We start from the raw sequence: 53,274 nt of genomic DNA on the forward strand, positions 1-53,274 counted from the left end.
GCCGCCCTCCCCGCGCCTCCGCCCGACTACGTTGAATCCGACGGCGACCAGCGAGTTCTTCTGGACTGCTAAGACACTCTTTCCCTCCCCGACGCTCTTCCGATCTCGCGACGGGCGTACGGTCGCGCCGTCCGCCCCGGCCGGGGCGGACGAGCGGGTACCGGTGCTGGATGTGGAGTACATGGGCTGGTGAGGGTCCTTCCTTGACCGGCGGCAAAGCGGGGAGCGGCGGATCCGGGAGCTGCACGGGGCCCGGGTCCGCGGGGTCGGGCCACCGGGTGGGACGCGGGCGCCGGGCACGGTCCGCGGTGCGCCGGAACCGCCCGCACCCTGGGGAGTGCGTCCGTCCCGTGCCCACCGCGCCCTGCCCGGCGCCCCCGCGCCACCCGGTCGCGCCACCCCCCGGAACGCTGCTCCCGGACGGCCTCCTGACGTACCGTCGGATCGGGGTCCGGGCCGGTCGGGGGCCGTTCCGGTGCGAAACCGGGGTGGCGCATACCTACCTGACACCCGGACGGCACTGGCACACCACGTAGCGCACCCTGGCGAACCCTGGCGAATGGTCGCCTGGCAAGTGACAGAGCCATTAGTGTCGGTGGCCAGCCGAGGATCCTGGGGGCTTCAGTTGAGCAAGGGGCCGAACACCAGACTGGCCGACCACTTCGCCCTGACCGGATGGTCCAAGGGCGAGCTGGCCCGGCTGGTCAACCGGCGGGGTGCCGCGCTGGGCGAGCAGCAGCTGTCCACCGACACCTCCCGGGTCCGGCGCTGGATCGAGCAGGGAGAGATCCCGCGCGACCCGGTGCCGAGGGTGCTGGCCGCCGTGTTCACGGAGCGGCTCGGCCGTGTCGTCACCACCGAGGACCTCGGTCTCGAACGACACCGGCCCACCAGGTCCGGCAGCAGCGCAGTACCGCCGAAGGAGCCCTGGGCACCGGATCGGACGGCCGCGGTCCTCACCGAGTTCACGGGAATGGACCTCATGCTGAACAGACGCGGACTGGTCGGCGCCTCGGCCGCCCTCGCGGCGGGCGCGGTCATCGCCGACAACCTGCACGACTGGCTCACCGGCGGGGAGGTCGCCGAGGCGGCCGCCCGCCCCGGGCCCCGCCACGTGCCCACCCGGGGCGGGCCCCGCCCCGTCCTCGACGTCTACGAACCCGGACCGGTCGGCAACGAGGAGGTCGCCGCCCTGGAGCGCGCCGTGGAGGTGTTCCGGGCCTGGGACGCCTCGCGCGGCGGCGGGCTCCAGCGCAAGGCGGTGGTCGGCCAGCTCAACGAGGTCGGCGGCCTGCTCACCCACGGCCACCCGCCCGCGCTGGAGCGCCGGCTGTGGACGGTCGCCGCCAACCTCGCCGTGCTGGCCGGCTGGATGTCCCACGACGTCGGCCTCGAACCCACCGCCCAGCGCTACTTCGTGATCGCCGCGCAGGCCGCCCGGGAGGCCGACGACCGGCCCCGGGCCGGCGAGGCGATCTCCCGGGCCGCCCGCCAGATGCTCCACCTCGGCCGGGCCGACGACGCGCTCGAACTCATGCAGCTCGCCAACGCCAGCGCCGGCCCCGCCGACGGCACCCTGCCGCAGACCCGGGCCATGCTGCACACCGTCGAAGCCTGGGCGCAGGCCGCGCTCGGCCGCTCCGAGGCCACCCGCCGGGTGCTCGGCGAGGCCGAGCGGCTGTTCGTCCAGGACGCCCCCGAACCCGCGCCCAGCTGGATGCAGCTGTTCAACGAGGCCGAGCTGCACGGCATGCAGGCCCTGGTGTACCGCACCCTGGCCGAGCACGACCCCGGCGCCGTCCCGCTCGCCCTCCAGCACGCCCGGGAGGCGATCCGGCTGCGCCAGGCGACCGGGCGGGAGCGCTCCGCGCTGCTCGACCGGATCAACCTGGCCTCCATCCACTGGATCTCCGGCGAGCCCGACGAGGCCCAGGTGCAGGCCAAGCTGGCGCTGGCCTCGATCAACGACACCTCCTCCAAGCGCACCTGGGACCGGCTGCGCGAGATGTACCGGCTCTCCACCCGGTACCAGGGGCTGCCCGCGGTGGCCGAGCTCCGGGAGCAGATCCACGCCGTCCTCCCCGTCCCCAGGAACCCCCGGACGGTCTGACCCCCCTGCCGGCCCGCGGGGCTTTCCGGGCTGCGGGCCGATCCGATTCGTGCCCGAACGCACGTCCCATTGTGGAAGGGGTCGATCCCGTACGGACGGACCCGGCCCGGCACCGTCGGACGGGGCAAAACCGTTGCCCTGTGTGCAGATCGGCCACCCAGGCGGTAACCTTCGGTGATTCCGGCGCCCGGGCGCCTGAGCTGTGCCAACCGACCCCGGCGACGGAAATCCCGTTGCCACGACGACCGCCGCAACGGATGCTGACCTCATGTTCGAGCCAGTGATAGCGCCCAGCGCCAGCCTCCTCGGCCTCCTCCAGAGAGGCCGCGGAGACGGGCAGCTGCATGCGTTGGCCGCAGACCGCGACGAGGCGATCGCCGCCGTCGAGAGCTGCGTCACCAACGACCCCCGCGCCGACTGGCAGGTCGAGAACCGCTCCTTGTACTACGCACGCCTCTACATGGAGCTCGAAGCCCCCCTCACCGGCATCGAGCTCCACCTCCACTCGCCCGAGGACGACCTCGACGACGACGAGGCCCGCACCGGCCTCGCCCTCGCCGTACTGGGCCACCTCGCCGGCTACGGCCGCCGCGACGCCCTCGACCTGCTGCGCGCCTACACCGCCACCGGGGCCAACTGGGCCTGGGCCCTCGACGAGCTCGCCCTGCGCGACACCGACGAGGCGCTGCTCGCCCTCGCCCCCGCCGTCCTCGACCGCTTCCCGGCCGGCCCGGAGGGCGACGCCGAACTGCGCGAAGCCGTCCGCGCCGCGTACGAGCCCCGGGTCTGGCGGCTGTGGGCCGCCCACCACCCGCGGGTCGCCGCCGCCAGCGAGCAGTCCCCGTTCGACCTCTGGCAGCGCCAACTGGCCCGCCCCGGCGTCACCCCCGGCTGGTCCACCGCCGACGTGCTCGCCTGGGCCGACCAGGGCGAGGGCACCGCGCCCGACGCCCTGGCCCGCCGCGCCGCCGCGGCCGCCCGCTGCCTCACCGCCGTGGTCCGCCCCGAGGACGCGCCGCTGCTGCACGACGCCGCCGCGCACGGACCGGCCGGCGCCCGCTGCGCCGCGCTCCGGCACCTGGTCGAGCAACGCGACCCGGCCGCCGCCGCGCTGATCGAGGCCGCCGCCGCCGACCTGGACCACCGGGTGGTGCGCGCCGCCCTGGAACTGCTCGGCCGGATGCGAGGTCCCGAGGCGCTCGCGCACGCCCGCCGCTGGGCCGACCCGGCGACCGGCGGCGCGGACAGCGCCCTCGCCCAGGCCGCCGTCCGCCTCCTCGCGGACGCCGGCGAGAGCTGCGACGCCCCGCTGGTCGTCGCCGGACTGCACCAGTGGATCTCGCTGAACGGCGTCACCGGCGCCGCCCTCGGCAGCCTGGTCGACGGCGTCGGCCGCCTGCGCGCCACCGCCGCCGTCCCCGCCCTGCGGCACGTCTACGGCGAGGCCGCCTCCTCCGAGCTGCGCGGCCGCGCCGCCCAGGCGCTCGCCGCCACCGACCCCCACTTCGGGGCCGGCCCCGCGGTCGAGTGCCTGTGGGACTGCGAGGAGTCCACCCGCGAGCTGGCCGCCACCCACGTCACCACCACCGGCGACGTCCGGGTCCTCGAACGGCTGCGCAGGCTCGCCGCCGACCCGGCCGAGGAGGCCGAGGTGCACGCCGCCGTGCGCGGCCGCCTGACCGCGCGCGACCGGTAGGGTTCCTGCCGTGCAGCGCTCACGAGTCCTCCGCCGGTCCGCCGGGCCCGCCCTCGCGCTGGGCCTGCTGCTCGGCGCGGCCGGAACCGCGGCGGCGCACGTCGAGGTGGAGTCCGCGACCGCCCGGGCGCTCGCGGTCGACGCCCGGCTGGCCTTCTCCGCGGAGGGCGAGTCCTCCACCGCGGGCATCAGCGACGTCAAGGTCGTGCTGCCCGCCGGGATCGCCCCCGCCGACGTCACCCTGGTCGAGGCCCCGGCCGGCTGGTCGCTCACCCCGACCGCGGACGGCTACGCGGTGGCCGGCCCGGCCCTCGCCCCCGGCGCCGCCGCCGACTGGACGGTCGGGGTCCGCCAGCTGCCCGACGCCACCTCGCTGGTCTTCAAGACGCTGGTCGACTACGCCGACGGCCACACCGACCGCTGGATCGAACTCCCGCAGGGCGACACCGAGCCGCAGCACCCCGCACCCACCCTCGCCCTGAGCGCGGCCGCCCCCGGCGCGACCCCGCTGGCCGCGGCCGGTGCGAGCACGTCGGCGTCGGCGTCCGCCTCGGCTCCGGTGTCCGACTCGGCGTCCGTTGCGGTCTCGGCCCCGGCGTCCGCCGCCGCCACCCTCTCGGCCGTCGCCGACCCGCCGGAGGACGGCGAGGACGGCACCAGCACCACCGCCGTCGTGCTCGGCACCATCGCGGGCGTCGCCGTCCTGGCCGCGCTGATCGTCCTGGTGCTGCGCCGCCGGAAGTCGCCCTCCGCCTGAGCGCCGGGCCCGCCCGCCACGACCACCCCGCTGCCGTCCCGGATCACCGGGCGGTGGCGGCGGCCGTTCCCGGGCCGCCGTGCGGGAGCCGGCGGACGGCGGGGGAGAGCAGCGGGAGCAGGGTGAGCGAGCCCTGGGCGAGGGCGGCGGCGGTGGCCAGGGCGGGGGCGCCGAGGCGGGCGGCGAGCGGGGCGCAGGCGAGCTGGCCGAGCGGGATCGCCAGGTAGGAGAGCACGTCGGCGTTGGCGGAGACCCGGGACAGCACGCCGTTCGGCAGGTGCTCCTGGAGCGAGGTGTCCCAGGCGGTGGCGGACAGCGCCAGGCCGAGGCCGGAGCCGAACGCGGCGGCCAGCAGCCAGGGCGCGGGCGCGTGCCGACCGAGGGCGAGCAGCGGGAACGGCAGCAGCAGCCCGGCGAGTTGGCCGGTGGCGAGCAGCCGGCGCGGGGCCAGCCGGTAGGCGGCGGTGCTCGCCAGCAGCAGCCCGGCGCCGCGGGCGGAGAGCAGGACGCCCCACAGGGCGGGCCCGGCCAGCCGCGGGCCGAGGATCTGCCAGGGGCCGACCAGCAGCAGGTTGGTGGCGCAGCAGGACCAGGTGGTCCACCAGATCCAGCGGGTCCGGCGCAGGACCGTCCAGCCCTCGCGCAGTTCGCGGCCCAGCCCGGTCGGCGCGGTGGCGGCGGTGGCAGTGGCGGTGGCAGTGGCGGCGGTGGCGGCTGCGGTGGTCCGGTCGGCCGGGAGGCGGGCCAGCAGGCAGGCGGCGGGCAGGTAGCCGAGCGCGTCCAGGGCGACCGCCCAGCCGGGCCCGGCCCCGGCGACCAGCAGGCCGGCCAGCGGCGGGCCGAGCAGCTTGCTGCCGTTCGCGGCCATGCCCAACAGGGCGTTCGCGGGCCGCAGTCGCCCGGGCGGGACGAGTTCGGGCAGCACCCCGAGCAGCGCGGGCGAGCCGAACGCGGTGAGCGCGCCGTTCAGGAACTCCAGGGCGGCGAACGGCCCGAGCGCGTAGTGGCCGGTGAGCAGCAGGACGGCGGCCGCGCCCTGGCTGAGGCCCGCGCCGAGGTGGGTGGCCAGCAGCACGGTGCGCCGGGGCAGCCGGTCGGCGACCGCGCCGCCGAGCAGCAGCAGGGCGAGCAGCGGCAGCGTCCGGGCGGCGAGCACGACGCCGAGGTCGGCGGCCCGGCCGTCCGCCGCGTCCAGGACGGCGAAGGCCAGCGCGACCGGGGCCATCGCGCCGCCGAGCAGCGAGACCGTGCGGCCGAGCAGGAAGCGGCGGAAGGCGCGGTGGTGAAGGAGTGGTGGAAGCACCCGCGGAGTGTGCGGGCGGGCGGGGCGCGGCCCCTATCGTTTCGGGAGTCGCCGAAAGGTGCCGGAGGGGAGGGCGTGGCCGTGGTCGTGCTGCGGTTGGACTCGCTCGCGCTGTCGCGTTCCCGGTTCGCGCTGTCGCCGTTCGCCGAGACGCTGGCCGCGGTCGTCCAGCTGGCCCGGCCGCACGCCGACCCGTGGGCCGCGCCCTGGTGGGAGCGGCACCGGCCGGCGTTCCTGGCCCGGCTGGCGGGGGACGGGTACGCGCGCGGGCTGGTGGAGCTGGTCGCGGCGACCAAGTACCTGCCGGACCACCTGACGCTGCCGCCGGGCGGGGGGATGGACACCACCCTGGAGTCCGAACTCGCCGAGGTGGCGCGGGTTCCGGACGAGGTCGCGGTGGCGGGGCTGCGCGCCGCGCAGGAGCGGGCCTGGGCGGGCCAGCGCCTGGACTGGCTCACCGGCCGCGACCACGGCGCCCGGGCGGCGGAACTGTTCCGCGCGGTCTGGGACGCCCACCTGGCCGCCGACTGGCCGGCCCGGCGGGCCGCCCTGCGGCGCGACGTCACCCACCGGGCCGGGCTGCTGGCGGCGCACGGCTGGCCGCGCGCCCTGCACCTGATGAACCGGACCAGCGCGTGGGTCGGGGCGGACGCGATCCGGTTCAGCGACCGGCCCGGGCGGGACCGGGTGGTGGGGCCGGACGGGATGCTGTTCGTCCCGGTCACGGCGCAGCGCAGCTCGTGGCTGTGCGAGGCGCCGGGCCGCCCGTTCGCGATGGTGTACCCGGCGCGCGGGACGGGGGAGGGCGGGGCGGACGGCGGCCACCGGGCCGGGGACGGCCGGGCGCTGGCCCGGCTGCTCGGCGGCGGGCGGGCGCAGATCCTGCGGAACCTGGACACGCCCGCCACCACCAGCGAACTCGCCCTGCAGCTGGCCCAGTCGGTGGGCACGGTCGGCGGCCACCTGGCGATCCTGCGCGACACCGGCCTGGTCGACCGGACCAGGCTGGGGCGGCGGGTGCTCTACCACCGCACGCCGCTGGGCGACCGGCTGGTGGCGGGCCCGGGAGCGGGCTGAGCGCGCGGTCAGGCGACGCAGAACTCGTTGCCCTCGGGGTCGCGCATCACCCACCAGTGGCCGGCCGGCCCCTGCTCCTGCTCCTCGACGCGGGTCGCCCCGAGCTGCTCCAGGCGCTCCACCACGGCGGTGAGTTCACCGTCGGAGTGGACGTCGATGTGCAGCCGGTTCTTGCCCCGCTTGGGCTCGGGGACGTCCTGGAACAGGATCCGGCGGCCCCGGCCGACGCCGCTGGCCGGGTCGTACGGGTCCTCGGGGTGGCGGACGGCCGAGTAGCCGCGGAACAGCTTGCGGCCGTCCCGTTCGAGCACGGCCGCGGCGGGGAGGCGGCCGGCGGCGAGCAGCGTGTCGATCAGGGCGGTCGGGTCCTCGACCTCGTAGCCGAGGGCGGCGGCCCAGAACTCGGCGAGGGCGGGGGAGTCGGCGCTGTCCACGACCAGTTTCCAGGTGAGCGTCATGGCACGGGATCCAATCGCACGTCAGATCGAGCGGCAACCACCGCCGGGGCCCGGTGTGTCGTCCGGGAACGGTGACGGGCGAGGGGGAGGAGAGGAAGCGAGAGCGGGGACGGCGACGGAAGCGGGAACGGCGACGGGGACGGGCGGCCGGGGGTGCGGCGGCCCGTCCCCGTGCGGACGGCGGGCGGGGCGGGTCAGTGCGCGGCGCCCGCGTTCGGGTCGAGGGTGCCCATGGTGACCAGGGCGATGATGGTGATGCCGAGCAGGATCCGGTAGATCACGAACGGCGTGAAGCTGTTGTGCGAGATGTACTTCAGGAACCAGGCGATCGCCGCGTAGCCGACCGCGAAGGCGATCAGGGTGGCCAGGATCGTCGGCCCCCAGGCGGGCGCCGGGCCGTCGCCGATCTTGAGCAGCTCCAGGCCGCCGGAGGCCAGCACCGCCGGGATGGCGAGCAGGAAGGAGTAGCGGGCCGCCGCCTCCCGGCTGTAGCCGAGGAACAGGCCCGCGCTGATCGTGCCGCCGGAGCGGGAGACGCCCGGGATCAGGGCCAGCGACTGGGCGGCGCCGTAGATCAGCGCGTGCCGGAAGTTCAGCGACTCGATGCCGCGGGCGTTGCGGACGGCGCGCGAGCGGTCGGCGACCGCCAGGATCACGCCGAACAGGATCAGCGTGGTGCCGATCAGCCGCAGGTCGCGCAGGGTGGTCTCGATGGTGTCCTGGAACAGCTTGCCGATGATGCCGATCGGCAGCGTGCCGATGATCACGTACCAGCCGAGCTTCGCGTTCTGGTCGCGCCGCCACTCGGCGCGCAGCAGCGACAGCGTCCACGCCTTGATGATCGCGCCGATGTCGCGCCGGAAGTAGATCAGCACCGCGGTCTCGGTGCCCAGCTGGGTCACCGCGGTGAACGCCGCGCCCGGGTCCTCCCAGCCGGCCAGGGCCGAGAACACCCGCAGGTGGGCGCTGGAGGAGACCGGCAGGAACTCGGTCAGGCCCTGCACCAGGCCGAGCACGGCGGCGTGGAACCAGTTGATCACCGGACACCCGCCGCGGATATCTCTCGGAGGCTCAGCATGGCGGTTTCCTGTTCGCTCGTGGGGTGGTCCGGCGGCCGGGGCTGTCCGGTGCGGGCAGATGATAAGGGGTCCGGATGTACTGAAGATCGCAAAGCGGCGTACCGGGACGAACCGGACCATCCGCACCGGCGCGCGTCAGGGCGCGGCGGCCGCCCACTCGGCGCGGGTCAGCGCGTGGACCACGTCACCCAGCTCGCTGCCCGGGATCGGGTCCGGCCAGTCGGCGAAGAACGTCCGTACGTGGCGCAGGCCGACCCGCTCCAGGACGCGGCGGGAGGCCGTGTTCACCGCCATCGTGGTGGCCACCACCCGCCCGGCCCCCAGCTCCCCGAACGCGGCGCCGACCAGCGCGGACGCCGCCTCGGTGGCGTACCCCCGGCCGCGGGCGGCGGGCAGCAGCCGGTAGCCCAGCTCCAGGCCGTCCGCCGGGTCCAGGCCGACCGAGCCGGGCGGGCGCAGTGCCGCCCAGCCCAGGAAGCGCCCGTCCGCGTCGAGGGCCCAGCAGCCCAGCCCGTCCGGCAGTTCGGCGTACTCGCGCAGCAGGCCCGGCAGCAGCTCGTCCGCGACCCGGGCGGGCGGGACGGGGCGGCCGTCGTCGATGTACCGCATCACCTCCGGGTCGCCGCACAGGGCGGTGACGGCGGGCAGGTCGGCGGGGGTGAGGCGGCGCAGGGCGAGCCGCTCGGTGCGCAGGCGGAGGGTGGTCACCCGGCGAGCAGAGCACCGCGGGCGGGGGAGCGGCAAGCGGGTTTCCTTCCGGCTCCCGGTCTCGGGCGGGCGGGGGTGCGACCCGGGGAGGCGGGCGGGGGCGGCCCGGGGGCGGGCGGGAATGCGGGCGGCGATCACTCTGTTGGTCTGTTTCGTTCACTCTGTTGTACGGTCGAAGCATTCCGCCCCACCATCCGGGAAGTGCCATGCTCGCTCTGCTGCTCGCCCTCGGCAGCTCCCTCGCCTACGGCTGTGCCGACTTCCTCGGCGGCCTCGGCGCCCGCCGGGCGCACGTGCTGCGCACCGTGCTGGTCGCCGCGCCCGCCAGCCTGGCCGTCGAACTGCTGCTCTGGCCGCTGCTCGGCGCCCGGTTCGAGGCCGGGGCGGTCGGCTGGGGCGCGGCCTCTGGGGTGGCCTCGGCCGCGGCGTTCGCGCTGCTGTACCGGACGCTGGCGATCGGCCCGATGAACGTGCTCTCGCCGGTGACGGCGCTGGTCTCGGCGATGCTGCCGGTCCTGGTCGGCCTGCTGCAGGGCGAGCGGCTGGGCGCCGCCGGGCTGGTCGGCCTGCCGCTGGCGCTGTTCGCGGTGGTGCTGGTCAGCGCCGGTACGGGCGGCGGCCGGGGGCGGGTGAGCCGCCGGGCGCTGCTGCTGGCGCTGGGCGCGGGCAGCGCGATCGCCGTCCAGCTGGTCTGCCTGCACCAGGCCCCGTCCGGCAGCGGCGTCGCCCCGCTGATCGTCGGTCGCGCCGTCACCTCCGCGCTCACCCTGGGCGCCGCCGTGCTGTGGCGCCGCCGGCTCGGCCCCGAGCGCCCCGGGTACGCCCTGGCGGTCGCCGCCGGCGTACTGGACTCGCTGGCCGGGGTGCTGTTCCTGCTCGCCGCCCGCAGCGGCGACCTGGCCGTGGTCGCGGTGATCACCGCGCTCTACCCGGCCGGCACCGTGCTGCTGGCCCGCGCCGTCCTCGCCGAACGCATCCACCGCGGCCAACTGGCCGGCCTCGGCGCGGCCGCCCTCGCGGTCGGCCTGCTGGCCCTGACCTGATCCCTCCCGGAGACCCCTGATGACCCTTCCGCACCTGCACCCCGACGTCGCCGCAGCCTTCCCCGCCGCCCGGATCGCCGTCCTCACCGCCCGCGGCGTCCGCGCCGACCGGCCCTGGCCCGCCACCGAGGCCGCGCTCGCCCGGCTGGAGGCCCGCACCGCCGACGGCGACTGGCGCCCCGCCGACGAGCACGACCCGCGGATCGCCGCCTGGCACACCGCCTACCGCGCCTTCGGCACCAACCCGCGCCGCCTGCGCCCCAGCGTGGACGCGCTCGGCCGCCGCCTCGCCAAGCAGGGCGCACTGCCCCGGATCAACCCCGCCGTCGACTCCTACAACGCCGTCTCCGTCCGGCACGCCCGCCCGGCCGGGGCGTTCGACCTGGCGGCGGTCGACGGCCGGATCGAGATCCGGTTCGCCGACGGCACCGAGGAGTTCACCCCGCTCGGCGAACCCGGCACCGTCGAGCGGCCCGCGCCCGGCGAGGTGGTCTACGCCGACGCGGCGGGCGTCCTCACCCGCCACTGGAACCACCGCGACGCCCACCGCACCCGCGTCACCGAACGGTCCGCGGACGTGCTGTTCGTGCTGGAGACCATGGACGGCACGGAACTCGCCGAGCCCGCCGGGGAGTTGCGCGACCTGCTGGCACCGCACAGCGAGCAGGTCACCGTCCGGTACCTGGGCTGAGGCGTCAGCCCCCCGCCAACTCGGCGGCCCGCTGCGGGTGTTCGGCCAGCCAGCCCTCCACCGCGCGCTGCACGGCCTCGGCGGTGCAGGCGTGGACGGGGTGGCTGCCGAGCATCTCGCGGGTGCAGCCCTGGTAGTCGGGGTCGTCGAGCTTGACCGAGACGACCGCCGTCAGCCCGGCGGGCAGGTCGGGGCGGCCGAGGGCGGCGGTCAGGCCGTCCCGGAAGCCGGTGAGGTGGGTGCCGCCGCTGGTGCGGCGGCTGTTGGCGTAGCCGTGTACGCCGCCGTGGCCGGTCCAGGAGAGGGCGAGATCGAGGGTGCCGCCCATGCGTTCGTCGGTGGTGCGGGGATTCCGGGAATTCTCCGGAGCCGCGGCGAGGGGCGGGCGGGGGCCCGACGGGGCGTCGGGAGGCTCAGCTGAACGCCTCGACCCGGACGCCCGCGGAGGCCAGCGCACCCCGTACCCGCCAGGCGAGTTGGGCGGCGCCGGGGGTGTCGCCGTGCACGCACAGCGAGCGGGCCCGGACGGTGATGGGTTCGCCGCCGACGGCGGTGACGGTGGCGTCCCGGGCGATGCCGACGGCGCGGGCGATCACCGCCTCCGGGTCGTGCACCACGGCGTCCGGCTCGCGGCGCGGGACGAGGGTGCCCGTCCAGGTGTAGGCGCGGTCGGCGAACGCCTCGGTGACCACGGGCAGTCCGACGCCCTCGGCCACCGCCAGCAGCCGGGAGCCGGGCAGGCCCAGCAGCGGCAGCGGCCCGTCGCAGACCGCCCCGGCCCGCAGCACGCCCGAGACCACCGCCTCGGCCTGCTCGTTGTCGTGCACCACCCGGTTGTAGAGCGCGCCGTGCGGCTTGACGTAGGAGACCCGGGAGCCGGCCGCGCGGGCGAACACCTGGAGCGCGCCGATCTGGTAGGCGATCTCGTCGGCCAGCTCGTCCGGCGGGACGTCCATGGCGCGGCGGCCGAACCCGGCCAGGTCGCGGTAGGAGACCTGGGCGCCGATCCGCACCCCGCGCTCGGCGGCCAGCGAGCAGACCCGGCGCATCGTGGACGGGTCGCCGGCGTGGTAGCCGCAGGCGACGTTGGCGCTGGTGACCACCGAGAGCAGGGCTTCGTCGTCGGTCAGGGTCCAGCGTCCGAAGCCCTCGCCGAGGTCCGCATTGAGATCGATCACCGCGTCGGCCACTTTTCTCCTCGTCCGCCCTTCCGCGCGCGGGCCGATCCGGGCCCGGGGTCCGCTCCTGGGGGTGATCGTAGGGCCTGATCGTTTCGCTCGGGGCGGCGGTCGCGGCCCGGGCGGCAGGTTTTACCCGCCGGCCCGCGCGGGGGCGTCGGCACGTCCACCCGCTCGGCGCAACACCCGTCGGGGGGAGCGGTGAGCGGTGGGCGTTGACGGGTGCCCGGGCCTCGGGGTGGGTGCCCGGGCGCCGGGGCGGGGCGGTGGAGGGGGCGGTGGGGTCAGCCGCGCGGCCAGGGGCGGCCCTGGATCCGTTCGATGTCGCGGTTGAAGCGCTCCAGCACCCCGGCGAAGTCCGCCAGGTCCTCGGACGTCCACTCGGTGACCACCCGGGACAGGCCCTGGATCGACCAGTCGCGGTCCTGGCGCAGGCGGCGCAGGCCCTCCTCGGTGATCCGCAGCTTGCGGGCGACCCCGCCGTCCGGGTCCGGGATCCGGTCGACCAGACCGGCCCGCAGCATCGCGGCGGTCTGCCGGTTGACGGTGGAGGTGTCCAGCCCGAACGCCTCGGCGAGCTGACCGATGGTCAGCGGGCCCTCGGTCTCGATCCGGCTGAGCAGGGTGTACGCACTGCGTTCCAGGGCGTCGGGGCCGCCGTTGGTGCGGGCGGTGGCGAGCACCTGGTGGCGGGCGAGCAGCATCATTTCCCGTTCGATCAGGGCGAGTTCCTTGTCGCGCCGCATGCTCCTCCGTCCCGTGCGTCACTTTTCGGCAGCATATCCCGCGAGGGTGCCATATGTATGGTACACATTGTGTGCATCATGCATATCTAGCTGAAGAGATGGAAGTACCCCATGAGTCAGGCACGCACCGGCCCCATCGTCGGAGTGCTCGCCGGCGCGGGCATCGTGGTCTCGCTGATGCAGACCCTGGTCGTCCCGCTGATCCCGGACCTGCCGAACCTGCTCCACACCACGGCCGCCAACGCGTCCTGGGCGATCACCGCCACCCTGCTGGCCGGTGCCGTGGCCACCCCGGTGCTCGGCCGACTCGGCGACATGTACGGCAAGCGCCGCATCCTGCTCGCCAGCCTCACCATGCTCGTCATCGGCTCGCTGATCTGCGGCTTCAGCAGCTCGCTCGCCCCGATGGTGGTCGGCCGCGCCCTGCAGGGCGTCGGCGCCGGCGTCATCCCGCTCGGCATCAGCATCATGCGCGACGAACTGCCGCCGCAGAAGCTCGGCTCCTCGATGGCGCTGATGAGTTCCTCGCTCGGCATCGGCGGCGCGTTCGGCCTGCCGCTGTCCGCCGTCATCGCCCAGAACACCAGCTGGCACGCGCTGTTCTGGATCTCCGCCGCGCTCGGCGCGGCGGTCGCCGCCGCGGTGTTCTTCCTCGTCCCCGAGTCCCCGGTCCGCTCCGGCGGCCGCTTCGACGTCGTCGGCGCGATCGGGCTCACCATCGGACTGGTAGCCCTGCTGCTCACCATCTCCAAGGGCAGCGACTGGGGCTGGGGCTCCGGCACCACCCTCGGCATGCTGGCCGTCGCCGTCGTGGTCCTGCCGGTCTGGGGCTGGTGGGAGCTGCGCACCCAGCAGCCGCTGGTCGACCTGCGCACCAGCGCCCGCCGCCAGGTGCTGATGACCAACCTGGCCTCCGTGGTGATCGGCTTCGCGATGTACGCGATGAGCCTGGTCTCCCCGCAGCTGCTCCAGATGCCCACCGCCACCGGCTACGGCCTCGGCCAGTCGATGGTCGCCGCCGGCCTCTGGATGGCCCCCGCCGGCCTGGTCATGATGCTGCTCTCGCCGATCTCCGCCAAGCTCTCCAAGGCCAAGGGCCCCAAGGTCTCGCTGCTGGTCGGCGCCGTCATCATCACCGCCGGCTACCTCTCCGCGCTCGCCCTGATGGGCCACGCCTGGGGCGTGCTGGTCTTCTCCTGCCTGATCAGCGGCGGCATCGCGTTCGCCTACGCGGCCATGCCCGCGCTGATCATGGGTGCCGTCCCGGTCTCCGAGACCGCCGCCGCCAACGGCCTCAACACCCTGATGCGCTCGATCGGCACCTCCAGCTCCTCCGCCGTCATCGGCGTGGTGCTGGCCCACATGACCACCGACTTCCACGGCCACGTCCTGCCGTCGGAGAGCGGCTTCCGCACCGCCTTCGTGATCGGCGCGGGTGCGGCGATCGCCGCCGCCCTGGTCACCCTCGCCATCCCGGGCGTCCGCCGCGCCGTCACCGGCGGCGGCGTCGCGGGCCAGGCCGGCCCGAAGGACGGCGCCGCGCAGGCCGCCGCCACCGAGGGCGCGGCCGCGAAGTAGCCGCCCCGCTCGGCACCGGGTGGGCCGTCCGTTCCCGCAGGAACGGACGGCCCACCGTGCTTTCCGATCTCTCCGATCTCTCCGATCTCTCCGGACTCTCCGGGCTCTCCGGACTCTCCGGGCCGTCCGGTCTCCAGGGGGATCGTCTACGCGTAGACGAACGGCGGGCGGGGGCCTGCGGCGAGGAGTTCGTCTACGCGTAGACGAACTCCCGGCGGCCTCCTGCCGGGGAGCGGTTCCTCTACGCGAGGACCGACCGTCAGCGGCAGGTCCCGGCGGGAGTCCGCCCGCACGGGGAGGGGCCGCCCGCCGTGGCTCCCGCGCGGGTCGCGGCAGTAGGGTGCGCGGATGGCGACCCACGAGCGAGAGATCACCGGCCCCGCCGACCTGTGCCGTCCCGACGGGCGGCTCGACCGCGAGGCCGTCGGCTGGTCGCGCACCCCGCTGCACCGGGCCAATCTGCGCGGCTGGGGACGCACCAAGCGCTGGGAGTACTGGTGCGTCACCACGCCCACCCACCTGCTCGCGCTCACCGTCAGTGACCTGGACTTCCTCACCCTCGACACCGCGTACTTCCTCTCCTGGGACGAGCACGGCGTCCTGGAGGAGCACGAGCGCACCGCGATCGCCCCCGGCCTGCCCACCCGCCGTACCGCCTTCCCCGAGGGCATCGCCGGCTCCGGCGGCCCGCACGGCGCGGACCTCACCGTCGGCCCCGAGCGTCCCGGCCGCAGGCAGGTCCGGGTGTCGATCGGCCACGAGCCCGGCGGCACCCGGCTGCGCGCCCGCGCCCTCACCGCCGACCTGCGCCCGCTGGAGGTCGACCTATTGGTTGCTCTGCCCGAGGGCCACGAGACCCTGTCGGTGGTCGTCCCCTGGGACGACAAGCGCTTCCAGTTCACCTCCAAGCACACCGCCCGCCCCGCCACCGGCACCGTCCGGCTCGGCGACCGGGTGTACGACTTCGGCGCCGACGGGGACGCCTGGGGCGTGCTCGACCACGGCCGGGGGCGCTGGCCGCGCTCGCTCGGCTGGAACTGGGGCGCCGCCTCCGGCCGCACCGACGGGCACACCGTGGGCCTCCAGTTCGGCGGCCAGTGGACGGTCGGCACCGGCAGCACCGAGAACGCGCTGTGCGTGGACGGCCGGCTCAGCAAGATCGGCACCGAACTGGCCTGGCACTACGACCCCGCCGCCCCGCTCGCGCCCTGGCGGATCACCACCCCCGACAGCGACCAGGTCGACCTCGCCTTCCGCCCCTTCCACGACCGCCGCACCCGCACCGAGGCGGGCTTCATCGCCAACCGCACCGACCAGTGCTTCGGCCACTACCGCGGCACGATCCGCACCGACGACGGCCTGCGCGTCGCGGTGGACGGCCTGCTGGGCTGGGCCGAGGACGTCCGGATGCGCTGGTGACCGCGCCCGCCGCGTCCCCCATGTGCCCCGCGCACGGCCCCGGCCCCGACCTCGCCGCGCTGGTCGGCCGCCGACTGACCGGCGTGGTCGCGTCCTGGTTCAGCCACCGGGGCGAACGCGCGGCCGAGCCCGTGGTGGTCTGGCTGCGCGACGACCACGGCGGCTGCACCTTCGTCGGCACCGGCAGCGACTGGTGCCTGATCGTCGCCGACGACCGGCCGCACGCCGACGTCGACCTGGGCGAGTGGGGCCGCCTCGACGTCCGCGACGCCCCGCACGGCACCCCCTTCGCCCCGCACCTCGGCCACCCCGTCCTGGCCGTCCGCCAGGAGCACGCCCCGGGCACCGGCCGCACCGCGCTCGAACTCGACTTCCCGACCGGCACCGTCCGCTGCGAGTCCTGGGACGGCGACCTGCGGCTGTCCGCGACCGGAGGGCCGGGGTGAGCGAACTCCCCGACCACCGGGCCCTGCCGGCGGCCGTGGACCGGCCGTGGACCGGCCGTCGACCGGCGTCGCTGGAGGTCCCGCACCCGACGGAGCGGCTGGACGCGGCGCTGCTGGCCCGGATGACCGACCCCGACCCGGCGGAGCGGGTCCGGGCCCTCGACCGGGTGTTCCACCTGGTCGACCACCAGAACACCGTCTACCGGGCGACGCCGCCGGTGGCGGACGAGACGCGTACTGGTGCATCGCCGCCGAGGAGCTGGGCCACGGGATGGACGGCTGAGCCGGTCAGGGGCAGGGCGTGACGCGGGCGAAGTCGTGGTGGGTGGTGACGGCCTGCTGCCACTCCAGGGTGCGGATCAGGCGGTGGACGATCAGCAGCGGGACGACGCCGAGCACACCGAACGACATGTCGACGAATTGCCAGAACAGGGGTATGCCGCGCAGCGGGCCGCAGATCAGGGCGAGCGGGATGACGCCGCCGCAGGCCAGCATCGCCCAGCGGACCACCCAGACGTTGCGGACCGGGTCGCGCAGCGGGCCCCAGAAGGCGGCGGCGATCACCAGGTGGGCGAAGGCCAGCCAGTCGGTGCCGTAGGCGAGGAAGGGGTAGCTGCCGTAGCCGTCGGCGACGCCCCGGCGGACGTGCTCGACCCAGGCGCCGAGGGCGGGGGAGAGGCCGTCCAGGCCGGTGGCGTCGACCAGCCGGGCCAGCAGCGAGGTCTCGGTCCGCAGCGGGAAGGCGGTCAGGCCGCTGAGGGCCAGGCAGACGATGAACAGGAGCAGCCAGCGCCGGATGCGGCGGCGGACGAGCGCGGTGTCGGCGGTGGGCGCGGAATCCGGCCCGGCGGTGGTGGAACCGGGCAGGGCGGTGGCGATGTCGGACATGGGGAACCCCCCTCATGACGCGGGTGCCGGGAGACGGCACGCGGTGTCGCGAGAAGGACTCTAGACCTGAATTTGAACGCGTTCAACATGCGGGGACAGGGCTCCCATAAGGGGTTTTTCGGACCTGTCCGGGGAAAGCCCTAATCTTGTCCCCCGTGACCGCCATCGCAGACCAGCCCACCCGGCCCGCCCCCGGCCCGGCCGCCGACGAGGGACTCGCCCGCCGGCTCAAGGCGCTGGCGTGCACCGCGCCGCTGCACGACCTGGACAGCCGCAAGGTCAACCTGGCCGGCGAGTACGCCTCGTACACCATGGCCGAGATCGGCCTCGCCGCGATCGACCTGGTCACGCTCAACATGGACTTCGACACCGGCGCCGACCGGGACATAGTGCTGAGCCGCCTGCTGCCCCGGATCGCCGCCCAGAACCCGCGCCGGGCCGTCCCCGAGCACGAGCGGGTCGCCCGCTGGGTGCTGGAGTCGCTGATCAACGTCGGCAGCGTCGACCGCGGCTTCCGCGCCGTCTACGGCACCTTCGGCCCGGACGGCGAGTACACCCGCCGCGACTACGACTTCAAGCTGATCGAGGAGGTCCCCGGCCAGGACGGCGGGGTCTACCTGCGCACCACCGACGAGGCCGTCAACGTGCTGGTCGGCGCCCTCGACACCGACGTCACCAGCGCCCAGATCGCCGCCGAGGTCAAGCTGGAGGTGCTGATCCGGCGCGGCCGCCTCGCCGACGCCCAGCTCGCCGCCGAACAGGCCCGCTACCGCACCGTCCAGTACGCCGAGACGCTGCGCCGCGCCCTGGAGGCCACCCGGCGCAACGTCCGCGCGGTCGACTGGATGGAGACCGTCCCCGACCTGATCGACGAGGCGCTCGACCACATCGCCGACCGGTACCGGCACGAGAACGCGATCCTCACCAACATCCGCAAGGCCCGCGACGAGAGCGTCGACGGCGAGCACAAGCGCCGCGCCGCCGAACTCGTCGACATCGTCAAGGACTGCATCCGCCGCCACACCCAGCTGCAGACCCGCCTGCTGGAGGCCGGCCCGCTGTTCCGCGCCGAACAGGACCGGCAGGCGTTCGCCGCGCCCGCCGCCCGCAGCGGCATCGACCTGTACGGCCAGCTGCTCGCCCCCGTGCTCACCCTGCCGCTCGGCGACGCCACCCGCCCCACCGACGCGTTCTTCGCCCGCGCGACCGGCCTGCGCACCCCCGTCTCGGTCCGCGTCACCGACCTGGTCGACCTGCTGCTCACCCCGCCCGTCGAACGCGAGCACCTCGGCGCCGAGCTCCCCGAACCCGACCTGGTCGCCACCCCCGACGACAGCCGCTTCTCCGACGCCCAGCTGGAAGCCGCCCTCGACCTGCTCGACCTGCCCGCCGACGCCCCCCGCCGGCTCTCCGGCCTGCTCGCCGACGCCCGCCGCCGGGCCCGCGACCTCGACGACGAGGACGACCGGGACGGCGACGAACTCGCCTACCTGGTCGCCCTGCTGGCCGTGCACGCGGCCAGCCCGCCGGTCGGCACCGCCTACCGGCAGGGCGAGGAACGGCTGCTGTTCGCCGTCGACGACGGCACCCGGCTGGACGACCCCGGCTTCGGCGGCGCCGACCTGATCGTCGGCAGCGCCCAGCTGGACGCCGCGGGCATGGCCGCCGACCGCAAGGACGCCGTGTGACCCTCCGCGACACCCGTACCGCCCGCAGCACCCGTACCGCCCGCAGCACCCGTACCGCCCGCGATACCCGCAGTACCCGTACCGCCCGCACCGAAAGCACCGCCCGCACCGCCCGGATCGAAGGAGCCCTCGGATGACCACCACCAGCGAGGCGTGGACACCGCCCGAGAGCGAACCGGCCGCCGCCGCGCCCGCGCCCGCGCCGATCAGCCCGGCGGACGTCGCCGAGGCCGCCCGGCTGGTCTCCTTCGGCCTGCAGGCCAAGCTGCTGCCCGCCCGGGACGCCGAGTACGGCGAACTGGTGCGCCGCTACCGGGAGGACCCGCCGTTCGGCCGGCTCGCCGACGCCGTCGCCACCGGCATGGGCCTGGTCGTGCTGGAGGTCTCCGCCCGGGCCGGGATGGCGGTGGCCGCCGCCGAGGACTCGGTGTTCGCCGTCCGGATGGGCGACTACTCGCGGCGCGCCGCCGCCGAGTCCACCGACCGCTTCCTGCACGGCCTGGCGCACCTCGCGGTCGCCGCGCTCGCCTTCCCCCGCCCCGAGGACCTCGCCGACGACGGCTACCTCGGCCGGGTCACCGTCAACGGCGTGGACGCCTTCGTCCGGCAGGCCTGCCGCCGGCTGGAGGAGCGCGCCGCGGCCGAGGGCGCCAACACCGACCCGGCCAGCGACGCCCCCGGCCTGGAGGCCGCCTGGCGGGTCTGGGCCCGCCGCTCCGCGACCGGCGCCACCAAGGACGCCCGCCGACTGGCCGGCTCCACCACCGGCATCGTCTCCAAGGCGGTCTCCTTCCTGGTCGACTCCGGTTTCCTGCAGAAGACCTCCGACGACTCCGGCGGCACCTACCGCACCACCGCCCGCTACCAGTTGCAGGTCCGCGACCTGGCCGGCAGCGCCGCGATGGCCGAACTCCTCGACCTGGGCGTCGTCCCGGTCAGCGACGGCACCCCCACCCTCGCCCCGCCCGACGAGAGCGACGAACTGGTGGCCGACGCCGGTCTCCCGTTCCACGCCCTCTGACCCACCCACGGCACCGCCGCAACCGCTCCAGGAGAACCACCGCACATGTACGAGCTGAACCGGGTCCGCCTGTACTCGATCGGACCGGCCGGCGCCCGCTACGCCGACACGGTGCTCGACCTGCGCGGAGTCGGCGAGCCGGTGCCCGAGCCGCAGCCGCAGCAGATCGGCCTGTTCGGCGAGGAGCCCGAGGGCCCGCAGCGCCGCCCCGCGCCCGCCGGCGTGCTGTTCCTGGAGAACGGCGGCGGCAAGTCCGTGCTGCTCAAGCTGATCTTCTCGGTGATGCTGCCCGGCCACCGCAACACCCTCGGCGGCGCCTCCTCCGGCGTGCTGCGCAAGTTCCTGCTCGCCGACGACTGCGGCCACGTCGCCCTGGAGTGGCAGCACACCGTCACCGGCGAACTCATCGTGGTCGGCAAGGTCAGCGAGTGGCGCGGCCGCCAGGTCTCCTCCGACCCGCGCAAGTTCGCCGAACTCTGGTACTCCTTCCGCCCCGGCCCCGGCCTCACCCTGGACGGCCTGCCGGTCGCCGAACGACCCGCTCTCACCGGCGACCAGCAGGCCCGCGGCCGCCGCCGCACCATGAAGGGTTTCCGCGACGCCCTCACCGAGGCCGGCAAGGCCCAACCCCACCTCGACGTCACCTTCGAGGAGATCCACGACCGCTGGATCGAGCACCTCGGCGCCCTCGGCCTCGACCCCGAACTCTTCCGCTACCAGCGCGAGATGAACGCCGACGAGGGCGAGGCGGCCGGCCTGTTCGCGGTCCGGGGCGACGCCGACTTCACCGACCTGCTGCTGCGCGCCGTCACCGACACCCGCGACACCGACGGCCTCGCCGACCTCGTCCACGGCTTCGCCGCCAAGCTCGGCCGCCGCGCCGAACTCACCGCCGAACGCGACTTCACCGCCGGCTCGGTCGACCTGCTGCAGCGCATCGTCGACGCCACCGCCGCCCGCGAGACCGTCCGCGAGGGCCACCGCGCCGCCGAACGCCGCACCCGCAGGCTCGCGCTGTCGCTCACCGCCCGCTCCGCCGTCGAACGCGACCGGGTCCACGACCTCGCCGTCGAGGTCGCCGCCGCCGCGGGCGCCGTCACCGCCGCCGAGACCGACCGCACCCGGCACTCGCTGATCGTCTCCGAACTGACCTACCGGCACGCCACCCTCGGCCTGGAGGCGGCCACCGCCGACGCCGCCCGGCTGCGCCGCGAACTCACCGACGCCCGCGCCCAGTTCGCCGCCTGGCAGGCCGCCGAGGCGGTCCTGCGGCACCGCGCCGCCGCCGACCGGGCCGGCCGGGTCGCCGCCGCCATCCGGGAGGCCGAACTCGACGCCGCCCCCGCCCTCGCCGCCCGCGACCGGGCGGCCGGCGCCCTCGCCCGCGCCCTGGAGAGCGCCGCCGCGAACGCCGAGACCCGCGCCGACCAGGAGGAACTGCGGGCCGGCGAACTCCAGCAGGACGGCGCCACCGCCCAGGCCGAGGCCACCGCCGCCGCCACCGCCGCCCAGAAGGCCCGCTCCGAGGCCGAACACCTCCGCCAGCGCCTCGCCGAGGTCGAGCAGGAGACCGCCGCCGCCGTCGAAGCCGGCTGGATCGACGACTCCGGCGCCGAACCCGACCCGGCCCGCGCCGCCCTGCACGCCGCCGACGCCGAGAAGGCCGCCACCGAGGCCCTCGACCAGGCCCGCACCGCCGCCGAACAGAGCGCCGTCCGGGCCCGCGAGAGCGCCGCCGCCGAAGCCCGCGCCGAACTCGCCGCCGCCCGCGCCGCCGACGCCCGCACCGCCGCCGACCGGGCACTGGCCGCCGAACAGCGCACCGCCGCCCAGCTCGCCGCCGAACCCCGGCTCGCCGAACTGCTCTCCCTGACGCCCTACCAGGACGGCGCCGAGGAGTCCGAGGGCTTCCTCACCCCGCGCGGCCTCGACGCCTCCGCCGAAGACCTGCGCGAACTGCTCGACCAGTCCGTGGCCACCGCCGAACGCACCCTGTTCGACCTGCGCACCGCCGCCGCCGACGACTCCCGGATCCTCGCCGCCCTCGGCGACGGCGGCCTGCTGCCGCCCGGCCCCGACGTCCTCGCCACCGTCGAGCACCTCGGCGAACAGGGCATCCCCGCCCTCCCCGGCTGGCGCTACCTCGCCCAGTCCGTCGACCCCGCCGACCACGACGCCATCCTCGCCGCCCGCCCCGAACTCGTCGACGGCGTCGTCGTCACCGACCCCGCTTCGCTGGAGCGGGCCCGCGAGGCGCTCGCCGCCGCCGCCCTGCTGCCGCGCTCCACCGTCGCCGTCGGCACCGCCGCCGCCCTGATCGCCCCGATCCAGGGCGAACCCGCCTTCTTCCTCGTGCCGCCCAACCCGGCCATGCACAACGAGACCGCCGCCGACGACGAACGCCGCGAACTGCGCACCCGCGCCACCGCCCGCGAGGAGCACATCCGCGAACTCGCCGCCCGGCTCGGCGGCGACCGCGCCCTCGCCGCCCGGCTCGCCTCCTGGCACGCCAGCTGCCCGCCCGGCACCCTCGCCGAACTCGCCGAGAGCGCCGCCGCGGCCGCCCTGCACGCCGAGACCACCGCCGCCGAACTCGCCACCCTGCGCGCCGACCACGCCGAGGCCGACGCCGAGCAGCAGACCGCCGCCGCCCGCCACGAGGAGTGCCGGGAAGCCGCCCAGCGCGCCCGCCGCCGCGCCGACGCGCTGGCCGGCCTCGCCTTCCGGCTGCGCGAACGCGCCAACTGGACCCGCCGCCGACGCGAACTCGCCGACGACGCCGCCGAGTGCGAACGCCGCCAGGCCCAGTGCGCCGAACGCGCCCGCACCTGCGACGAGGACCGCCGCGCCGCCCAGCGCGCCGCCGACGACGCCCGCCGCACCGCCCGCACCCTGCGCGGCGAACGCGCCGAGATCGCCGCCGTCGACCCCGGCGCCGAGCAGCCGGGCACCACCCCCGCCTCGCTGCCCGCCCTGCGCGAGGCGTACCGGGCCGCCGCCCAGCTCTACGAGAAGGTCGGCGTCGGCGCCGACCTGCGCGCCGAACAGGCCCGCGCCGAGAGCGACGCGACCGCCGCCGCCGCCGAACTCGGCCGGCTCAGCAACAAGGTCAAGGCCCGCGCCGAGGAACTCCTCGCCAGCCCCGACGGCGCCGACGGCCCCGCCCGGCAGGCCGCCGCCGCCCGCGCCGAGGAACTCGTCACCCTCATCGAGGCCCGCTCCGGCGCCGCCTCCGAGGAGGTCGGCCGGCTGCGCGGCGACGCCGAACGCTCCGCCCCGGCGGGCGGCGAGGCGCACACCGAACTCCCCGAGGACCTGCTCCCCGCCGACCCCGAACACGCCCAGGCCCTGCTGCGCACCGCCACCGCGCTGCTCGCCGAACGCCGCGAACGCGTCGACTTCGCCCGCACCGAGCACGGCGACCTGCAGCGGACGCTGGACCAGGCGCAGGCCGCCGCCACCGACTTCGAGGAACTCGCCGGACAGCTCCGCGACGCGCTGCGCGACAACGGCGAGGAGACCGACCCCGAGGCCGACGCCTACCTCGGCTCGCTGGCCGCCGCCCGCGCCGCCGTCACCGACACCCGGCGCGCCATGCGCACCGCCGCCACCGAGCTCACCGGCGCCGAACTCGCCGTCCGGGACGCCTCCGACGCGCTCGTCCGGCACGCCAACGCCGCCCGCTACGAGGCCGTCCGCACCCCCGCCCGGCAGCAGATCCGCGAACTGCCCGCCGCCGCGCTGCCCGACCACGCCGCCGCCTGGGCCGCCGCGTTCGCGCCCCGGCTGCGCGTCCTCACCGACGAACTCGCCCAGCTGGAACGCAACCGCTCCTCCATCGTCGACCGGCTGCGCGGCCTGGTCGAGACCTCGCTCGGCACCCTGCGCGCCGCCCAGCGGCTCTCCCGGCTCCCCGAGGGCCTCGGCGAGTGGTCGGGCCAGGAGTTCCTCCGGATCCGCTTCGAGGACCCGGACCACGCCGTCCTGGTCGAACGCCTCGGCGAGGTCATCGACGAGGCCACCCGCTCCGCCGTCAAGAAGAACTCCGACCTGCGCCGCGACGGCATGTCCCTGCTGCTGCGCGGCGTCGCCGCCGCGATCGGCCCCAAGGGCGTCTCGGTCGAGATCCTCAAGCCGGACGCGGTGCTGCGCGCCGAACGCGTCTCGGTCGGCCAGATGTCGGACGTCTTCTCCGGCGGCCAGCTGCTCACCGCCGCCATCGCCCTGTACTGCACGATGGCCGCGCTGCGCGCCAACGACCGCGGCCAGTCCCAACTGCGGCACGCCGGCACGCTGTTCCTCGACAACCCGATCGGCCGCGCCAACGCCACCTACCTGCTGGAGCTGCAGCGCGCCGTCGCCGACGCGCTCGGCGTCCAACTCATCTACACCACCGGCCTGTTCGACACCACCGCGCTCGCCGAGTTCCCGCTGGTGATCCGGCTGCGCAACGACGCCGACCTGCGGGCCGGCCTCAAGTACATCTCGGTCGAGGAGCACCTGCGCCCCGGCCTGCCCGCCCCGCAGGACCCGGACGGGCCGACCATCCACGGCGAGATCACCGCGACGCGGATGTTCCGCAGGCCGGAGTAGCCGCACGCACGGCAGGGCCGCGGCACCGGGTGCCCCCCGGCGCCGCGGCCCTGCCCGTTCGCTACCGCCGGGTCGAGACGGTGACCGAGGCGACCTTCATCGGGTGGCCCGGTTCCGTCCCGGCCGTGGGCGAACTGCCGTACGCGGCCGGGAGGTTGCCGCCGATCGCGACGTTCAGGATCAGGAAGACGCCGTGGTGGACGGCCTGGTCCCAGGCGGCCGGGTCGACCTGGTCGGCGGTGACCTCGAAGTACTCCCGGCCGTCCCGCAGCCAGCGGACCCGTTCGGGGCTGGTGGAGCGGTCGATCTCGACGGTGTAGGTGTGGAAGGCGCCCCAGCAGTCCGCGCAGGGCTGCTCGCCCGAGCCGAGGCCATTGGGCTCCTGGCACGGTCCGCCGGGGGTGGTGCCGCAGTGCACGGTGCCGAACACGCCGCGGGCGCCGACGGATTCGAGCACGTCCAGCTCGCCGACGCCGGGCCAGCCGGTGTAGCCGTCGCGGAGCTTGCCGCCGAGCGCCCAGAACGCCGGCCAGTACCCGGCCGCGGCCTCGCCGTGCACGTCGGGAAGCGCCAACTCGGCCTCCAGGCGCAGGACTCCGCCCGCGGGGGCGGCCAGGTCGGCCCGCCTGGACTCGATCCGGCCGGAGGACCAGCGGCCCGCCGCGTCCCGGGTGGGCGTGATCTCCAGCGCGCCCCTGCCGTCCAGGCGGACGTTCTCGGCGGAGTCGGTCATCGTCTCGACCTCGCCGGTGCCCCACCGGGCGGCCGGGCAGCCGGGGTAGCAGGTGCCCAGGTCGTACTGCCAGGTGGCCGGATCGGGCCTCGCGCCGGCCGCGCCGTCGAACTCGTCGTGCAGCAGCGTCGTCCAGCCGCCGGCCGGGCCGAACGCGCCGCTGTCGATCAGGAGTTGGTCCAGGCGCGGGGTGAGCACCACGGCCGCGGCGTTGGTCAGGTGCGAGTCGTCCCGGTACAGCAGCACGTGCTCCAGGACGGCCGGGCAGCTGCGCCCGCTCGCCGGGCAGAGCACCGAGTTGACCTCGACGGTGGTGACGCCGGGGAACTTCCCGGCGGCGATCTCCTCGGCCAGCGGGTCGGCGTACAGGCCCTCGGCGCGCGGGAAGTCGCAGGCGGAGGTGGTGTCCGGGTGGCCGGAGACGCAGGCCGGGACGTCCCGGCCGGGGATCGGGGTGTCCTGCAGGTAGACGATCGGGACGCCCAGCTCCCGCAGCGGGGCGAGGGTCCGCTCCCAGCCGCGCAGCAGTGCGGCCCGGTCGGCGGTGTAGCGGTTGAGTGCGGAGACGACGACCAGCTTGGGCCTCGGCCCGTCCCCCAGCCGGGCCAGGGTGTTCGCCCGCCAGGTGTCGCACTCGTGGTAGGTGCGGCCCAACTGCGGGTTGGTGACCGTCAGTTCGGGCAGCGGGCAGCCCTGCTTGACCAACTCCTCGACGGACATCCGGTGTTCGGCGGCGACGCCGAGCAGCGCGGAGAACCACTGGCCGGCGTGCGAGTCGCCGAGCAGCACGATCCGGTCGTCGCCGGTGCCGAAGCGGCACGGCGGGCTGGTGGTGTCGGCCGGGTCCACCTCGCAGCCGCCGTCCGGCGGGAAGTCCTGCCGGGCCTGGACGGGGTTGGGCACGGTCGGCGCGTGCGGGGGCGGCGCGGCGGCCAGCAGGCTGCTGCCGGTGCGGGCGCCCGGCGGCAGGCCGGACGGGTCCGGGGGCGTGGCCGGGCCCAGGCCGCGGAGGGTGCCGGAGCCGACGACCAGCGCCAGCAGCACCGGGAAGACCACCGCGGTCAGGCCCAGCGACAGGCCGCGGCGCGGGATCTCGCCGAGCACCCGGCTGCGGCGCAGCGGCTGCTCCAGCCAGCGCAGCGCGGCGTACGCGGGCAGCGCGGCGGCGGCGGTCAGGGCGACCCTGACGCCCCAGTGCAGGGTGCCCCACCGGGCCTCGGCGAGGACCAGCACCGGCCAGTGCCACAGGTACAGGTTGTAGGAGAGCCGGCCGATCGCGCGCGGCGCGCCGAGCGACAGCGCCCGGCCGACCAGGTGGGTGCCGCCGGCGCCGGCCAGCAGGATCGCGGCGGTGGCGGCGGTCGGCAGCAGCGCGGCGTACCCGGGGTAGGGGGTGCGGCCGTCGAACAGCAGCAGTGCGGCGAGCACCCCGGCCAGGCCGCCGGTCCCGAGCAACTCCCTTGCCGGCCGCGGTATCCGGCCGATCGGCAGCAGGGCGACGGCGGCGCCGGCGGCGAACTGCCAGGCCCGGGTCGGGGTGGAGAGGTAGGCCCCGGCGCTCCAGTGCAGGGAGAGCCAGAACGAGCCGGCGCCGAGCAGCAGGGTCAGGCCGAGCAGGGTGCGGCGGTGCCAGGCCCAGCGGGCGGCGAGGGCCAGCAGCGGGGCCCAGAGCAGGTAGAACTGCTCCTCGACGGCGAGCGACCAGAAGTGCAGCAGGGCGCTCGGGTCGCGGCCGGCCGCCAGGTAGTCGGTCTGCTCGGCGATGAAACGCCAGTTGGCGACGGACAGTGCGGAGGCGAGGACGTCGCGCTCCAGGTCGGCGCGGCGCAGCGGCGCGGTGAGCAGGGCGCCGAGCACGGCGGTGACGGCCAGGACGACGGCGGCGGAGGGCAGCAGGCGGCGGGCCCGGCGGGAGTAGAACTCGGCGAGCCGGACGCGCCCGGTGCGGACGCTCTCGCCGCGCAGCAGGCCGGTGATCAGGTAGCCGGAGACGACGAAGAAGACGTCGACGCCGACGAAGCCGCCCGCGAAGCCGGGCACGGCGGCGTGGAAGGCGAGCACGGCGAGCACGGCGACGGCCCGCAGGCCCTCGATGTCGGGTCGGAACTTCGGCCGCTCGACCGGTGCTCGGTTCAGCACGACGGTGAGCGGGGCGGTACTCGGGGCGGTACTGGTGGACACGGGAGCGTGGACCTTTCAGCCCAGCCAGGGCAGCATCGGGGCCGCCCAGCCGGAGGCGAGCAGGGCGAGCAGGGCGAGCGTGCTCGTGACGGCGAGGGCCTCGGGCCAGCGCCGCGGACGCATCGCCGGGCGGGCCCCGGATTCGGTGGACTCGGTCGCGCGGGGCCGGAGTTCGGCGTACAGGTCGCGGATCAGCGGCACGCCGAGGTGCAGCTGCACGGCCAGGTACAGGGCCAGGCCCCAGGTGGTGTGCCAGCCGTGCAGGTAGGTGGCGGCGGCCACCCCGACGGCGGTGGCGAGCAGGGTGCCGGCCGTCCAGAGCAGCGAGACCAGCAGCACCTTGCGGGCCATGCCGCCGGAGCGGCCGGGCTTGGCGACGCCGGTGGGCACCCAGGCGGCGCTGCGGCCGCGGACGGTGTGCCAGTAGGCGGTGGCGGCGGCGAAGCTCATCAGCACGTTGGCGCGCAGTACTTCGGAGCGCCAGCGGGTGCGGCTGACCCGGGGTAGCAGCACGTGCCACAGCCAGAGCAGCGAGAGCATCGGCAGCACGTACCAGGCGCGGACCTCGCCGGGGAAGGCGAACAGCATGACCAGCGGCGGCAGCGGGGCGGTGAGCACGTTCACGGCGGCGGCCAGGTAGCCGACGATGCCCTCGTCGAAGCAGCGGCGCATCCGCCAGGTCATCGCCCTGCGGGTGGCCTTGTCGCCGATCAGGTGCAGGTTGCCCATCGTCCAGCGGTACTGCTGGTTGACGAAACTGGTGGTGGAGTCCGGCGAGGTGCCCTTGGCGACCAGCACCGGCACGTACCGGGTGGTGTAGCCCCGCTGGTGCAGGGCGAGGCCGGTGTACATGTCCTCGCTGTGGTCGAGCCGGGCGAAGCCGCCGGCGGCGTCGATCGCGGCGCGCCGGTAGACGGCGTTGGAGCCGCAGCAGATGGCGGCGTCGGAGGCGTCCCGGCTGGGCTGCACCCAGCGGAAGAACCACTCCTGGGCGGAGCCGGCGGCGCGCTGCACCCAGCCCATCGAGGCGTCGGTGTCGAAGCACTGCGGGCTCTGCACGATGCCGACCCCCGGGTCGCCGAAGTACGGCAGCAGGTGCTGCAGCAGGTCGGCGCGCGGCGCGAAGTCGGCGTCCAGGATGGCGACGTACTCGCCGCTGCTGAGGGTCAGCGCGTGGTTGAGGTTGCCGGCCTTCTTGAACTCGCCGCGGTTCGGGCGGACCACGTAGTGGTAGCCGAACTGCTTTGCCAGGGAGGCGACTTCGGCGCGGTCGGCGTCGTCGAGCACCCACACGTCGAGGCGGCCCGGGTAGCTGCTGCGGGCGACCGCGCGGTACGCGTTCTCCAGGATGTCGAGCGGTTCGCCGCAGGTCGGCAGGTACAGGTCGACGGACGGCGCGGTGGCCGGCTGCCAGGCGGCGACCAGCAGTTCGTGGCCGGCCCGGGTGAAGCGGCGGCGGCGCAGGCCGTTCAGGCAGGTCAGGGCGAGTGCGACGGCGTTGACGCCGAGGACGGCGAGGAACGGCCACAGGGCCGGGGTGCGCAGCGAGAAGCTGAGCATCGTGCCGGCGCTCACCGTGAAGGCGAGCGCGGAGAGCAGCGGGACCCAGCGGCGCTGAGGCCCGAAGTACCAGTAGAGCTCCTGATCGGAAGGTGGTGACGGAAGGTGATTGACAGTCATTGGGCCCCCCACGGCCGGACGTTGACACCTGTCGCCGGTCAGAGTACCCGATTGGTATAGACCAAATGACCACGCCGGATGAACGCCGGAACAACTCGGGTGAAGGCCGGATGACCAGGCATGACCGTGTCAGGAAAGATCGTCACCGCGGTGCGCCGGGGGCGTCCGGGACGAGTGACGTGCCAAGTGGCGCGATGGTTCCGGGCGCGCGGTGGCGGGTACCCGCCGGGTCGGACGGCGCAAGCGCGCCGTGAACTGACGGCCCGTCAGGTGGCGCTCAGTGACGGAAGGGGCAGCGGTCGGCACCCGCCGGGGCAGTCGCCGGTACCCGTCGGGGCAGCCGCGGGCGCCCGCCGGGGCAGGTGTGGGCGCCCGCCGGGGCGGCTGCCGGGCGGTGGCTCAGCGGGTGGCCGCGGCCGGGGTCGCCGCGCCGACGGCCGGGGCCGCGATCTCGGCGGGGCCCTTCGGGCAGCGCGGGAGGGCGGTCAGCACGGCCTCCAGCAGGCCCGGGAAGCGGGCGGACAGGTCGTCCGTGCGCAGGGCGTTCATCTTCGAGGTGCCGCGCCGGTGCTGGCGGATCAGTCCGGCCTCGCGCAGCACCCGGAAGTGGTGGGTCATCGTCGACTTGGTGACCGGCAGTTCGAACGCCAGGCAGTTCAGCTCGTCGCCGCCCGCGCCCGCGAGGTCGGCGACGATCCGCAGCCGGGTCGGGTCCGCCAGGGCGTGCAGCACGGACACCAACTGCAGCTCCGCGGCGGGGGGCTCGGGGAGCAGGCCGGGGCAGTCCTGGTCGTGGTCGAGGGTCACGGGTTCATAGTACGACAGACCTCGTAGTTTGACAGGTCTCGTAGTACGGTGAGTATCGTACGAAGCGCAAGAAGCCGCATCCGGACCACAGGAAGGACAGGCAGCCGTGAGCGCCCTGTTCGAGCCCATCACCATCCGCTCGCTGACCATTCCCAACCGGATCTGGCTCAGCCCGATGTGCATGTACTCGGCCGCCTCCGAGGGCCCCGACACCGGCGCCGCCACCGACTTCCACCTCGCCCACCTCGGCTCCCGGGCCGCCGGCGGCGCCGGGCTGGTGATGGTCGAGGCCACCAGTGTCCGCCCCGACGGCCGGATCTCCCCGTGGGACCTCGGCCTGTGGAACGACCGCCAGCAGGAGCAGCTCGCCCGGATCGCCGCGCTGATCACCCAGCACGGCTCCGTCCCGGCGATCCAGCTCGCCCACGCCGGGCGCAAGGCGTCCACCAACCACCACGGCAAGGGCGGTGGCCCGCTCCCGGTCGAGCAGGGCGGCTGGCAGGTGGTCGGCCCGTCCCCGCTCCCGTTCAACGAGGGCTACCCGGTGCCCGCCGAGCTCACCGAGGCGCAGATCGCCGAGGTGATCGAGGACTTCGCCGCCTCCGCCCGCCGCGCCCTGGCCGCCGGCTTCAAGGTCGTCGAGGTGCACGGCGCGCACGGCTACCTCACCCACCAGTTCCTCTCCCCGGTCTCCAACCACCGCACCGACGGCTACGGCGGCGACTTCACCGGGCGCAGCCGCTTCGCCCGCGAACTCGCGGCCGCGGTCCGGGCCGTCTGGCCCGCCGACCTCCCGGTGTTCTTCCGGGTCTCGGCGACCGACTGGCTCCCCGAGGAGCCCAGCTGGACGATCGAGGAGTCCGTCCTGCTGGCCAAGGAGCTGCAGGCCATCGGGGTCGACCTGATCGACGTCTCCACCGGCGGCAACGTCCCGCACGCGAAGATCCCGGTCGAGCCGAACTACCAGGTCCCGTTCGCCGAGACCATCCGCCGCGAGTCCGGCCTCCCGGTCAACGCGATCGGCCTGATCACCGAGGCCGCCCAGGCCGAGGAGATCGTCGCCGAGGGCCGCGCCGACGCGGTCATGCTCGGCCGCGAACTGCTGCGCGACCCCTACTGGCCGCTGCACGCCGCCCGCGAGCTCGACGTCCCCCGCAACTGGCCCGCCCAGTACGGCTACGTGGTCGGCGCGCGCGGCTGACCCGCCGCACCGCGTCGCGCGGGCCGACCGGGGTGAACGGCCAGGTCGGCCCGCGCGGCGTTCTTGCTAGGGTGCCTGCGATGAGTGAAGTGACGGAGCGGCTGCGAGCGGCGATCGCGGGGAACCTGAAGCACGCCCGGTCGGTCCGCGGCCTGAGCCTGCGGGACCTCGCGGAGCGGGCGGGCGTGAGCAAGGGCCTCCTGTCGCAGCTGGAGCACAGCGCGGCCAACCCGACGATCGAGGCGCTCGGCGCCGTCGCGGCGGCCCTGGGCCTGGAGGTCGCGGACCTCATCCGCACCCCGCTGTTCGAACCCCAGGTGCTGTCCGCGCGCTCGCCGGAGGAGGCCGCCCGGACGCTGTTCGCCAGCTCCGAGGCCCGCCGGGTGGGCCTCTACGAGACCGCGCTGCCCCCCGGCGGCTCCCACGACAGCGCGCCGCACGGGCGCGGCTCGGAGGAGTTCGCCTACGTGCTGTCCGGTGCGGTGGTGCTGACGCTGGAACAGCGGTCGGTGTCGCTGCGCGCGGGCGAGGCGGTGCGCTTCTCCGGGGAGGGCGAGCACAGCTACCAGGCGGCGGGGGACCGCCCGGTCGAGCTGATCACGATGCTCTCGATGCCCTCCGACTGACCGTCACCCGGCCCCGGCCGACCGTCACCCGGCCCCGGCCGACCGGCCGTCACCCCGCCCCGGCCGACCGGCCGTCACCCCGCCCCGGCCGACTGACCGTCACCCCGCCCCGGTCGGCGGATGCTCAGCCCTCCAGCAGGACGAGGCCGCGGTAGCTCGGGGTGCCGTACCAGGCGAGCCGGTCCAGGGTGGCGGCGGGTAGCGGCAGGTCGACCCCGTCGAGCCAGCTCTCGCCGAAGTTGGCGTCGGTCCACGGGTCGTGGGCCAGGAACACGTCGGGGTCGGCCGTGCCGTGCACGGTGATCCAGTGCGGGCAGCTCTCGTCGTGCATGCCCAGCTGCTCGATCAGGACCAGGGCGACCGCGCCGCCGGCCAGCGCGGCCCGCAGGGCGTCCGGCGAGAACGCCTCGGTGCGGACGTCGAGGCCGCGTTCGGCGGCCTCCCGGCGGAACCCGTCCTGGAGGAAGGCCCGCAGGTCGCGCTCCTCGTCGTTGACGCACAGCTCCAGCAGCACCGGCCGCTCGGTGGAGAGCAGCACCCGGGCCCGGGCGCCCTCGTCCGCGGCGGCCAGCGCCAGGCCCACCGGCTCGCAGCCGCCGACCGTGGTGGCGCGCCGCCACAGCCGCAGTTCGGCCTCCCGGGTCGGCCGGCCGCGCAGGCCCAGCGCGGCCAGGCCCATCTGGAGCGCGACCGGGCCGCAGGTGAAGTCGGTGGTCTGCCGCATGTAGGGGACCGCGCCGGGCGCCGCCGGGGACGGCTCGCGCACCAGCACCAGGCCGTGCACCGGCGGCTCCTGGAACGGGCCCGCCACCGGCCCGGACCAGCGGGGCGGCTGCGGCAGCTCCTGCCAGCCGGCGGTGAGCGCCCGCTCCCGGTCGGCCTCGAAGGAGGCGTCGGCCGGGCGGAGTTCGCGCTTGACCGAGACAGCCCCCTCGGCCCAGGCGCGCTCCACCACGGAGTCCACCAGACGCTCCGTCAGGGCGGCCCGCGCGGCGGGCTCCGCGGACGCCGTCCAGACGTCCACCACCTTGCGGTAGGCGGTCAGCGGCCGGTGCACCTCGAAGGCGGCGCCCAGCAGTTCGCCGCCGCGCCGGGCGGTGTGCAGGGTCGCCACCTGCACCCCGCCGTGCCGGTTCCAGCGCCGCAGCAGCGCGGGGGGCAGGGCGCCGACGCCGTCGGCGACCGCGGTCACGTCGGCGGGCACGGGCAGCGCGTCGATCTGCAGGTCGTTCGGCAGGTCGCTCGGCGGGAGGTCGGACACGGTCAACAGGCTCCGTAGCTCGGGGAGTCGAGGGCTCAGTGGGCGGCCGGTGCGCTGGCCAGCAGCTGCCGGGTGTACGGGTGGGCGGGCGCGGTCAGCACCGCGTCGGCCGGGCCGTGCTCGACCACCCGGCCCCGGTGCATGACGTGGACGCGGTCCGCGACCTGACGGGCGATGGCCAGGTCGTGGGTGATGAACAGGATGCTCAGGTCGAGTTCGCGGCGGAGCCGGGCGAGCAGGTTCAGCACCCCGGCCTGCACCGACACGTCCAGCGCGGACACCGCCTCGTCGCAGACCAGCACGCCCGGGCGGGGCGCCAGCGCCCGGGCGATCGCGACGCGCTGCCGCTCGCCGCCGGAGAGCCGGCGCGGCCTGCGGGTCACGTACTCGCGCGGCAGGCCGACGAGTTCGAGCAGGTCGGCGGGGTCCTCGTCGGGGCGGCCGGCGGCGCGCAGGGCCTCGCGCAGGGTGGTGCCGATGCTGTGCCCGGGGTTCAGCGCCGAGTACGGGTCCTGGAAGACGATCTGCACCCGTCCGGGGTCCGTCGTCCGCCGCCCGCGCGGGCCGCCGCCGTCGCGCTCGGAGAGCGGGAACGCCACCGTCCCGGCGTCCGGCCGCTCCAGGCCGACCACGCAGCGGGCCAGCGTGGTCTTGCCGGAGCCGGACTGGCCCAGCACGACGACCGCCTCGCCGCGCTCCAGCCGCAGGTCCACGGCGTCCACGGCGGGCCGGTCCGTGCGGGGGAACCGCTTGACCAGCCCGGTCACCAGCAGCGCGGGCTCCGCGCCGCCCGTCCGGGGCGCCGCCGCCGCTGCCGGGGCCGGGGCGGGGAGGGCAGCGGCGGGGAGGGCGCTCTCGCCGATCCGCAGGCAGGCGGCCAGGTGCTCGGCGTCGTCGGGCGCCGGAGCCAGCAGGGGGGAGTACCGGCTCCGGCAGTCGGGGAGGGCCAGCTCGCAGCGGTCCGCGAACGCGCAGCCCGCGCCGACCGCGTGGGCGGCGGGGACCTGGCCGGGGATGGTGGGCAGCAGCGGCAGGCGCCGGTCCAGCGGCGGCTCGCAGGCGGCGAGCCGGGCGGTGTACGGGTGGGCGGGGGCGTCCAGCACCTGCGCGCCGGTGCCGGTCTCGACCAGGCGGCCCGCGTACATCACCCCGATCCGGTCGGCGCGGCTGCGGGCCAGGCCGAGGTCGTGGGTGATCAGGACGACGGCCATCCGCCGCTCCCGCTGGAGGCGGGCGATCAGCTCCAGCACCTCGTGCTGGGTGGTGGCGTCCAGTGCCGTGGTGGGCTCGTCGGCGATCAGCAGGTCCGGGTCGGCGGCCAGCACCGCGGCGATCGCGACCCGCTGGCGCATGCCGCCGGACAGCTGGTGCGGGTACCGGTCGGCGGTGTCGGGCGCGAGCCCCACCTCGGCCAGCAGCGCGGCCACCCGCTTCGCCCGCTCGGCGCGGGAGGGCCTGCCGGGCAGCGCCCAGCCGATCTGCGCCCCGCAGGTGTGCACGGGGGACAGCGAGGTGAACGGGTCCTGCAGCAGCAGCGCGACGCGGTTGCCCCGCACGGTCCGCCAGGGCCGGGCGGCCGGGTCCAGCGGGAGCGGCTCGCCGTCGAGCTCCAGCGTGCCGGTGGCCCGGACGCCGGCGGGCAGCAGGCCGCTGAGCGCCTTGACGGTCATCGACTTGCCCGAGCCGGACTCCCCGACCAGGGCGAGCGTCTCGCCGCGCCGGACGTCCAGGTCGACGCCCGCGACGATCGCGCCGGCCGGCCCGTCCACCCGCAGGCCGCGCACCGACAGCAGCGGGACGGCGGCCCGCACCGACGGGGCGTGATCGGCACGGCTCATCGGGTGGCCACCTTCCGGTCCAGGCGTTCGGCGAGCCAGTCGCCGAGCAGGTTGACGCTGGTGGCGGCCAGGATGATCAGCACGCCGGGCAGGATCGCCGCGAGCGGGTTGTCGACCATGATCCGCTGGCCGTCCGCCAGTTGGCGCCCCCAGTCGGCGGCGCCGGGGGCGACGCCCAGCCCCAGGTAGGAGAGCGAGGAGAGGGCGACCATCGCGAACGCGGTGTTCAGCAGCAGGTTGGCGACCACGATCGGCACGGTGTTGGGCAGCACGTGCCGGACCATGATCCGGCCGGGCCGGATGCCCAGCACCCGCGCCGACTCGATGTACGGGCGGGCGGCCTGCTCCATCACCGCCGCCCGGACCAGCCGGACGTCGGTCGGGGAGAACAGCACGACCAGCACCAGCACGGTCACCCAGTAGCCGCCGCCGAGCATCCCGACCACCACCATGGCGAGCAGGACGGCGGGCAGCGCGAGCAGCAGGTCGGCGTACCGGCCGACCACGGTGTCCAGCCAGCCGCCCCGGAACCCGGCGAGGGTGCCGAGCAGCAGGCCGAGCAGCATCGAGCCGCAGGCCACCAGGACCGGCCCGAGCAGCGCCGAGCGGGTGCCGAGGACGGCCAGCGAGAGGACGTCGCGGCCGAGCGCGTCGGTGCCGGAGAGGTGGCCCTCGACCCCGGCGCCCACCGTGCCCAGGTAGAGGTCCTGGTCGAGGGCGTGCGGGGCGAGCAGCGGGCCGGCCAGCGCGCAGAGCACCGCCACGGCGAGGAACACCGCGCTCAGCAGCACCGTCAGCGGGGTGCGCGGCAGCCGGGGGAGGCGTCGGGTCACCGTCCGACCCCCGCCCTGGTGCGCATCCGCGGGTCGACCGCCAGGTAGGCGAGGTCCACCGCCAGCGTGACCAGCGAGACCACCAGCGCGGTCACCAGCGTCAGCGCCTGCACCACCGCGAAGTCCTTGAACAGCACCGAGGACTCCAGCAGCGAGCCGAGCCCGGGCAGCGCGAAGGTGGTCTCCACCAGGACGGTGCCGCCGAGCAGGTAGGCGACCAGCAGGCCCAGGTTGGTGACGACGGGCACGGCGGCGTTGCGCAGCACCACGCCGAGCACCCGCCGCCCGCCCAGGCCGCGGCTGCGGGCGAAGACCACGTAGTCCTCCTCCAGTTCGCGGACGACGGCGGCCCGGGTCAGCTTGACCACGAACGCGCCCAGGCCCAGCGCCAGCGCGACGGACGGCAGCGCGAGGTGCCACAGCCCGTCCAGGAAGCCGGTCCCGGTGCCGTACACCGGGAACCACTCCAGGCCGACGCCGAAGACGTACAGCAGCAGCAGGCCGACCGCGAAGCCGGGCGCGCTCACGCCGACCACCGAGCCGCCGACCAGCAGCCGGTCCGCCAGCCGGCCGCGCCGCAGTGCGGCGGCGACCCCCGCCGGGACGCCGACCAGCACGGAGAGGCCGAAGGCCAGGGAGCACAGCGCGGCGGTCAGCCCGAGGCGCTCGGCGAGCACCGAGGACACCGGCTCGCCGGTCCGGACGGAGGTGCCGAGGTCGCCGCCGAGCAGGCCGGACAGCCAGCGCCAGTACTGCCGCAGGAACGGCTCGTCCAGGTGGTACTGCGCCCGGACCTGGGCCAGCGCCTCCGGGGTGGCGTTCCTGGTGCCCAGCAGGTTGCGGGCGATGTCCCCCGGGGCGAGGAACACCAGGCCGTAGACCAGCAGCGACAGCAGGAACAGCAGCAGCAGGGCGGTGCCGAGCCGGCGCGCCACGAAGCCCGCCAGCGGGCGCGCGCCGCCCGCGCCCTTCAGCGCCACGGGCGCGGCGGCCTCCGGCGCGGTGGCTTCCGGCCCGGTGGCTTCCGGCGCGGCGGGGTCAGACGGCCGCATAGATCCGGGTGGGCCACTGCGACACCATCGTGTAGGAGCTGTAGCCGGAGATGCCGACGGTGTCGCGCAGCGCCAGCGCCGACTGCCCCCACCACAGCGGGGCGTAGGCGGCGTCGGCGGCCTGCGCCTGCTGGGCCTGGAGCAGCAGCTCGGCCCGCGCGGCCGGGTCGCCGGTCGTCGCGGCCCGGCCGACCAGCTCGCTGACCTGCGGGTTCTGGTACTTGGCCGGGTTGTCGGGGCCGAGCAGCCAGGAGACGATCTCGCCCGGGTCGCCGGTGGTGTTGAAGTACCAGAAGAAGGTCAGCCCGGGGAAGGAGTTGATCTCGGCGATCCACTGTTCGAGGGGCAGTTCCTTGACGTTCAGCGTGATGCCGATCTTCTTCAGTTCGGCGCCGAACGCGAGCGCGGCGGTGCCCAGGTGCGGGCCGCTGCTCGGGTACGACAGGTCGACGCTGAAGCCGCCCGGCACCTTGGACTGGGCGAGTTCGGCCTTCGCCTTCTCCAGCGAGTACTCGTACTGCGGGACGGCCGCCAGCTTGGCGGTGGCCTCCTCCGGCGTCCACAGCCCGCCGAACTGCTCGGGGGTGGACAGCGCGGTGGCGACCTGGCCGTGGCCCTGCAGCACCTCCTTGACGATCGCGGCGCGGTCGACCGCGTGCGCGACGGCCCTGCGCACGTGCGGGTCGTCGAAGGGCGCGACGGTGGTGTTGAAGGTCAGGCCCGCGTACGAGCGGTCGGGGGTGTAGACGACCCGGGTGCCGTCGATCGACTCCCACTGCCGGGCGGCGGTCAGCGGCACGTTCAGCGAGGCGTGCGTCTCGCCGGACTGCCAGGCCAGCCGCCGGGTGTTGTCGTCCGGGATGAAGTCGATCCGGAGCTTGGCGACCTTCGGGGCGGTGCCCCACCAGTGCGGGTTGCGGGTCAGTTCGAGGTGGGAGTCCGGCTTGAACTCGGTGACCTGGTAGGGACCGGAGCCGGTGAGCAGCGAGGTGGCGGTGCCGATCTTCCCGCCGGTGCTCTCCCAGTACGACTTGGGGGCGATCCACAGCGCCTGGGCCGAGGTCGCCAGCCACTCGAAGGCCACCGCGCCGCTCTTGCTGACCAGGGTGACCTCGTTCGGCCCGGTCTGCGTGGCGGACTCCAGGTCGGCCCAGTAGCTCGCGGTGCCGGGGGAGACCGTGCTGTCCGCCGCCATCGTGACGGAGTGCAGCACGTCCTCGACGGTGACCGGGCTGCCGTCGTGGAAGCGGGCCCCCTCGCGCAGCGTGTAGACGTGCGTCCGGTCGTCGCGCTTGGTGACCGCGGAGGCCAGCGCCGGGACGAGCTTCCCGTCGCCGTCCACGCCGACCAGGCCCTCCATGGCGACGGCGGCCGCGTAGTAGTTGAGGACCCCGGACTCCTGCCCGGGGTACAGGTTGGAGAGCGAACCCGGCAGCGAGACCCGCAGCAGCGGGATCTCCTTCCCGGTGTCCCGGCCCGCCGAGGCCTGCCCGCCGGTGTCCGCCGCGCGGTCGCCCCGGGACGGCTGCGCCCCGCACGCCTCCAGCAGTGCGCCCAGGGACAACACGGCGGCGCCGGTGAGCGCGCCCTTGAGGATGCTGCGCCGCCGGAGGGCGGGCTGCGGGGTGGCCTGGGACATCTGTTGCCGCCTGTTGCGCGTGGTGCCGGGGCTCGCGTCCATTGAGACGGGCCATTTGGATTGAATCAGTAAACACCTGGCATGCGCGGATGGCTACGGAGCGGCCTGTGACCTCTCTCGCAGTGGCCGGAATCGTCCGCATCGTGAGACGTCGGCGTCCAGGTCGGCCCCCGGCGGCCGGGTCGGGAGCGGGCCCCGCGCGGAGCGGCCGGAAGTCCGAATGGTGGACGATCGGGTTCCGGATGGTGGCGGAGACGCCGCCGGCCCGGACACCGTGGGTGTCCGGGCCGGTCGTCGGCGGCCGTGCGGGGGCGCCTGCGGCTACTGCTCGGGCGCCAGCCGGGCCGGGAATCCGCCGGTGGCGATCGGACCCCAGCGGCGCGGGGTGATCCGGATCAGCGACTTGCCCTGGCGGCGCATCGCCTCCCGGTACTCGTCCCAGTCCGGGTGCTCGCCCGCGATGGTGCGGAAGTACTCCACCAGCGGCTCCAGCGCCTCCGGCAGGTCCAGCACCTCGGCCTCGCCGTCGACCTGCACCCAGGGGCCGTCCCACTCGTCGGAGAGCACCAGCACGCTCACCGCGGCGTCCCGCCTGGCGTTGCGGGTCTTCGCCCGCTCGGGGTAGGTGGAGACGACGATCCGGCCGTCGTCGTCCACCCCGCAGGTCAGCGGGGACGCCTGCGGGGTGCCGTCGGCGCGGCGGGTGATCAGCAGGGCACGGTGGCGGGGGCGGACGAACTCCAGCAGCTCGTCCAGCCCGACCCGGGTGTTGGTGGCGATCGAAGGGCTCATGCCGCCCAGCCTAGGGCCGCGTCCGACCCGGCCCTACGAGGCGGCGGCGCCGACCGGTTCGGGTTCCGCGTCCGCGTCGTCCGCGTCCTTCCAGCGGCCCGGTTCGACCATGAACGCGCCCAGCGCGACGCCCAGCAGCGGGATCGCCGGCAGCAGCCACATCACGCCCTGCGGGCCGTGCCGCTGGGCGACCAGGCCGAACAGCGGGGCGATCAGGCCGCCGACGCTGACCGCCAGGCCGAGGGTGACGCCGGCCGCGGTGCCGGGGCGGTTGGGCAGGTAGTCCTGGCCCAGCTTGACCAGGACGGCGAACGGCAGGTTCAGCGCCGCGCCCGCCAGCACGGCGAACAGCAGCGGCGCCCACGCGCCCGGCGTCACCCGCAGCAGCACCAGCATCGGGACGGTCAGCGCGGTGCCCCACTGCGCGGTGCGCACCATGCCGATCCGGTCGGCCAGCCGCCCGCCGCCCAGGGTGCCCGCGACGCCGCCGAGCAGGAAGCAGGTCAGCGCCGCCCCGGCCAGCAGGTGGGAGGCGTGCAACTGCCGCAGCCAGTACAGCTCGATGAAGGTGCTGACGCCGAAGAACACCACCGAGCGGACCACCTCCACCCCGGTCAGCACCAGGAACGGCCGCCAGCGGTCCCTCCCGGCCCGCTTCGCCCGGCCCGCGGCGTGCGGACGGGTCCGGTGCCGGGCCCGGAACAGCACCGCCGCCATCACCAGCGCGGGCAGCACGAACACCGCCGTCGCCCGCACGCCCCACGCCGACAGCAGCGGCGTGGCCAGCACCGGCGCCAGGAAGAACCCGACGCTGCCGCCCGCCGCGAAGACGCTCATCGCACTGGTGGAGTCGCCCGCCGCCTCCCGGGCCGCCCGCCCCGCCGCCGGGTGGAAGGCCGCCACCCCGAGGCCGGAGAGCAGCACCAGCAGCCACACCAGCGCGTACCCGTCGGCCAGCCCGCTCAGCCCCGCGCCCAGCCCGGCCAGCGCCAGCCCCGCCGCCGACAGCCAGGGCAGCGGACGCCGGTCCACCAGCAGGCCGACCAGCGGCTGCGGGACCGCGCTGCCCAGCGTCGCCGCCAGGGTCAGCCCGCCCGCCGCCACGTACCCGTACCCGCGCTCCAGCACGAAGTACGGCACCACCGCCGGGATCAGGCCCTGGTACAGGTCGTCCACGGCGTGCGCCGCGCCCCACATCCGCATCCGGCGCCACACGCCGGGCAGTTCGCTCGTCATGCGCACCAGACTGGCGGCCGGGCCGGGGCGCGGGCTTCCGGTACTCTGCCAATCCATGTCGCCAACCCGCCAACCCGCCGAGGACGGCCCGGCGCACCCCGGGGCCGGCCCGTCGAGCGCCGCGCGGCCCGGGGCCGGTCCGTCGAGCGCCGCGCACCAGAAGGAGACCGGCCCCAGCCGGCACCCGCTGGCGCACCGGGAACGGATCGACTGGCACTGGCACGACGTCAACCAGCTGATCACCCCCGGCCTGGGCGTGCTGGAGGTGAGCACCCCGCACGGCCGCTGGGTCGTCCCGCCGCACCGCGCGGTGTGGCTGCCCGCCGGGGTCCCGCACACCCACCGGGCGCACGGGCTCAGCGAGTTGCGCTGCCTGGTCTACCCGGCCGGCACCGACCCGCTGCACCTCACCGCGCCCGCCGTCCTGGCCGCCACCCCGCTGCTGCGCGAGATCATCGCCCACCTGACCGGCCCCGGCGCCCCCGTCGGACGCCCCGCCCGGACCCTCGAACAGGCCGCCCTGGACCAGCTCGCGCACGCCCCCGAACTCCCGCTCGGCCTCCCGCGCCCCACCGATCCCCGGCTGCGCGACCTGGCCGACCTGCTGGCCGCCGACCCCGCCGACGACCGCTCGCTGGCCGAACTCGGCCGCGCCGTCGGCGCCGCCGAACGCACCCTCAGCCGGCTCTTCCGGGCCGAACTCGGCCTCGGCTTCCCGCAGTGGCGCACCCAACTGCGCCTCCAGCACGCCCTGGTGCTGCTCGCCCGGGGCCGCTCGGTCACCGCCACCGCCGCCGCCTGCGGCTTCCGCTCGCCGAGCGCGTTCATCGAGGCGTTCCGGCACGCCTTCGGCACCACCCCGGGCCGCTACCAGCAGGGCTGACCGGGCCTCAGCGGTGCCGCCGGCCGCTCCCGTGCTCGCGCGAACCCTCCAGCGGGGCGGCCGAGTTGGGGGTGCGACGGCGGGAGGAGGCGACCTGCCGGGAGACCACCACGTCGATCAGGCACCAGGCGAGCAGGAAGACCCCCAGCGCCATCAGCGCCAGCGCCGGCGTCAGCAGGCCGGTGTGCGCCCAGGAGGCGAACAGCGCCACCACGAAGGTGAACACCGTGAAGGCGAACGCCATGCCCGCCCGGACGGCGGCCGCCCGGACCTCGTCCGGCAACCGCCCGCGCCGACGACCGGCCATCGCCAACCCCCTGTCGGTCCTGCGCCCCTGCGGGCGCACCAAGACCAGCCCTGCCCCGTCCGGGGGAGGCTATGCCGCCGGGAGGGCCGATCCAGCCGACCGTGGGCGTGTCGTGCCGGCGGTTCCCCCCGGCTCCCCGCTCCGACTCCCCGCCCCCGACTCCCCGTCAGGATCGTAACCGGGGCCGCAAGACCCCGTCCGGCCGGTCCCGTCGGCTCAGCGCGCGGCGTCCGGGGCGGCGTCCGGGGTGGCCTCTGGGGCGGCGTCCAGGGTGGCGTCCAGCTCCTCCAGCGCGCCGACCACGATGGTCCGCATCGCCCGCTCCGCCAGCTCCGGATCGCCCGCGCAGATCGCCTGCGCCACGTCCCGGTGCAACTGGACGGCGTACTCGCGCGGCCGGTGCGGCATCAGCCGGTGCTCGGTGCGGCCGGTGAGGACCGCGCCCACGGTGTCCTTCAGGTGCGCGAACATCTCGTTGCCGGACGCCCGCAGCACCGCCGCGTGGAAGGCGATGTCGTGCGCGAGGAAGGCGTCCAGGTCCGCGGCCCGGGCGGTGACGGTCAGTTCGACGGCCAGCGCGCTCAACTCCCGCCGGTCGTCGTCCCCCGCGCACCGGGCCGCCAGCGCCGCCGCCGCGGGCTCCACCGCGACCCGCAGCGACCCCAGCGAACGCAGTTGCGCGGAGCGGTCCGCCCCGGCCAGCCGCCAGCGGATCACCAGCGGATCGAACACGTCCCAGTCGGCCTTCGGTCGGACGGTGATGCCGACCCGCCGCCGCGGCTCGACCATCCGCATCGACTCCAGGATCCGCACCGCCTCCCGCACCACCGTGCGGGACACCCCGTGCCGCTGCTCCAACTCCTCGGCGCGCAGCACCGTGCCCTCCGGCAGCTCGCCGGAGGCGATGGCCGGGCCGAGTTCGGCGAGCAGGCGGCCGGGCAAGCCCTGGATCTCCATCCGGCCAGCTTATCGGCGCGATCACCGGGAAGACGGCCCCCGTTCCGCGCCCCTCCGATCCGCTCCGCGGCGGTCCGCACCCCCTCCCACCAGCTCGGATCCCAAAAAGTATGACGATTGGGTTTCGGCCGCTTGAATAAGTCATACCTTTGCGTCAAGGTTGCCCTCGCAAGCAGGCAAGGACAGGAGCACCACCCATGGCTCTCAGTGCCGAGAACCAGCAGCCCCCCGCCGTCGTGGTGATGGGCGTCTCCGGGGTCGGGAAGACCACCGTCGCCCGGCTGCTCGCCGAGCGCCTCGGACTTCCGTACGCCGAGGCCGACGACTTCCACCCCGCCGCCAACATCGCCAAGATGAGCGCCGGGACCCCGCTGGACGACCAGGACCGGCAGCCCTGGCTGCGCGCCCTCGGCGGCTGGCTGGGCGAGCGGGTCGCGGCCGGCAGCGGGGGAGTGGTCACCTGCTCCGCGCTCAAGCGGAGCTACCGGGACGTGCTGCGCGCCGCCTGCCCGGACGCGTTCTTCCTGCACCTGTCCGGCGGCCACGACCTGGTCGGCGACCGGCTCGCGCACCGCACCGGCCACTTCATGCCGCCCTCGCTGCTGGACTCCCAGTACGCCGCGCTCGAACCGCTGCAGGCGGACGAGAACGGCACCGTGCTGGACGTCGACGCCGACCCCGACACCCTGGTCGAGCGCGCCGTCGCCGCCCTGGCCCGCTGAAACCCCGCACCCCCACGTCACACCCCACGTCACACCCCGCCACCGACCGTCCGACAGCCGGACGGTGGCGGCCCGTCAATGGAGACCTCCGTGACCCCCACCCTGCTGGCGGCCGACGCACCGGCGCTGCCGCACACCGCGAGCAACGGTCAGCTGCTGCTCGCCGTGCTGCTCGCCATCGGCGCGATCGTGCTGCTGATCACCAAGCTCAAGCTGCACCCGTTCCTGGCCCTCACGCTCGGCTCCGGGCTGCTGGCGGCCGTCGCCGGGGCGCCCTTCGACAAGCTGCTGGCCAGCTTCTCCACCGGTTTCGGCGCCACCGTCGCCTCGGTCGGCCTGCTGATCGGCCTGGGCGCGATGCTCGGCAAGCTGCTCGCCGACTCCGGCGGCGCCAACACCATCGCGGACACCGTGCTGGCCCGCACCGGCCCCAAGCTGCTGCCCTGGGCGATGGCGCTGATCGCCGCCGTGCTCGGCCTGCCGCTGTTCTTCGAGGTCGGCGTGGTGCTGCTGGTGCCGATCGTGCTGCTGGTGGCCCGGCGCGGCAACGCCCCGCTGATCGGGATCGGCATCCCCGCGCTGGCCGGCCTCTCGGTGCTGCACGGCCTCGTCCCGCCGCACCCGGGCCCGCTGGTCGCCGTCGACGCCCTGCACGCCGACCTGGGCGTGACCCTGGCGCTCGGCCTGCTGATCGCCGTCCCGACCCTGATCGTGGCCGGTCCGCTGTTCGGCCGCCTCGCCCAGCGCTGGGTCGGCCCGCTCGAACTGCCCGCCGAGACCGAGCCGGTCGAAACCGTCGCGCGGGAGCGGACGCCGAAGTTCGCCGCGGTGCTGGCCACCATCCTGCTGCCGGTCGTGCTGATGCTCGGCAAGGCGCTCACCGACGTGGTGGTCGACGACCCGAAGTCCACCGTCCAGCGGCTCTTCGACTTCATCGGCTCGCCGCTGATCGCGCTGCTCGCCGCCACCCTGCTCGGCATGCTCACCCTGGGCCGGGCGGCCGGCTTCGACAAGGGGAGGATCTCCGAGACGGTCGGCTCGGCGCTCGGCCCGATCGCCGGGATCGTGTTCATCGTCGGCGCGGGCGGCGGCTTCAAGCAGACCCTGATCGACGTCGGCGTCGGCCAGGCGGTCAGCGAGTGGTCCGGCAAGTGGCACGTCTCCGCGCTGCTGCTCGGCTGGCTGATCGCGGTGCTGATCCGGCTCGCCACCGGCTCGGCGACGGTCGCCACCATCACCGCCGCGGGCATCGTCGGCCCGCTGGCCGCCGACATGTCGACCAGCCACGCCGCGCTGCTGGTGCTGGCGATCGGCGCCGGGTCGCTGTTCCTGTCGCACGTCAACGACGCCGGTTTCTGGCTGGTGAAGGAGTACTTCGGGATGAGCGTCGGGCAGACGCTGAAGTCCTGGTCGGTGATGGAGACGATCATTTCGGTGGTCGCCATCGCGCTGATCCTGCCGCTCAGCCTGATCATCTGACGACCGGCGACCCCCGCAAGACCGCGACGCCCTCCGGAACTCCCGCTTCTCCCGGAGGGCGTCGCCCTGTCCGCTCAGCCCCGCAGCAACTCCGCGGTGCGCTTGCGCACGTCCTCCCCGTCCAGCCCGCGCACCGTCAGCGTGGTGCGCCGCCGCAGCACGTCGTCCACCGTGTACGCCCACTCCTGCTCGGCCGCGTACACCACCTGCGCCCACACGTCCGGCCCGTCCGGGTGGATCCGCTCGCCCAGCTCGGGGCGCTCGTCGATCAGCCGCGCCACCTGGTAGGACAGCGTGCCGTAGTGGGTGGCCAGGTTGCGGGCCACCAGCGGGTCCAGCCGGCTGCCCGGCTCGCGGTCGGTCAGCAGCCGGCGGGCCACCGCCTGCGGCGAGCCGATCCCCGGCAGCGGGACGGTCGGCGGGATCGGCGAGACGTCCTCGGCCAGGCCCGCGCCCGGGGCGTGCTTGAGCCTCTCCAGCACCACCCGGCCGATGTGCCGGTACGTCGTCCACTTGCCGCCCGCGACCGACAGCATCCCGGCCCGGCCCTCGGTCACCACCGTCTCCCGCTTGGCCGCCGCCGTCCCCCCCGGCCCGCCCGGCAGCACCCGCAGGCCCGCGAAGGCGTACGTGATGTCCTCCCGGCGCAGGTGCTCGCCGCGCACCGCGTGCCCGGCCTCGGCCAGGATCTGGTCGACGTCCGCCTCGGTGGCCCGCACCTCCAGCGGGTCGCCGGCGTACTCCTCGTCGGTGGTGCCGAGCAGGACGTGGTCCTCCCACGGGATCGCGAACGACACCCGGTAGTGGTCGATCGGGATGGTCAGCGCCGCCCGCCACGGCGCCTGCCGGCGCAGCACCACGTGCGCGCCCTTGGACAGCCGGATCGACGGCGCCGCGCCCGCGTGCTCCATCCGCCGCAGGCGGTCCACCCACGGACCGGTGGCGTTCAGCACCAGCCGGGCGTCCACCCCGAACTCGGTGCCGTCCAGGGCGTCGCGCACCTCCGCGCCGGTGACCCGGCCGCGGGTGAAACGCAGCCCCGTCACCTCGGCGTGGTTGAGCGCCACCGCGCCCGCGTCCACCGCCGCCCGCACCGTCATCACGGCCATCCGGGCGTCGTTCATCTGGTGGTCCCCGTACACCGCGACCCGCCGCAGCCCCTCGGTGCGCAGCCCCGGCACGGCGCGCGCCGCCACCGACGGGGAGACCACCCGGCCCAGGCCGTCGCGGAACGCTGACAGCGCCGAGTACAGGAACACCCCCGCGCCGAGCTTCGGCGCCGAGTGCGGGCCGCCCTCGTACACCGGCACGAAGAAGGTCAGCGGGCTGACCAGGTGCGGGGCCACGTCGGTGGCCAGCGCCCGGCGCTCCTTGTGGTTCTCCGCGACCAGCCGCACCGCGCCGGTCTGCAGGTAGCGCAGCCCGCCGTGCACCAGCTTGGACGAGGCCGAGGAGGTGGCGCCCGCGAAGTCCCCGGCCTCCACCATGGCCACCTTCAGCCCGGCCTGGGCGGCGGTCCACGCGGTGGCGGTGCCCAGGATGCCGCCGCCGATCACCAGCAGGTCGTAGCGGGCCCGGCCGAGCAGCTCGCGGGTGGCCGCGCGGGGGGCGAGGCGGCCCGAGGTGCGCTCGGCGCCCAGGGTCGGGACGGGGGCCACGGGGTGAGGGGTGGTTGCCATGGTGTGTGGTGGGCGGCCCGGTGTGCGGCCGGTCCGCTGCTCCTTCCGATCGGTGGGTCCTGACGGGCCTGGCTCAGAGCTCCGACTGCTCGTCCTGGTCGATCCAGCCCATGGTGCGCTCCACGGCCTTCAACCAGTTGCGGTGCTCGCGCTCGCGCGTGTCGGCGGCCATCTTCGGCGTCCACTCGGCGGCCCGGTGCCAGTTCGCCCGCAGCGTCTCCTGGCCGTCCCAGAAGCCGACCGCCAGCCCCGCCGCGTAGGCCGCGCCCAGCGCGGTGGTCTCGGCGACGTACGGGCGCTCGACCGGGACGTCCAGCACGTCCGCGACGCACTGCATCAGCAGGTTGTTGGAGGTCATCCCGCCGTCCACCTTCAACGCGGTCAGCGTGACGCCGGAGTCCTTCTGCATCGCGTCCACCACCTCCCGGGTCTGCCAGGCCGTCGCCTCCAGCACCGCCCGGGCCAGGTGCCCCTTGGTGACGTACCTGGTCAGCCCGGTGATCACGCCGCGCGCGTCGGAGCGCCAGTACGGGGCGAACAGGCCGGAGAACGCGGGCACCACGTAAGCGCCGCCGTTGTCCTCGACGGTGCCCGCCAGGGTCTCGACCTCGGCGGCCGTCGAGATGATCCCGAGCTGGTCGCGCAGCCACTGGACCAGCGAACCGGTCACCGCGATCGACCCCTCCAGGGCGTACACCGGCGGCTGCTCGCCGATCCGGAATCCGACCGTGGTGAGCAGCCCGTGGTACGAGTGGACGACCCTCCCGCCGGTGTTCAGCAGCAGGAAGGTGCCGGTGCCGTACGTCGACTTGGCCTCGCCCTCGGCGAAGCAGGTCTGGCCGAACAGCGCCGCCTGCTGGTCGCCGAGCGCCGCCGCGACCGGCACGCCCGCCAGGTCGCCGACCGCCTCGCCGTACACCTCGGCGGAGGAGCGGATCTCCGGCAGCATCGCCAGCGGGACGCCGATCGACTCGGCGATCCGCTCGTCCCACTCCAGGGTGTGCAGGTTCATCAGCAGGGTGCGGGAGGCGTTGGTGACGTCGGTGACGTGCCGGCCGCCGTTCACGCCGCCGGTCAGGTTCCAGATCAGCCAGCTGTCCATCGTCCCGAACAGCACGTCCCCGGCCTCGGCGCGCTCGCGCAGCCCCTCGACGTGGTCCAGCAGCCAGCGGACCTTCGGCCCGGCGAAGTAGCTGGCCAGCGGCAGGCCGGTCTCCCGGCGGAACCGGTCCTGGCCGACGTTGCGGCCCAGCTCGCGGCAGAGCGCCTCGGTGCGGGTGTCCTGCCAGACGATCGCGTTGTGCACCGGCACGCCGGTGTGCCGGTCCCACAGCACCGTGGTCTCGCGCTGGTTGGTGATGCCCACCGCCCTGACGTCCGCCGCGGTCAGCCCGGCCCGCTCCAGCGCGCCGCGCACCACCGAGCGCACCCTGGTCCAGATCTCCGCCGCGTCGTGCTCCACCCAGCCGGGCTGCGGGAAGACCTGCGAGTGCTCCTGCTGCTCGACGGCGACGATCCGGCCGTCCGCGTCGAACAGGATGCACCGGCTGGACGTGGTGCCCTGGTCGATCGCGGCGATGTGACTGGCAGACATGCGGTACCTCGGCTCGTGGGCGGCAACGGGGCGGGGGTGACCATTCGTCAGTCCCCGCACGCGCGGGTCCGGCAAACCAGGCGGAGCGGTTCACCCGGGGCGGCCGGACGATGTTCGACAATGTCGAACGGCCTTCGGCAGCCAACCGCAGTCGGACGCCCGCCGTCAAGGAGGTGTGACGCAGTCCGCTCACCCCCGCGGGGCTCAGAACCGGTGCGCGCCCAGGTCCCGGGAGATCGCCCGGGCCGCCGTCCGCACCGAGGCCACCAGCGCCGGGCGCACCGCGCCGTCCGGACCGCACACCGTCTCCACCGCGCCCGACACGCACACCGCGCCCACCGGGTTGCGCCGCCGGTCCTGGATCAGCGCCGCCACCGAGGCCACCCCCTCCCAGGTCTCCTCCACCGCGTCCGCCCAGCCGCGCTCGCGCACCAGCGCGCACTGCGCGTCCAGCGCGGCCGGCTCGGTCACCGTCCGGGCCGTGAACGCCTCCCACGGACCGTCGCCCAACTCGCCGCGCGCCACCGGGTCGTACGCCAGCAGCACCTTGCCCAGCGCGGTCGCGTGCAGCGGCTGCATCGACCCGACCTCCAGCACCTGCCGGGAGTCGTCCGGCCGGAACACGTGGTGCACCACCAGCACCCCCCGCTGGTGCAGCACCCCCAGGTACACCGTCTCCCCGGCCGCCCGGGCCAGGTCGTCCGCCCACACCAGCGCCCGGGCCCGCAGCTCGTGCACGTCCAGGTAGCTCTGGCCCAGCCGCAGCAGCTCCGCGCCCAACTGGTACTTGCCGCTCTCCGGGTCCTGCTCGACGAAGCCCTCCTGCTGCAGCGTGCGCAGGATCCCGTGCGCGGTGCCCTTCGCCAGCCCCAGCCCCGTCGCCACCTCCGACAGGCCGAGCCGACGCTCCCCGCCCGCCAGCAGGCGCAGGATCGCGGCCGCCCGCGACAGCGACTGGATCGCACCGGGCACCCGCCACCTCCACTGAACACCGGTCGACCCTGCCGACCACCATGCCGAGAACGGGACGACGCGCCCTCGAAGACCGTACTACCCGGCCGCCCCGTCCCGCCCCCTCCCGTCCCCCGGGCCGCGCCGACCACGCGCCCGGTGGCGCAGCACCACCGGTGGCGGGTCCGCCGCCAGGTCCGCCCGGAACTCCGCGCCGAACGCCGCCGGCCCCTCCGACCGGCCCCTCCGACCGGCCCCTCCGACCGACACCTCCCGCGGCACCCGCTCCGGCCCGCGGCACCCGCTCCGGCCCGCGGCACCCGGCCGGCCGCCGGTCTCGGGCCGGGACGTTCTCGGGCCCGGACATTCTCAGGCCGGGGCGGGCTCCGCCACCCAGCCCGCGACCAGGGCCAGGCCGGTCGGACGGTGCACCGCGAGGAAGGCGAACGGGCGGTCGAAGCGGGCCGTCGCCCGGCGCGAGCGGAAGCGGGAGGGGCCGCCCCCCACCATGCCCCGGGTCATCTCCACCACGGTGACCGCGCTCGCCTCGAAGCCCGCCGCGGAGAACTCCGCCACCGCGGCCTGCTTGGCCCCGCCGACCCGCAGCGGGGTGCTCCGGCTGATCCCCGGGAAGTGGCTGCCCGGCCCGGCGGCCGTACCGAGGCCGAACAGCCCGGCGTGCGCCAGCAGGTCGTGCTCCGACCCCACCCGGAAGGCCACCGTCTCCAGCACGCCCGAGTTCCGCGGTGCCGGGGAGTCCACCGACTCCAGCTCCAGCCCCGGCCACGCCGCCCCGTCCGACAGGCCCGCCACCGGCGTCCGCCGGGCCGCGCCCGACAGCAGCTCGAACCCGGCCGCCACCACCGCGCCCGGCCCGGCCGCCTCCGCGCCGAGCACCAGGTGCACGTCCACCTCGCCCTCGCCCACCACCCGGACCTCCGTCACCGGGCCCGCCGAGGTCTCCGCCACCGCGATCCGCTCGTACAGCTCCGGGCCCGACGCCGTCAGCCGGGTGAACCGTCGCCAGGCCCACGGGCCCCGGTCGGTCCCGGCGCGGGCCGGCCGGAACGGCTTCGCCCACGCGGTGCGCACCGTCAGCGCCGAGGCCAGCACCAGCAGCGCCCCGGACAGCTCCACCGGCATCTGCTCGACCAGGCCGCCGGTCCGCTCCCGCACCCAACCGTCCAGTGCCGCCCGGTCCTTGGCCTCGTCGCCGGTCAACTTCCCCCACATCGAGGCGTCCAGCCGCTCCAGCCAGCCGGGCTCCACCTCGACCCCGTTCGCCGTCCACAGCCCCAACGCCGCCGTACAACCCGGCACTTCGCCCACCCGTGCCAGCAACTCCCGTGCCACTGAAGGGGCCTGTTCGGCCGGGAGGCCCAGCGCGCCGGCCAGTTCGTCGCGGGCCGGACCGTGCGCGCCCGCCGCCAGCAGCGCCAGCAGCGGCCACACCCCGAGCGCCGTCCAGACCTGGCCGGCCGTGCAGTCCAACTCCCGGCCCCAGCGCGCCCCCAGTGCGTTCACCCGCTCGACCGCCACCACGTCCACCGTCGTCCCGTCCCTTTCTGCCGCTGCCTGCGCCGTCCGGCCCGCCATCAGTACCAGACCGGCCGGACGGCGCCCCACCCGATTACCCGCCGGGCCGCTCGTCGGGGCCCGCGTCGGGGCTCCCGTCGACGCCCGCCGTCGCGTGCTCGGCGATCGCCGCGATCGCCGCCGGGCCGACCCGGCAGCAGCCGCCGACCAGCCGGGCCCCGGCCGCCACCCAGGACGCCGCCCGTACGGGGTCGAACGCCGCCGGGCCCGTCCAGCGCCGGGCCGCCGCGTCCCAGCCCTCCCCGCTGTTGGGGTAGGCCACCGCGGGCAGGCCGGTCACCTCCACCGCCAGTGCCACCGCGGCCTCCACCTCCTGCGGCGCACAGCAGTTGACGCCCACCGCCACCGCCTCCGGAACCTCCGACACCAGCGCGAACACCTCCGACAGCGGCTCCCCGCCCCGGGTCCGCCCGTCCGCCGCGCCGAACGAGAACCACACCGGCACCCCCAACCCCCGTACGCACTCCGCCAGTACGGCCGCCTCCAGCAGGTCGGGCACGGTCTCCACCGCCAGCACGTCCGGCCCGGCCGCCGCCAGCACCTCCAGCCGGGGCCGGTGGAACGCCGTCAACTCGGCGGCCGACAGCCCGTAGTGGCCCCGGTACTCCGAACCGTCCGCCCGCACCGCCCCGTACGGACCCACCGACGCAGCCACCCAGCGCGGACGGCCGTCGCCCAGCTCCGCCGCCACCTCCTCGGCGGCCAACCGGGCCACCTCCACGCTCAGCGCCAGCAGCCGGTCCGTCTTCGCCGCGTCCACGCCCCGGCTGGCGAAACCGGTGCGGCTCGCCTGGTAACTCGCCGTGGTCGCCACCTGGGCCCCCGCCAGGAAGTACGCCCGGTGCGCCGCGACCAGCTGCCGGGGTTCGTCCAGCAGCAGTCGGGCCGACCACAGCGCGTCCGACAAGTCACAGCCCTGGGAGGCCAGTTGGTTCGACAGACCGCCGTCGAGTAGCACCGGCCCGGCCGCCATCGCCGAGGCCAGCGCCGGGCCGGAGGGGGAGCCGTCGAAGTCCGTCGCCATCCCTCAAGACTGCACCCGCCACCGGCTCCCGGCGAACCGGGCGGCGGTGGCGAGCGGCGGTGGCGGGTGGTTGGTGGCGGGCAGCGGTCCGGGGTTCGGGGCGCCCGGAGGCCCGGAGGCCCGGAGGCCCGGCTCGGCGTCCCGGCGTCCCGGCGGTCTTCAGGGCGTCTCGGTCGCCACCGGGCGCGAGGTGACCGCGATCCGGTTGTAGGTGTTCACCACGGTCGCCGCCCAGGCCACGAACGCCGCCTCCGGCTCCGACAGCACCGCCTGCGCGGCCCGCCGGGCCCGGGCGCCCTCCGCCCGGTCGGTCAGCCGGGTGACCGCCTCGGCCAGTGCGAGCGCGGCCCGCTCCCGGGGCGAGAACAGCCCGGACTCCCGCCACACCACCAACTCGGCCAGCCGGTCGTCCCGTTCGCCCGCCTTGCGGGCCGAGTCCGTGTGCAGGCCGACGCAGTACACGCAGCCGTTCAGCTGCGAGCAGCGCAGCCGCACCAGCTCCAGCAGCAGCGGGTCCACCCCGGCCGTCGTCGCGGCCTCCTCCACCGCCCCGTGCAGGGCGTGCACGGCGGCGAACGCCTGCGGGCCCAGCTCGATCATCGGCAGCGGCGGGAGCGGGGGGAGGGCGGCGGGCTGGGGGAGCGTCTCGGTCATCCTCCGAGCGTAGGCGCGGCCCGGGGTCCGGCGGGGGGCGGAAACGCGCCCGGTCACCCACTCGGGAGGCCGCTCGCGAAACCGTTGACGGTGTCCCCAAATCGTGGTGCGGGACCTGTGGTTCAAGGGCCGTGCGACTGGCGGGGCGTCAACGAACCGAGCAAGTCACCCGGTTGGCCGCACGTGTGCGATCCGTCGCACAGCGTGCCGGTAGTGTGACGTTCCGTTGCCGCACCGATTGTGTGACGGCTCCTGCGAAAGCACCGCTCGTCGGGCGGCACCCACCGGCCCCGTCCCTGGGACGGCCCTCCCGCCCGCACCAGACCCACACTGGAGAATTCCGCGATGACCACTTCCGTGCAGCTCGACCGGGCCCAGAAGCGCTTCGACCTCTGGGACGTGAACGGCGACGGCCAGATCGACCGTTCCGACTGGCAGGCCGAGGCCCAGCGCATCCTGCAGGCGTTCGGCGAGGCCCCGGTCTCCCCGGCCGGCCGCCAGCTGACCGAGGCTTACCTCGGCATGTGGGGCTTCTTCGCCGACAAGGCCGGCATCGACGAGCAGGACGGCGCGCTCACCCCCGAGCAGTTCAACCACATCGCCGAGGAGCACATCCTGGAGAACGGCGGCGCCGGCTTCGGCCGGGTCGTCAAGCCGACCATCCAGGCGATGGTCGAGCTGGTCGACGTGGACGGCGACGGCCAGGTCAACCCGGCCGAGTTCAAGACCTGGCTGGACGCGATCGGCGTCTCGAACATCGAGCCCGCCGAGGCGTTCCGCCAGATCGACGCCAACGGCGACGGCCAGCTGTCCGTCGAGGAGCTGGTCCAGGCCGTGCGCGCCTACCACCTGGGCGACATCGACGTCCCGCTGCTCGGCCGCTGACCGCGCCCGGCCGCTGACGGCCGGCGAGGTGCACTGACGGCCGAAGGGCCCGGACCGGGGACGGCGCCCCCCGCTCCGGGCCCTTCCGGCCTTCCGGCCTTCCGGCCTTCCGGCCTTCCGGCCTTCCGGCCTTCCGGCCTTCCGGCCTTCCGGCCTTCCGGCCTTCCGGCCTTCCGGCCTTCCGC

At 75.4% G+C, this 53,274-nt stretch carries 45 protein-coding genes; 19 read left to right on the forward strand and 26 right to left on the reverse strand.

Features of this window, described 5'->3' with window-relative positions; translation table 11 throughout:
• Positions 1-625: 625 nt before the first annotated feature.
• From ACWEO5_RS09110 to ACWEO5_RS09120, 3 genes are all read left to right on the forward strand, one after another.
• Positions 626-2,110, forward strand: coding sequence for a DNA-binding protein NsdB (locus ACWEO5_RS09110; RefSeq protein ID WP_452161570.1), 1,485 nt, complete (start codon positions 626-628; stop codon positions 2,108-2,110).
• Positions 2,111-2,378: 268 nt separating this feature from the next.
• The gene (locus tag ACWEO5_RS09115; RefSeq protein WP_452161572.1) at positions 2,379-3,806 is read left to right on the forward strand and encodes a HEAT repeat domain-containing protein; all 1,428 of its coding nucleotides are present in this window, start codon (positions 2,379-2,381) and stop codon (positions 3,804-3,806) included.
• 10 nt (positions 3,807-3,816) lie between these two features.
• Positions 3,817-4,563 (forward strand): DUF1775 domain-containing protein, encoded by a 747-nt coding sequence (locus tag ACWEO5_RS09120; protein ID WP_452161574.1) that lies wholly within the window; start codon positions 3,817-3,819, stop codon positions 4,561-4,563.
• A 43-nt stretch (positions 4,564-4,606) separates the two neighbouring features.
• Here ACWEO5_RS09120 and ACWEO5_RS09125 read toward each other — a convergent pair whose 3' ends face one another.
• Complete coding sequence (locus ACWEO5_RS09125; protein WP_452161576.1) at positions 4,607-5,866, reverse strand: MFS transporter; 1,260 nt, start codon at positions 5,864-5,866, stop codon at positions 4,607-4,609.
• Positions 5,867-5,941: 75 nt separating this feature from the next.
• Here ACWEO5_RS09125 and ACWEO5_RS09130 point away from each other — a divergent pair, with 75 nt between their 5' ends.
• The gene (locus ACWEO5_RS09130) at positions 5,942-6,943 is read left to right on the forward strand and encodes an ArsR/SmtB family transcription factor (protein ID WP_452161578.1); all 1,002 of its coding nucleotides are present in this window, start codon (positions 5,942-5,944) and stop codon (positions 6,941-6,943) included.
• An 8-nt stretch (positions 6,944-6,951) separates the two neighbouring features.
• On the opposite strand, the gene ACWEO5_RS09135 is transcribed toward ACWEO5_RS09130, so the two are convergent.
• The 3 genes from ACWEO5_RS09135 to ACWEO5_RS09145 all read right to left on the reverse strand — a co-directional run bounded on the left by ACWEO5_RS09135 (position 6,952) and on the right by ACWEO5_RS09145 (position 9,188).
• Entirely contained in the window at positions 6,952-7,401 is a 450-nt protein-coding gene (locus ACWEO5_RS09135) for a VOC family protein (RefSeq protein ID WP_344551752.1), read from the reverse strand.
• A gap of 194 nt (positions 7,402-7,595) precedes the next feature.
• Positions 7,596-8,438 (reverse strand): undecaprenyl-diphosphate phosphatase, encoded by an 843-nt coding sequence (locus ACWEO5_RS09140; protein WP_452161690.1) that lies wholly within the window; start codon positions 8,436-8,438, stop codon positions 7,596-7,598.
• Positions 8,439-8,615: 177 nt separating this feature from the next.
• Positions 8,616-9,188 (reverse strand): GNAT family N-acetyltransferase, encoded by a 573-nt coding sequence (locus tag ACWEO5_RS09145; protein ID WP_452161580.1) that lies wholly within the window; start codon positions 9,186-9,188, stop codon positions 8,616-8,618.
• Positions 9,189-9,394: 206 nt separating this feature from the next.
• Between ACWEO5_RS09145 and ACWEO5_RS09150 the strand changes: the two genes are divergently transcribed.
• Entirely contained in the window at positions 9,395-10,231 is an 837-nt protein-coding gene (locus ACWEO5_RS09150) for an EamA family transporter (protein ID WP_452161582.1), read from the forward strand.
• A 19-nt stretch (positions 10,232-10,250) separates the two neighbouring features.
• Positions 10,251-10,922: a B3/B4 domain-containing protein gene (locus ACWEO5_RS09155; protein WP_452161584.1), complete on the forward strand. Its 672-nt coding sequence runs from the start codon at positions 10,251-10,253 to the stop codon at positions 10,920-10,922.
• Between the two features lie 4 nt (positions 10,923-10,926).
• On the opposite strand, the gene ACWEO5_RS09160 is transcribed toward ACWEO5_RS09155, so the two are convergent.
• From ACWEO5_RS09160 to ACWEO5_RS09170, 3 genes are all read right to left on the reverse strand, one after another.
• Positions 10,927-11,250: a hypothetical protein gene (locus tag ACWEO5_RS09160; RefSeq protein WP_452161586.1), complete on the reverse strand. Its 324-nt coding sequence runs from the start codon at positions 11,248-11,250 to the stop codon at positions 10,927-10,929.
• 85 nt (positions 11,251-11,335) lie between these two features.
• On the reverse strand, positions 11,336-12,100 hold the full coding sequence (locus ACWEO5_RS09165) for a LamB/YcsF family protein (RefSeq protein ID WP_344551757.1): 765 nt from the start codon (positions 12,098-12,100) through the stop codon (positions 11,336-11,338).
• Between the two features lie 284 nt (positions 12,101-12,384).
• The gene (locus ACWEO5_RS09170; protein ID WP_344551758.1) at positions 12,385-12,846 is read right to left on the reverse strand and encodes a MarR family winged helix-turn-helix transcriptional regulator; all 462 of its coding nucleotides are present in this window, start codon (positions 12,844-12,846) and stop codon (positions 12,385-12,387) included.
• A 111-nt stretch (positions 12,847-12,957) separates the two neighbouring features.
• Here ACWEO5_RS09170 and ACWEO5_RS09175 point away from each other — a divergent pair, with 111 nt between their 5' ends.
• The 4 genes from ACWEO5_RS09175 (at position 12,958) to ACWEO5_RS09190 (ending at position 16,594) form a co-directional block, all read left to right on the forward strand.
• Positions 12,958-14,424 carry an MFS transporter gene (locus ACWEO5_RS09175; protein WP_452161589.1) on the forward strand — a complete coding sequence of 489 codons (1,467 nt, stop codon included), beginning with the start codon at positions 12,958-12,960 and terminating at the stop codon, positions 14,422-14,424.
• A 348-nt stretch (positions 14,425-14,772) separates the two neighbouring features.
• Positions 14,773-15,843 (forward strand): DUF2804 domain-containing protein, encoded by a 1,071-nt coding sequence (locus ACWEO5_RS09180; protein ID WP_452161591.1) that lies wholly within the window; start codon positions 14,773-14,775, stop codon positions 15,841-15,843.
• Positions 15,840-16,289 (forward strand): hypothetical protein, encoded by a 450-nt coding sequence (locus ACWEO5_RS09185; protein ID WP_452161593.1) that lies wholly within the window; start codon positions 15,840-15,842, stop codon positions 16,287-16,289. Before ACWEO5_RS09180 ends, ACWEO5_RS09185 begins: the two co-directional genes overlap by 4 nt.
• Entirely contained in the window at positions 16,286-16,594 is a 309-nt protein-coding gene (locus ACWEO5_RS09190; RefSeq protein WP_452161595.1) for a hypothetical protein, read from the forward strand. Before ACWEO5_RS09185 ends, ACWEO5_RS09190 begins: the two co-directional genes overlap by 4 nt.
• On the opposite strand, the gene ACWEO5_RS09195 is transcribed toward ACWEO5_RS09190, so the two are convergent.
• Positions 16,578-17,177, reverse strand: coding sequence for a hypothetical protein (locus ACWEO5_RS09195; protein ID WP_452161597.1), 600 nt, complete (start codon positions 17,175-17,177; stop codon positions 16,578-16,580). The two genes, ACWEO5_RS09190 and ACWEO5_RS09195, sit on opposite strands and share 17 nt — an antisense overlap.
• 155 nt (positions 17,178-17,332) lie before the next feature.
• Here ACWEO5_RS09195 and ACWEO5_RS09200 point away from each other — a divergent pair, with 155 nt between their 5' ends.
• The 3 genes from ACWEO5_RS09200 to ACWEO5_RS09210 all read left to right on the forward strand — a co-directional run bounded on the left by ACWEO5_RS09200 (position 17,333) and on the right by ACWEO5_RS09210 (position 24,479).
• The gene (locus tag ACWEO5_RS09200) at positions 17,333-18,865 is read left to right on the forward strand and encodes a hypothetical protein (RefSeq protein ID WP_452161599.1); all 1,533 of its coding nucleotides are present in this window, start codon (positions 17,333-17,335) and stop codon (positions 18,863-18,865) included.
• Between the two features lie 133 nt (positions 18,866-18,998).
• Positions 18,999-19,886 (forward strand): hypothetical protein, encoded by an 888-nt coding sequence (locus tag ACWEO5_RS09205; protein ID WP_452161601.1) that lies wholly within the window; start codon positions 18,999-19,001, stop codon positions 19,884-19,886.
• A gap of 45 nt (positions 19,887-19,931) precedes the next feature.
• Complete coding sequence (locus ACWEO5_RS09210; RefSeq protein ID WP_452161603.1) at positions 19,932-24,479, forward strand: hypothetical protein; 4,548 nt, start codon at positions 19,932-19,934, stop codon at positions 24,477-24,479.
• A 61-nt stretch (positions 24,480-24,540) separates the two neighbouring features.
• Here the strand turns inward: ACWEO5_RS09210 and ACWEO5_RS09215 are convergent, their stop codons facing one another.
• From ACWEO5_RS09215 to ACWEO5_RS09225, 3 genes are all read right to left on the reverse strand, one after another.
• Complete coding sequence (locus tag ACWEO5_RS09215) at positions 24,541-27,393, reverse strand: acyltransferase family protein (protein WP_452161605.1); 2,853 nt, start codon at positions 27,391-27,393, stop codon at positions 24,541-24,543.
• 15 nt (positions 27,394-27,408) lie between these two features.
• Positions 27,409-29,073, reverse strand: coding sequence for a glycosyltransferase family 2 protein (locus ACWEO5_RS09220; RefSeq protein WP_452161607.1), 1,665 nt, complete (start codon positions 29,071-29,073; stop codon positions 27,409-27,411).
• Positions 29,074-29,472: 399 nt separating this feature from the next.
• On the reverse strand, positions 29,473-29,880 hold the full coding sequence (locus tag ACWEO5_RS09225; protein ID WP_452161609.1) for an ArsR/SmtB family transcription factor: 408 nt from the start codon (positions 29,878-29,880) through the stop codon (positions 29,473-29,475).
• Positions 29,881-29,986: 106 nt separating this feature from the next.
• Here ACWEO5_RS09225 and ACWEO5_RS09230 point away from each other — a divergent pair, with 106 nt between their 5' ends.
• Positions 29,987-31,081: an NADH:flavin oxidoreductase/NADH oxidase gene (locus ACWEO5_RS09230; protein ID WP_452161611.1), complete on the forward strand. Its 1,095-nt coding sequence runs from the start codon at positions 29,987-29,989 to the stop codon at positions 31,079-31,081.
• Between the two features lie 80 nt (positions 31,082-31,161).
• Positions 31,162-31,707, forward strand: coding sequence for a helix-turn-helix domain-containing protein (locus ACWEO5_RS09235; protein WP_452161613.1), 546 nt, complete (start codon positions 31,162-31,164; stop codon positions 31,705-31,707).
• Between the two features lie 124 nt (positions 31,708-31,831).
• On the opposite strand, the gene ACWEO5_RS09240 is transcribed toward ACWEO5_RS09235, so the two are convergent.
• The 7 genes from ACWEO5_RS09240 to ACWEO5_RS09270 form a co-directional block, all read right to left on the reverse strand.
• Positions 31,832-32,968, reverse strand: a complete 1,137-nt coding sequence (locus ACWEO5_RS09240; RefSeq protein ID WP_452161615.1) for a peptidase C39 family protein — start codon at positions 32,966-32,968, stop codon at positions 31,832-31,834.
• A 35-nt stretch (positions 32,969-33,003) separates the two neighbouring features.
• A complete protein-coding gene (locus ACWEO5_RS09245) occupies positions 33,004-34,806 on the reverse strand; it encodes a dipeptide ABC transporter ATP-binding protein (protein WP_452161617.1) in 1,803 nt (600 codons plus the stop codon).
• Positions 34,803-35,639: an ABC transporter permease gene (locus ACWEO5_RS09250; protein WP_452161619.1), complete on the reverse strand. Its 837-nt coding sequence runs from the start codon at positions 35,637-35,639 to the stop codon at positions 34,803-34,805. Before ACWEO5_RS09250 ends, ACWEO5_RS09245 begins: the two co-directional genes overlap by 4 nt.
• On the reverse strand, positions 35,636-36,691 hold the full coding sequence (locus tag ACWEO5_RS09255) for an ABC transporter permease (protein ID WP_452161621.1): 1,056 nt from the start codon (positions 36,689-36,691) through the stop codon (positions 35,636-35,638). The genes ACWEO5_RS09250 and ACWEO5_RS09255 overlap by 4 nt, the downstream gene beginning before the upstream one ends.
• Positions 36,678-38,330: an ABC transporter substrate-binding protein gene (locus tag ACWEO5_RS09260; protein WP_452161623.1), complete on the reverse strand. Its 1,653-nt coding sequence runs from the start codon at positions 38,328-38,330 to the stop codon at positions 36,678-36,680. The genes ACWEO5_RS09255 and ACWEO5_RS09260 overlap by 14 nt, the downstream gene beginning before the upstream one ends.
• Positions 38,331-38,651: 321 nt before the next feature.
• On the reverse strand, positions 38,652-39,122 hold the full coding sequence (locus tag ACWEO5_RS09265) for a PPOX class F420-dependent oxidoreductase (RefSeq protein WP_344551779.1): 471 nt from the start codon (positions 39,120-39,122) through the stop codon (positions 38,652-38,654).
• 33 nt (positions 39,123-39,155) lie between these two features.
• The gene (locus ACWEO5_RS09270; RefSeq protein WP_452161625.1) at positions 39,156-40,358 is read right to left on the reverse strand and encodes an MFS transporter; all 1,203 of its coding nucleotides are present in this window, start codon (positions 40,356-40,358) and stop codon (positions 39,156-39,158) included.
• A gap of 55 nt (positions 40,359-40,413) precedes the next feature.
• Here ACWEO5_RS09270 and ACWEO5_RS09275 point away from each other — a divergent pair, with 55 nt between their 5' ends.
• Complete coding sequence (locus tag ACWEO5_RS09275) at positions 40,414-41,241, forward strand: AraC family transcriptional regulator (RefSeq protein ID WP_452161627.1); 828 nt, start codon at positions 40,414-40,416, stop codon at positions 41,239-41,241.
• A 7-nt stretch (positions 41,242-41,248) separates the two neighbouring features.
• On the opposite strand, the gene ACWEO5_RS09280 is transcribed toward ACWEO5_RS09275, so the two are convergent.
• Together ACWEO5_RS09280 and ACWEO5_RS09285 are read right to left on the reverse strand one after the other, a co-directional pair.
• On the reverse strand, positions 41,249-41,548 hold the full coding sequence (locus tag ACWEO5_RS09280) for a hypothetical protein (RefSeq protein ID WP_452161629.1): 300 nt from the start codon (positions 41,546-41,548) through the stop codon (positions 41,249-41,251).
• Between the two features lie 216 nt (positions 41,549-41,764).
• The gene (locus ACWEO5_RS09285; protein ID WP_452161631.1) at positions 41,765-42,505 is read right to left on the reverse strand and encodes a FadR/GntR family transcriptional regulator; all 741 of its coding nucleotides are present in this window, start codon (positions 42,503-42,505) and stop codon (positions 41,765-41,767) included.
• Between the two features lie 197 nt (positions 42,506-42,702).
• Here ACWEO5_RS09285 and ACWEO5_RS09290 point away from each other — a divergent pair, with 197 nt between their 5' ends.
• Positions 42,703-43,227 (forward strand): gluconokinase, encoded by a 525-nt coding sequence (locus tag ACWEO5_RS09290; RefSeq protein WP_452161633.1) that lies wholly within the window; start codon positions 42,703-42,705, stop codon positions 43,225-43,227.
• Between the two features lie 78 nt (positions 43,228-43,305).
• Positions 43,306-44,706, forward strand: coding sequence for a GntT/GntP/DsdX family permease (locus ACWEO5_RS09295; RefSeq protein ID WP_452161635.1), 1,401 nt, complete (start codon positions 43,306-43,308; stop codon positions 44,704-44,706).
• A 74-nt stretch (positions 44,707-44,780) separates the two neighbouring features.
• Here ACWEO5_RS09295 and ACWEO5_RS09300 read toward each other — a convergent pair whose 3' ends face one another.
• The 6 genes from ACWEO5_RS09300 to ACWEO5_RS09325 all read right to left on the reverse strand — a co-directional run bounded on the left by ACWEO5_RS09300 (position 44,781) and on the right by ACWEO5_RS09325 (position 52,204).
• On the reverse strand, positions 44,781-46,385 hold the full coding sequence (locus tag ACWEO5_RS09300) for a glycerol-3-phosphate dehydrogenase/oxidase (protein ID WP_452161637.1): 1,605 nt from the start codon (positions 46,383-46,385) through the stop codon (positions 44,781-44,783).
• A gap of 73 nt (positions 46,386-46,458) precedes the next feature.
• Positions 46,459-47,979, reverse strand: a complete 1,521-nt coding sequence (gene glpK, locus ACWEO5_RS09305) for a glycerol kinase GlpK (protein WP_452161639.1) — start codon at positions 47,977-47,979, stop codon at positions 46,459-46,461.
• A gap of 204 nt (positions 47,980-48,183) precedes the next feature.
• A complete protein-coding gene (locus ACWEO5_RS09310; protein WP_285738956.1) occupies positions 48,184-48,951 on the reverse strand; it encodes an IclR family transcriptional regulator in 768 nt (255 codons plus the stop codon).
• Between the two features lie 348 nt (positions 48,952-49,299).
• Positions 49,300-50,526 (reverse strand): serpin family protein, encoded by a 1,227-nt coding sequence (locus ACWEO5_RS09315; protein ID WP_452161641.1) that lies wholly within the window; start codon positions 50,524-50,526, stop codon positions 49,300-49,302.
• A gap of 34 nt (positions 50,527-50,560) precedes the next feature.
• Positions 50,561-51,550 (reverse strand): homocysteine S-methyltransferase, encoded by a 990-nt coding sequence (mmuM, locus tag ACWEO5_RS09320; protein WP_452161643.1) that lies wholly within the window; start codon positions 51,548-51,550, stop codon positions 50,561-50,563.
• A gap of 159 nt (positions 51,551-51,709) precedes the next feature.
• Positions 51,710-52,204, reverse strand: coding sequence for a carboxymuconolactone decarboxylase family protein (locus ACWEO5_RS09325; protein WP_452161645.1), 495 nt, complete (start codon positions 52,202-52,204; stop codon positions 51,710-51,712).
• A 345-nt stretch (positions 52,205-52,549) separates the two neighbouring features.
• On the opposite strand from ACWEO5_RS09325, the gene ACWEO5_RS09330 reads away from it, so the two are divergent.
• Positions 52,550-53,089 (forward strand): EF-hand domain-containing protein, encoded by a 540-nt coding sequence (locus ACWEO5_RS09330; protein WP_452161647.1) that lies wholly within the window; start codon positions 52,550-52,552, stop codon positions 53,087-53,089.
• Positions 53,090-53,274: the final 185 nt, after the last annotated feature.

The organism is Kitasatospora sp. NPDC004272 (genome assembly GCF_053603035.1).

Coding starts and splice junctions, on each gene's coding strand:
- ACWEO5_RS09255 (WP_452161621.1), bottom strand. CDS start 36,691: ATGCGGCCGTCTGACCCCGCCGCGCCGGAAGCCACCGGGCCGGAAGCC.
- ACWEO5_RS09270 (WP_452161625.1), bottom strand. CDS start 40,358: ATGACGAGCGAACTGCCCGGCGTGTGGCGCCGGATGCGGATGTGGGGC.
- ACWEO5_RS09285 (WP_452161631.1), bottom strand. CDS start 42,505: ATGGAGATCCAGGGCTTGCCCGGCCGCCTGCTCGCCGAACTCGGCCCG.
- ACWEO5_RS09195 (WP_452161597.1), bottom strand. CDS start 17,177: ATGTCCGACATCGCCACCGCCCTGCCCGGTTCCACCACCGCCGGGCCG.
- ACWEO5_RS09220 (WP_452161607.1), bottom strand. CDS start 29,073: ATGACTGTCAATCACCTTCCGTCACCACCTTCCGATCAGGAGCTCTAC.
- ACWEO5_RS09315 (WP_452161641.1), bottom strand. CDS start 50,526: ATGGCGGGCCGGACGGCGCAGGCAGCGGCAGAAAGGGACGGGACGACG.
- ACWEO5_RS09300 (WP_452161637.1), bottom strand. CDS start 46,385: ATGGCAACCACCCCTCACCCCGTGGCCCCCGTCCCGACCCTGGGCGCC.
- ACWEO5_RS09205 (WP_452161601.1), top strand. CDS start 18,999: ATGACCACCACCAGCGAGGCGTGGACACCGCCCGAGAGCGAACCGGCC.
- ACWEO5_RS09295 (WP_452161635.1), top strand. CDS start 43,306: ATGGAGACCTCCGTGACCCCCACCCTGCTGGCGGCCGACGCACCGGCG.
- ACWEO5_RS09265 (WP_344551779.1), bottom strand. CDS start 39,122: ATGAGCCCTTCGATCGCCACCAACACCCGGGTCGGGCTGGACGAGCTG.
- ACWEO5_RS09235 (WP_452161613.1), top strand. CDS start 31,162: ATGAGTGAAGTGACGGAGCGGCTGCGAGCGGCGATCGCGGGGAACCTG.
- ACWEO5_RS09150 (WP_452161582.1), top strand. CDS start 9,395: ATGCTCGCTCTGCTGCTCGCCCTCGGCAGCTCCCTCGCCTACGGCTGT.
- ACWEO5_RS09210 (WP_452161603.1), top strand. CDS start 19,932: ATGTACGAGCTGAACCGGGTCCGCCTGTACTCGATCGGACCGGCCGGC.
- ACWEO5_RS09275 (WP_452161627.1), top strand. CDS start 40,414: ATGTCGCCAACCCGCCAACCCGCCGAGGACGGCCCGGCGCACCCCGGG.
- glpK (WP_452161639.1), bottom strand. CDS start 47,979: ATGTCTGCCAGTCACATCGCCGCGATCGACCAGGGCACCACGTCCAGC.
- ACWEO5_RS09175 (WP_452161589.1), top strand. CDS start 12,958: ATGAGTCAGGCACGCACCGGCCCCATCGTCGGAGTGCTCGCCGGCGCG.
- ACWEO5_RS09245 (WP_452161617.1), bottom strand. CDS start 34,806: ATGAGCCGTGCCGATCACGCCCCGTCGGTGCGGGCCGCCGTCCCGCTG.
- ACWEO5_RS09280 (WP_452161629.1), bottom strand. CDS start 41,548: ATGGCCGGTCGTCGGCGCGGGCGGTTGCCGGACGAGGTCCGGGCGGCC.
- ACWEO5_RS09170 (WP_344551758.1), bottom strand. CDS start 12,846: ATGCGGCGCGACAAGGAACTCGCCCTGATCGAACGGGAAATGATGCTG.
- mmuM (WP_452161643.1), bottom strand. CDS start 51,550: ATGGCGACGGACTTCGACGGCTCCCCCTCCGGCCCGGCGCTGGCCTCG.
- ACWEO5_RS09160 (WP_452161586.1), bottom strand. CDS start 11,250: ATGGGCGGCACCCTCGATCTCGCCCTCTCCTGGACCGGCCACGGCGGC.
- ACWEO5_RS09135 (WP_344551752.1), bottom strand. CDS start 7,401: ATGACGCTCACCTGGAAACTGGTCGTGGACAGCGCCGACTCCCCCGCC.
- ACWEO5_RS09260 (WP_452161623.1), bottom strand. CDS start 38,330: ATGTCCCAGGCCACCCCGCAGCCCGCCCTCCGGCGGCGCAGCATCCTC.
- ACWEO5_RS09180 (WP_452161591.1), top strand. CDS start 14,773: ATGGCGACCCACGAGCGAGAGATCACCGGCCCCGCCGACCTGTGCCGT.
- ACWEO5_RS09115 (WP_452161572.1), top strand. CDS start 2,379: ATGTTCGAGCCAGTGATAGCGCCCAGCGCCAGCCTCCTCGGCCTCCTC.
- ACWEO5_RS09155 (WP_452161584.1), top strand. CDS start 10,251: ATGACCCTTCCGCACCTGCACCCCGACGTCGCCGCAGCCTTCCCCGCC.
- ACWEO5_RS09330 (WP_452161647.1), top strand. CDS start 52,550: ATGACCACTTCCGTGCAGCTCGACCGGGCCCAGAAGCGCTTCGACCTC.
- ACWEO5_RS09325 (WP_452161645.1), bottom strand. CDS start 52,204: ATGACCGAGACGCTCCCCCAGCCCGCCGCCCTCCCCCCGCTCCCGCCG.
- ACWEO5_RS09290 (WP_452161633.1), top strand. CDS start 42,703: ATGGCTCTCAGTGCCGAGAACCAGCAGCCCCCCGCCGTCGTGGTGATG.